Genomic DNA, 57,671 nt, shown 5'->3' with positions numbered 1-57,671 from the left:
GTCGACGTAGAAACGCGCCCCGTTGGCCGTGATGACGTTCGCCGCGCCGAGGGCGTTCGGATCCAGTACCGGTGCGCTCCCCCGGCGATAGCGGCGCAGGTCGAAGCCGCGAATGTCGCGCAGAGGAGACTCGTTCTCATAGTCCCACCGGGTGCGACGGTTCACCCCCTGGCCAGAGTGCTCCGCATAAGCCACGACGGCCTGGGTGGAGGTGAGGATCGGGCTGGCAGCCGGGTCGTTCACCGCGACGATGCCGTATTCCGTCTCCGAGCCAATGATGTGCGGGCCAAACAAGATTCTTCCCTCCTAGACCTTGTGCACGTCGATGTCCACGACGCGCTTCGTGCCATGGCCGTAGATGCGCGCCCACTCCGCGGGATTGGTGGTATCCGGCAGGTCTTCCGAATCCGCCACCTCGGCAAGCACCGCCGCGGAGACGTGATCCGGGCGCAGGCCGTCTGTACCGTTTGCGCCGTTGTGCAGCGCATCCTTGATGGCCAAAGTCTTCGCCCGATCCACGATGTTCGCCAGCATCGCGCCGGAAACGAAGTCCGCCCAGTACAGGTCCTCGTGGCTGCCGTCGGCATAGTGGAGCGTGACGTAACGGTGCGCCTCGTCCCGGGCAAAGAGCTCGTCGACAATGCTCTGCCGCAGGGCCGCCGCTGCTGCGTCGCTGGAACCGGCGGTGGCGGAAAAGTCGGCGTCAATAGGAAGAGAAGCAACGAGGTGCTTCGACAAGATGGCCTCCGCACCGGCCGCGTCGGGCCGGGCAATGCGGATCTTAACGTCGAGGCGACCGGGGCGCAGAATGGCCGGGTCGATGAGCTCCTCGCGGTTCGAAGCACCGATGATAATGACGTTGCCTGCGGCCTCCACACCGTCGAGCTCGGCGAGCAGCTGCGGGACGACCGTCGACTCCATGTCGGAGCTGACGCCCGTGCCGCGGGTGCGGAACAGCGCCTCCATCTCGTCGAAGAAGACGATGACAGGGCGGCCCGAGCTGGCCACGCGGCGGGCCTGCTCGAAGATCGCGCGGATCTGGCGCTCGGTCTCGCCCACGAACTTGTTCAGCAGCTCGGGGCCCTTGATGTTGAGGAAGTACGGGGAATCCGACTGCGCCAGGGAGTTCGCCACAGCCTTCGCGATGAGGGTCTTGCCGTTGCCGGGCGGGCCGTAGAGCAGCACGCCCTTCGGCGGACGTAGGCCATAGCGCGTGTAGATCTCGGGGTGCAGGAAGGGCAGCTCGACCGCGTCGCGGATCTGGGTGATCTGCTGGCCCAGGCCACCGATGTCGTCGTAGGTGACGTCCGGGACTTCCTCCAGGATGAGGTTGTTCGTTTCCGCGCGGGGTACGGCCTCGAAAGCCCATCCGGACTTGCGGTCCACGATGACGGAATCGCCGGTGACCACGTTGCCGACCAGGTCCGCGGCGGCCTTGACTACGTACTCCTCGCCCACCTTGTCGGCGATGATCAATCGATCCCCGGTGACCTCCACGACCTGCGCGATGTCGCCGAAGTCCGGCTGGCCGGTGACCTCCACGACCTGCTGCCCCTCCCCCAGGCGCACCATCGCGCCGGGGACGAGTTCGTGCTGCGGAACATGTGGAGAAACCATCAGGCGCATCCGGCGGCCGGCCGTAAATACCTCCGCGGTGAAATCCCGGTTGGCCTGCAGCAACGTGCCGTAGGTGCTGGGCGGTTCCGCGAGCGCTTCCAGACGACCGTTGATCTCCTCCAGCTTCGCGCGGCTGGCCTGCAACAGCTCCACGAGTTTCGCGTTGCGCGCGCCGAGTTGCCGGTTTGCGATCTGCAACTCGCGTAGGGTCTTCGGTCCTTCCGCTGCTGTGTTCTCGGTCATACTGACCAGTCTACTAACGGCGTGCGCGGCGTTGCGGTCGAGGTGCGGTGACGCCATCAGCCAGCCTGCGCGCCAGGATCAGAAATGCCGTGTGCGCATTCATCCGGTGTTCGGGGCGGGTGGCCAGGCCGTCGACCTTCCATTCGCGAACGAGGGATTCCCACGCCTTGGGTTCGGTGAAGCAACCGGTTTCGCGGATGCCTTCCATGACCTTCATCAGTTGCGGCACGGTGGCGACGTAGGTCATGAACACGCCACCCGGGATCAGCACGTCCTTGACGGTATTCAGCATCTCCCAGGGCTCTAGCATGTCCAGCAGTACGCGGTCGACTTCCCCGACGTCCTCCTTGGTGACGGTCTTCAGGTCGCCGAGGCGCAGGTCCCAGTTGTCGGGGTGACCGCCGAAGTAGTCCTCCACGTTGTCCTTGGCGTAGGCCAGGTGATCTTCGCGGATTTCATAGCTGATGACCTTGCCGGTCGGGCCGACGGCGCGCAGCAGCCAGGTGCTCATTGCGCCGGAGCCGGCGCCGGCTTCCAGCACGGTGGCGCCGGGGAAGATATCGCCTTCCACGAGGATTTGGGCGGCATCCTTCGGGTAGATGACCGCAGCGCCGCGGGGCATGGACAACACGTGGTCGACCAGCAGGTGGCGGAAGCACAGGTATTCGCCCGCGCCGGAGGACTTCACCACGGTGCCTTCGTGCTGGCCGATGATGCCGTCGTGGCGGATCTCGCCCTTGTGGGTAAAGAAGCTCTCGCCCTTGGCCAGGGTGATGGTGAAGTGCCTGCGCTTGGCGTCTGTGAGCTGCACGCGGTCGCCTTCGGTGAAACGGCCGGAATATGCCATGTGGTCTTCCTTCCTGCTTTAAGGGATCTGCACCACTTTACTAGGCTGGGCGGGGTGAGTAAGAAACTAGCCCTGTCCCCTTCCCGCGCCAACGACTACAAGCAGTGCCCGCTCCTGTACCGCTTTCGAGCCATCGACAAATTGGAGGAGCCGAAGACGGTCGCTCAGGTCAAAGGCACGCTGGTGCATGCGGTGCTGGAGAACCTACACAAGCTACCGCGCGGGCAGCGCACCTACCCGGCGGCGGTGAAGATGATCCGCCCGGAGTGGGAAAAGATGCTGGCTACGGACGCGGAGCTGGCTGAGCTGGTGCCGGAGGAATCTACCCTGGCGTTCTGGGAGGAAGCCCGGGAGCTGGTGAAGGGCTACTTCCAGATGGAAAATCCGGAGGGTTTTGACGCCCACGAGTGCGAACAATTCGTGAATCTAACGCTGCCCAATGATGTGCCGGTGCGGGGCTTCATCGACCGAGTGGACATAGCGGAGACCGGGCAGGTGCGCGTGGTGGACTATAAGACGGGAAAGAAACCCGCCCCTCGCTTCGCCGACTCGGCCCGTTTCCAGATGATGTTCTACGCCCTGGTGTGGTGGCGCATGACCGGCGAGCTGCCGACCCAGCTGCGGTTGATGTACTTGAAGGTCAGCGACGATATGGTGCTGAGCCCCACCGCTGCCGACCTAGTCGCGTTTGAGCGGGAGCTCGGCGAGCTATGGGGGCGCATTCAGGCGGATGTGCGCAGCGGAAACTTCCAGCCGCGCACGACGAAGCTATGCGGATGGTGCCACTTCCAGGATCTGTGCCCTGCCTTCGGTGGCACCCCGCCGGTTTATCCCTGGGAGGTTTCCTCTTCGCTGTAGTCGGTGTACAGCTTGCCCTGGAACTTCGGGTTCAGCAGGTTCTCGGGGCTGAGGACCTCGTCGAGGGTCTTCTCGTCCAACAGGCCCCTTTCCAGCACGAGTTCGCGGACGGATCGGCCGGTGCGGGCGGCCTCCTTACCCACCAGGTCACCGTTGTGGTGACCGATCAGCGGGTTGAGGTAGGTGATGATGCCAATGGAATCCTCCACATACTTGCGGCACACATCGGCGTTGGCAGTGATGTCCACGACGCACAGGGTGCGCAGCGTGGTGCAGGCACGAGCCAGGAAGCGGACGGATTCGAACACACACTGGGCGATGACCGGCTCCATGACGTTGAGCTGCAGCTGGCCGGCCTCCGCTGCCATGGAGACCGTCTGGTCGTTGCCGAAGACCTTAAAGCAGATCTGGTTGACGACCTCGGGGATCACGGGGTTGACCTTGGCAGGCATGATCGACGAACCCGCCTGGCGCTCCGGCAGGTTGATCTCGTTCAGACCCGCGCGCGGGCCAGAGGACAGCAGGCGCAGGTCGTTACAGATCTTCGACAGCTTCATTGCCACACGCTTCACCGCCGCGTGAGCGTTGACGTACGCGCCGGTATCGCTGGTGGCCTCGATGAGGTCGCGGGCCGGTTCGATCTTCAATCCACTGACATCGCTGAGGGCGCGGATGACCGCGTTCTGGTAGCCGGGAGGCGTGTTCACTCCCGTACCGATGGCGGTGGCGCCCAGGTTCATTTCGCGCAGCTGTGCCTGGGAACGTTCGAGCTGCAGGCGCTCCTCGGCGATGTTGTAGCCGAAGGCGCGGAACTCCTGGCCCAGGGACATCGGAACCGCGTCCTGTAGTTGGGTGCGGCCCATCTTCAGGATGTTGCGGAACTCCTGGCCCTTGGCCAGGAAGGCGCGCTCTAGCGCGTCGAGGTGCTTGATCAGCTGGTCGATCGCGAAGTGCAGACCCAGGCGGAAGCCCGTGGGGTATGCGTCGTTGGTGGACTGGGACATGTTGACGTCATCGTTGGGGTTGATGATGTCGTAGGAGCCCTTCGGGTGGCCCAGGTACTCCAGTGCGAGGTTGGCGATCACCTCGTTGGTGTTCATGTTCACACTGGTGCCCGCACCACCCTGGAACACGTCGATCGGGAACTGATCCATGCACCGGTGCTCTTCCAGCACCTGGTCGCAGGCCCAGATGATCGCTTCTGCCTTTTCATCCGGCAGCGCGAAGATCTCGTTGTTGGCGATGGCGGTGGCCTTCTTGACCATTACCATTCCGCGGATGAACTCCGGGATCTGGTTGATGGTTGTGCGCGAGACCTGGAAGTTATCCACGGCGCGGAGGGTGTGGACGCCATAGTAGGCATGGTCCGGAACCTCCATCGTGCCCAACAGGTCTTCCTCGGTGCGGAAGCTTTTCGCGGCGCGCGCCAGCTGGGAGTGTGTTTCAGCTGACGTGATGATGTCGGTCGAGTTGACGACCTTATCGCCATAAACTTCTGCCGCTGCTGCTGAGGGAATGGGTTGATCAGTCACAAAACATCCTTGGGTATTTAGGGGTTGCAATGTATACCCCACCCTAACGAATTAGTGACTAGATGCGAGCAATGCGTATATCGGTAGCAAGAATCGCTTCTGCGCCGAGGGCGGACAGCTCGTCCATCAGCGAATTGGCCTGCGTCTTTGGCACCATGGCGCGAACCGCAACCCAGCTGTTATTGGCCAGCGGGGACACGGTGGGCGCGGAGAGCCCCGGCGTGATGGCCGTGACCTTGTCCAGGTTGGCACGCGCGATGTTGTAATCCAGCATCACGTAGTTGTGTGCGTGCAGGATGCCCTGGATGCGGTTAATCAGCACGCGCTGCTCCGCCGTGACCTCCGCGTCCTTGCGGCCGACGATGACGGCCTCGGAGACGCACAAGGGTTCGCCGAAGGGCTTCAGGCCCTGCTGCCGCAGAGTACGGCCGGTGGAGACGACGTCGGCGATGACATCGGCCACGCCCAGGCGGATGGAAATCTCCACCGCGCCGTCTAGACGGATCACCTGGGCCTCCAGGCCACGGGCGGCAAGATCCTTGCGAACCAGATTCGGGTAGCTGGTGGCGATGCGCTTGCCGTCCAGCTGCTCCACCGTCCACTCCTCGTCCTGCGGGGCGGCGTAGCGGAACGTGGAAGCACCAAAGCCCAGCGGCAGCAACTCGTCGACCTCTTCGCGGGTATCCGCCGCCAGGTCGCGCCCGGTGATGCCGATATCCAGGTGGCCGGAGGCAATGTAGATCGCGATGTCCTTGGGGCGCAGGAAGTAGAACTCCACCCCGTTGTCCTCGTCGGCAATCGTCAGGGATTTCGAGTCACCACGGGTGGCGTAGCCGGCCTCCTTGAGGATCGACGTGGCCTTCTCAGACAGGGAGCCCTTGTTGGGCACTGCGACGCGCAGCATGATTTACGATTGCCTTTCTTGCTTAGAGGAACTTGTAAACGTCTTCGGGGGTGAGGCCACGGCCGACCATGACGACCTGCAGCCAGTACAGAAGCTGGGAGATTTCCTCGGCGAGCTCCTCGTCGGATTCGTACTCCGCGGCCAGCCACACCTCGCCGGCCTCTTCGACAATCTTCTTGCCCTGGAAATGCACGCCCGCATCCAAGGCCTTAACCGTGCCGGAACCTTCCGGGCGCTCCTTGGCGCGGGAGGACAGCTCGGCGAAGAGAGATTCGAAGGACTTAAGTTCTTGTTCGTTCACGTCTTCCATTGTGGCAGATCGCACACTGGCCGGTGCTGTGTGCCCCAGGTCTACGTGGATCTGGCGCAGATCCTCCAGTGTGAAGCCACCCAGATCTTGGGCTCCCCCGCGCAGCTCGGCCAGGGTCTGCACCCCGGTGGGGATCGCGGTGTGCGGGTCGGTGGGCGCGCCCAGCACGCGGCAGCCCGCGTCGCGGGCAGCTGTCATACCGGTCGTGGAATCCTCCACCACCAGACAGTCGTCGGGTGCGAAGCCGAAGCGGGCTGCCGCAGTGGCGTAGATATCCGGGGCGGGCTTGCCATTGGGAACCTCATCGCCACACAACGTGAAGTCGAAGAACTCCCGGCCGATGGAATCCAAGGACAGCTCCGTCAGTGCGCGGTTGGTGTTGGTAACCAGCGCCATGGGGAACCCAGCGGCCTTGGCCTCGTGCAGGATCTCCCTGATCCCGGGGCGGAATTCCAACTCCCGTGCAAGGAGCTCCCCTACGCGCGTGTACATGAAGTCGAGCCATGCGGCCTTGGCGGCGTCATCAAGATCCAAACCCGCATGCGCCGCGCAGATCTCGACGGTCGTGGGGGTCGTGGCGCCGACGGTCTTTTCGCGGACCTCTGGGGTCAGCGGGCGCCCCATCTTTTCACCCATTTCGAAGGTTGCGATCCCCCACAGTGGTTCGGTATCGACCAGGGTGCCGTCCATGTCCCAAAGTATTGCTTTCATGATGTCGTTCAGTTTAGGACAAACGCGCGACCAGCCCCCGGGCGTATGTGGTAGTAAGTGATGTAGCCCACATTTTGGAGAGGAAAGCAATGAACGAGCAATCGGCGTACTTTATCCCCGGCAAGGTCACGGAAGAAGGCGGCCACATCTACCGCAACTACCACCCGACCCAGCACACCGAAAGTCCTTGGGGGCCGGGATTCCAGCACGGTTCGCCGCCCGCCGCGCTGATTGCGACGGTGTTGGAGGACGGCGCCCGGGACGCGGGCATGTCGCTGGAAGAGGGTCGTTTCAGCCGCATGACCGTCGAGATTCTGGGGGCGGTGCCTCTCAGCGAGCTGCGCACCCACGCGCGGGTGGTGCGCCCCGGCAAGCGCATCAGCTTCCTGGAGGCCGTCGTCACCGACGAATCCGGCCGCGAGTTCGTCCGCGGTTCCGGCTGGTGGATCCGCCGCGGAGATACTCAGGATATCGAGCGCACCGTCGGCGAGCCCATGCCAGGGCCGGTCGGTGCGGAGGACGGCACGGACTTCTTGGAACGCTGGGCCAGCGGCTATATCGACTCTATTGACGCCCGTAAGGCTCACCTGGAACAGCGCCAATTGGAGGTCGCGGAGAAGCGCAACCCGGCGATCTACTGGTCGCGCACCGACCTCTCCGCAGTAGAGGGGAAGGAAGATTCCAACTGGGTGCGCCTGATGAAGACCGTGGACATCGCCAACGGCCTGAACAACCTGCTGGACACGGACAAGTGGACGTATATGAACGTCGATACGACGGTCTACCTGCACCACGAGATGCGAGGCGAGTGGCTGGGCCTATCCGCCGAGGCGAACTACGGCACCGACGGCATCGGCACGACGGTCACCCGGATTTACGACGAACAGGGCCTCATCGGCACCTGCAACCAGGGAATTATGCTGGCGCCGCGCTAGGCTTCGCAGACGGCCTCGGCCTGGTTCTCCACGAAGATCTCGTCGGCGTCCAGGTCCACGGCCAGCTTTTCTACCAGTGCCAGCAGATCCTTGATTTCCTCGTCTTCCAGCAGTGCGTCCTCGTGACGGGCGGACAGCTCCTTGAGCTTCGTGACGTGCTGGATGACGACCGCGGTGACGGCGAGGGTGGTGGCGTTGGGCTGCTCGTCCGCGCTCTCGTCGCTGTTCTGCAGGTTGAGCGTAGCGGCGATCTTCTTTAGTTCCGCCTCGTCGCCAGCTGCTACGGTCTGGGCGGCCTGCAGCATACCGTCGACGATCTGCTGTGCTTCGTCTACTGCGGACTCCGGGTAGGGGGCTTCCCAGAACTCGCGATCCTCGTCGCGCAGGTAGCTGCCTGTCGCCATCTGGCGTAGGTTGTCGAGGAACTCGTCGCGGGCATCAGCGGTGGCTGTACTTAGCTGTGTGGTGCTCATAGAACACAGTCTGCCCTGTGGAAGCTAGAGGCGCACGCCCAACAGCGCATCGATTGCGGTTTTTATTTCGGACGCCGCAGCCTCCTCCCCCGCAGCCCCAGGTTCGGTGGCTGCGGCCCAGTGGTCGATTGCCTCCAAGGCGCTGGGTGTGTCGAGGTCACAGGCCAGGTGGCCGCGGACCGTGGTGATGAGCTCCCGGGCCTGTTCGACGGTGGTGCCACCGGCAGCCAGGGCGTCCCGCCAGTTAGCCAGGCGCTGCTCGGCCGCGGACAGCACCTCGTCGGCCCAGTCGCGGTCCTGGCGGTAATGGCCTGCGTACACGCCCAATCGGATGGCGGACGGCTCATGGCCGGCGGCCGTGAGTTTGGAGACGAACACCAGGTTGCCCAGGGACTTGCTCATCTTCGTGCCATCCAGGCCAATCATGCCGGTGTGCACATAGTGCTGCGCCATGCGATCCACCCCGTGGGCGGCCTCGGCGTGGGTGGCGGAGAATTCGTGGTGCGGGAAGCGCAGGTCGCTGCCGCCACCCTGGATTGCGAAGGGCGCGCCCAGGCGGTTGACGGCAATGGCCGAGCACTCGATGTGCCAGCCGGGACGGCCGGGCCCGAACGGGGATTCCCACTTCGGCTCGCCGTCGCGGTGGGCCCGCCACAGCAGTGCGTCCAGGGCGTGGCGCTTGCCGGGGCGCTCGGGGTCTCCGCCACGTTCGGCGAAGAACTTGGCCATTTCCTGCTCGTTATAGCGGGACTCGTAGCCGAATTGGGGCAGGAAGGTGTGGTCGGCGTAGATATCCGGGTATTCGTCGCCTTCCAGTTGGTAGGCGGCGCCGACGTCCAACAGCGTGCCCACCATCTCGATGACCTCTTCGATGGACTCCATTGCCCCGACGTACTCGCGCGGCGGGATCACCGCCAGGTCCTCCATGTCGGAGCGGAAAAGGTCGATCTGGCTGCTGCCCAGATCCTGCCAGTCCACCCCGTCGCGCTCTGCGCGCTCAAACAACGGGTCGTCGACGTCCGTGATGTTCTGCACATAGTGCACGCCCACACCTGCCGAACGCAGGTAACGGTGGATCAGGTCGAACGTCAGGTAGGTAGCGGCGTGGCCCAGGTGCGTCGAATCGTAGGGGGTGATGCCGCAGACATACATCCCCACTTCGTCTCCCGCAAGGTCAACGGGCTTCAGCGCGTCATCGGCGGTGTCGTACAGGCGAAGCTGCAGGGCTTCACCCGGCAGCTGAGGGACTTCCGGTTCGGGCCAAGAGTGCATGGGTTCAGATTCTAAGCCTGCAGTACTTCGAATGCGAGTAGACCCATGACCGCCAGGCCCAGCGGGATCCGCCACAGCGCGAACCAGGCGAAGGAGTGGTTGGCCACGAACTTCAGCAACCAGGCAATCGACGCATAGCCCACGGCAAAGGCAATTGCCGTACCCACGAACAACTGAGCGCCCGAGGCGGCCTGACCGGCTTCGGGGCTAAAGGCGTCCGGAAGAGAGAAAAGCCCCGAGGCCAGCACCGCAGGGATGGCGAGCAGGAACGAGTAACGGGTGGCGACCTCGCGATCCAGGTTGAGGAACAGACCGGCCGAGACCGTGCCTCCGGAGCGGGAGACTCCCGGGATCAGCGCCAGGCACTGAGCAAAGCCCATGATCACCGAATCGCGCATGGTCAGCTGGTCGAAGCTGCGCTCGCGGCGGCCCATGCGCTCAGCGAGGATGAAGACGAAGGAGAACAGCACCAGCATGGTGGCGGTGATCCAGAGGTTGCGCAGGTTATCGCGGATTAGATCCTTGCCCAGGTAGCCCAGGACGGCGACGGGCAGCGTGCCGACGATAACCATCCAACCCATGCGGTAATCGAAGCGATCCCGGTGCACGCGGCGGCCGTGCTTACCAGTCAGGTCGGTGAGGCCTTCCCACACGCCACGGCACCAAGCGCTGGCAATGTTCCAGATGTCCTTAGCGAAGAACACCAGCACCGCCAGCTCCGTGCCCAGCTGGATAACGGCCGTGAACGATGCACCGGCATCCTCGCCCCACAACAGGGTGGAGAAGATGCGCAGGTGGCCGGACGACGATACGGGGAGGAACTCCGTCAGGCCCTGGATGAGGGACAGGATAATCGTCTGCGCCCAAGTCATGTCTGTAGTCATGGGCACAAAGCCTAGTCCTTCCGCCCCGCCTTGCGGGTGTGACATGGCCGGGCTGGTAGCGTTAGGGCTTGTGAACGTGCACGTCAATCGCTTTAGTCGTACTCTTTCCTGCATCGTCGCGGCCGGCCTGGCCGTAGGGGCTTTGTCCGCCTGTGGATCCGATGATTCCCCCAACGACGGGCCCGTGGCCGGCGATCCGGCTCAGCCCAAGGATTCCCCCACCTCGTCGCAGGGGCCGGGCGAACAGCTCGACCTGGGCAAGCCCGCGTTGGGAGCCGCGCGCGTGGGGCTGTCCGCCGACGAGAACGCGCCGGGCGCCAATCTGGTTGCGGTGCTTACCCAGGGCAAGGTGCACTTTATTGACGCCACTAATCCCAAAGACAAGCCACGCCAGGTAGACATCGACGATTCCTGCGACAGCATTACCACCACAGCTCAGGGTGTGGCGGTGGCCTGCCAGGACAAGGCTATTGAGCTGGGGACGGACGGCAAGGAAACTCGTCGCCTGGACGTCGAGGGCAAGGTGACCACCGTGACCTTCTTGGATAATGGCAAGGCCGTGCTGGGCAAGGCGGGTGAGGATAAAGCCCGCTTCTACGACAAGGATGGCAAGGAGACTGGCAGCGAGATCGTGAGCCGCAGCCTGGACCAGGCCGTGCTAGTCAAGCCCCGGGATCGCGATCAGCGTGCAGCGTTGATCGACCGGGGACAGACCAGCATCAGCGACGTCAACGTCAACGATGGTTCGCTGAACGCCGCGTTGCGTATTGGCCAGGGTGTGGGGCAGGTTGCCTCTGGCCGTGGGGACGACGGCGTGGTCGTAGCCAGCGACGCCCGCCAGGGGCAGATGTTGATCTACACCATGAACGACGTGGTGCGCCTGCACCAGGCAGCGCCGACCGAGGATTCGCCCTGGGGCGTGACGTGGGATGCGAAGCGGAAGCTGGCGTGGGTGGCCTCGACCGCCGCGAACAGCCTGGAGGCCTACCGCATCGACTCGGGCGCGCCGGTAAAGGCTGCGCACACGGAGGTGCCCGGCAAGCTGCGCTGGGTGTGCGACGCAGCCAATGGTGCCCTAGTACTGGTGACGGAGGATGGAAAGGTCAACGTCTACAGCGCCGACAGCGTGGACAAGGACATCGCATCGATGAAGGACAAGCCCGCGGAAGACTACCCCGTGAAGCGGGACTAACGACTAACACAGCCGACTAACACAGCGGGATCGAAATAAGGGAGCAAGAATGTTGAAAAAGATTCGCCACGGCGCGTACCAGGTAGCGCTAAAGGGAATGTTTACCCTGCGCCCGGAGCGTATCCACGGGCTGATGTCCCAGGGGCTACAGCAGGTGGCGGGCTCGCGCGCGGCGCTGTCTGCACTGGATGGCGCGCTGGTCGTACACGACGAGGTGCTGAGCCAGCAGATCGCAGGGCTAACCTTCCCCCGCCCGCTGGGACTCGCCGCGGGCTTCGACAAGGATGCCAAGGAGGTGGACGCCTGGGGTCCCATCGGCTTCGGTTTCGCCGAGATCGGCACGGTGACTGCACTGGCGCAGCCGGGTAACCCCACACCGCGACTGTTCCGTCTTCCGCAGGACAAGGCGATCCTCAATCGCATGGGATTCAACAACGAGGGCTCGCGCGCGGCGGCCATGCGACTGCGCAAGCGCAATACCGACATCCCGGTGGGCGCGAACCTGGGCAAGTCCAAAATCGTCGCGGCGGATATTGCCGATAGGGATTACCGAGAGTCCGCCAAAGCCATCGGCGACGTTGCCGACTACCTGGTGATCAACGTCTCCTCCCCCAACACGCCCGGGCTACGCGACCTGCAAGCGGTGGAATCGCTGCGGCCGATCATCCGGGCCGTGCAGGAGGAAAGCTCCAAGCCACTGTTCGTGAAGATCGCGCCAGACCTCAGCGACGAAGACATCGACAAGGTCTGCGACCTGGCCATCGACATGGGAGTGACCGGCCTGATCGCGACGAACACCACCATCAGCCGGGAGGGGTTGAAGACCCCAGCACATGAGGTGGCTGTCATGGGCGCCGGTGGAATCTCTGGTGCGCCTGTCGCCGCCCGGGCGTTGGAGGTGCTGCGTCGCCTGGCTGCCCGTGCCGACGGCAAGCTGGTTTTGATCGGAGTGGGCGGAATCGACTCCCCGCGCGCGGCATGGGAGCGGATTTGCGCCGGGGCCAGCCTGATCCAGGGCTACACCCCCTTCATCTACGGCGGCCCGGACTGGATCCGAGAGATCCACCAAGGGCTGGCCGCGCAGGTGAAAGCCCACGGCCTGCAGAATATTTCGCAGGCCGTGGGCAGCGGGTTGCCGTGGATTGAGAGCTAGTTCTCCGCCCAACCCCAGATGATGCCACGGGCGGTGGCCTTGAAATTCAGGTTAAAGCCCAGGACGGTGGGGGTCTGGCGGTCGCCGATCTCCAGCTCCTCGCCCACCGCGTGCACCGCGAACAGGTAGCGGTGTGGGCCGTGGCCGGCCGGCGGGTTCGCGCCGTAGTAGCCCCAGGAGCGGCTATCTCCACGCAGCGCCACCGCACCCTCGGGCAGGCCGCTGAGATCTTCGTTGCCCGCGCCGAGTGGCAGGGAGGTTACATCGGCGGGAATGTTAAAGACTGCCCAGTGCCAGTAGCCGCTGGCCGTAGGGGCGTCCGGATCAAAACAGGTAACCGCGTACGTCTTGGTGCCCTCCGGACCCGGAGACCAGCTCAGCTGGGGCGATACATCGTTGCCGCCCAGCTGATCCTCCGGCAGGCGATCGCCGTCGGCGAAAGTTTCGCTGGTGACCTCTAGCGGAGGCAGATCCGTCAGTGGCGCGTAGGGGTCGGGCCCGGGGAAGCGATCGTCGATGTAAGTGGGCTGGTGTTGTGCATTGTTTTCGGACATAGCACCACGCTAGTCAAAGTGTTTCCCCACCGCACTGAAGTGCTTATGCTGGCACAACTACCTGGGTGTGACCTGGGTATTTGTGTAAATCCCCGCCTTGGCATTAAAGTGGCCTCAGTTGCCACCACACATGTGGTGCGCGCCTTACCTTGTCCGGGTGGCGGAATGGCAGACGCGCTAGCTTGAGGTGCTAGTGTCCTATTAACGGACGTGGGGGTTCAAGTCCCCCTCCGGACACAACATGAAGATCCCACGCTTTGTTGCCCGTGCATTCAGCACGTGGTGGGGGTTGAAGCTGAGGTATCGATTCCTCAGTGTTGCAGTTCCGATCCTGCTGGTCGCTTTCGTTTATTTTGTGCCCAAGCCAGCGGTGAGTGACATCCGATCCTGGGTAGACTCCACCGGCGCATGGGCCCCACTGACTTACCTTGCACTGATGATCGGGTTTACGCAGCTACCCCTGCCCCGAACCATCTGGACCATTGCGGCGGGAGTGATGTTCGGCCCGCTGCTGGGATCAGCCCTTGCGCTGATAGGCGTGGGCGCTTCGGGGGCGCTGTCGCTGGTGCTGGTGCACGCCGTGGGCGGCTCGTGGGTGGAAAAGAAGACACGCAACGATAAGCGCATTCAGCTGCTGCAGGAAAGAATCTCGGAGCGCGGGTGGATCGCCGTGCTGGGGCTGCGTATGGTCCCCGCGATCCCCTTCTCCCTGTTGAATTACGCCTGCGGGCTCAGCCGCATCCCTTTCGTGCCCTATGTCGCGGCTACCGTGCTTGGCTCCGCACCGAACACAATAGCGACCGCCATGGCTTCCGACGCGCTGGCCACGGGAGGTCAGCCGTGGGTCTTGCTCTTCAGCGTTGTGGTGGTGTGCATCGGCTTCGCACTGGCGGCCAATGAGATCCGACTCTGGCGTCAGCTCAGCAAAGTCAATGAAGTAAGTTAATACCTATGTTTGCCGTGTATGCCGCATATAGGGGCCGTTCTCAGCGTCGTGGAGAGTACGTGCGCGACGTTGCCGCGGCACTCGAGCAATCGTCGATGGTCGACTCTGTGGAGATGAAGGGCATCGAGGAATTCGTGTGCATCGCTCCCGGCCCCGACGAGGCCGGCGGACTGGTGTTGTCGCTGCTGCAGGCGGGTGACTTCGCGCTCGGCATTGGCACGGTGGTTGCGGATCTTGAGGGGGACGCCCCGTCTTCCACGGAAGAAGCTATCGGCGCGGCCACGCGCGCGGTTGCCCGGTCGCAGCGTGCGGGGGCGGTGTCGGTGCGAATCGAGAAGCCCGGACCAGGCGGCGTTATTGCGCCGGGGCTGGCGGCGGAGGTAGCTCAAGACATTGCGGCGGCTTTCACACTGCTGGCGCATGTGCTGGCGCGCCGTACGAAGGAAGGGCGGGAGGCCACTGCCCTACTGCGCGCGGGCCACTTGCAGGCCGAGGCCGCGGAGATCGTGGGAATCAGCAAGCAGGCGATGAGCCAGCGCCTGGCAGCAGCTGGCTGGCACGCGGAGCAGGCCGGGTGGACCCTGGCCGTGCATATGTTGGCCAGGGCGGATCAGCTGCGGGATTAACCCTGGTTGTACGGGTTGTTCTCGTTGACCGGCTGTTCCGGCGTTTCGTCCACCGGCTTGTTGGCCACGGCGTTGGCGGCGGCAACAGCCTCGGCAATCTCCGGAGAGGACGCGGTGCTGAACCAGTCGGCGGAACTGGATTCGTTGGCCTGTTCGCGGGTGGCTTCGTCCACCGGCTTCGGCTCGTAGCGGAATACGCCTTCCTCGTCCTTTTTTGCCAGAGCCTTGGCGAACTGCTCTAGCGAATCGCCGAACTGCATCGGGATCATCCAGGTCTTGTTTGCAGAGCCCTTGGCCATCTCCGGCAACTTCTCCAGGTACTGGTAGGCCAGGACCTCCGGGGTGACCTGTGCAGATTTGATGGCTGCGTTGACCTTTTGGATTGCCTTCGCCTCACCCTGTGCCTCGATGTACTTGGCGGCACGGTTACCTTCGGCGCGCAGAATTGCGGCCTGACGCTCGGCCTCTGCGGCCAGAATGTGGGCGTGCTTCTCACCTTCTGCGGAGAGGATGCGGGCCTGCTTTTCACCCTCGGCGGTCTTGATGTCGGACTCGCGGCGGCCTTCTGCAGTGAGAATCATCGCGCGCTTCTCACGGTCGGCCTTCATCTGCATCTCCATCGACTGCTGGATGGATGCCGGCGGATCGATGGCCTTCAGCTCCACGCGGGAAATACGCAGACCCCACTTGGTGGTGGCAGCGTCCAGCTCGCCACGGAGGCGACGATTAATGATTTCACGGGAAGTCAGGGTTTCTTCTAGCGTCATACCACCGACCACGTCGCGCAGCGTGGCGACGGAGATCTGCTCCACACCCACGATGTAGTTGTTCACGCCGTAGATCGCGCGTGCAGGGTCGTTGATCTGGAAGGTCACCACCGTGTCGATGGCGACCGTCAGGTTGTCCTGGGTAATAACGGCCTGAGGTGGGAAGCTCACGACCTGCTCACGGGTATCGACTTTGTCGCGGATACGGTCGACGAAGGGAACTAGCAGCGTCAAACCACCAGAAACAGTGCGGGTATAGGTACCCAAGCGTTCGATGACCGCAGCTTCACCCTGCGGGATCAGGGCAACCATCTTGATGATTATCGTTGCGATGATGACCAGAAGGATCACCAGGAAAATTGTGAAGTTCATTCTCTAAGAGTCCTTACTACTATTTGTTTTTCCACACGACCGCCGTCGTGCCGTCGATGCTTAGCACCTGTACCGACTCCCCCGCGGAGTACGTGTCCCCGGGGTTGGCGGAACGGGCGGACCACAGCTCGCCGGCGACCCGCACCATGCCGCCGCTCTGCGCTTGGTCGGAGACGGGTTCGATAACCTCAGCGCGCTTGCCTGCCAGCTCGGAATCGTCGAACTTATGTTCTTGGCTGTTCTTAAGCAGCCGCCTGCGCAGCATGGGGCGAATGGCCAGGATCAGTGCGACGGAAGCTACGCCGAACACCAGGATCTCGGCCCATACGGGAATATCCACCACCGCTACGCCGGCGGTAATGGCCGCTGCGGTGCCCAGCATCAACAAAGACATGTCGGCTACCAGGAGCTCGCCGAGGAATAATAATCCGGCTGCGATTAACCAAATGATCGGACCCATGTTTAAGACCCTAATGGTTACTTCAGTACTCCGCCGGAACAGTCACGAAATCGATGAGCCGTTCTACTGCGCCGATCAGCGTGGAATCTAGGTCGCGGAAAGTCTTGGCCGCCCGGGCGACGCGGCGCCATCCGTCTTGCGGGCTGCCCCAGCCGAGCTCCTGGCACACGCCTGTCTTCCAATCGATGCCGCGGGGGATCTTCGGCCATTCGCGGATGCCCACGCTGCTGGGCTTTACAGCCTCCCAAATATCGATGTATGGGTGCCCGGTGACCATCACGTGTGGCCCGAGGGATTCGGTTAGGCGCGCTTCCTTCGTCCCCTCCACGAGGTGATCGGCGAGTACGCCGACGCGACGGGTTGCGGAAGGCTGAAACTCGGCCAGGCGCTCCGGCAGATTGTCGAGACCCTCTAGGTACTCGACCACCACACCTTCCACCCGCAAGTCATGCCCCCAGACTTGTTCGACGATCGCAGCGTCGTGGATGCCTTCCACCCAGATGCGCGAGGGGGCGGCAACCTTCGCCTGCACTCCTTCCACGCGACGCGAGCCGGAGTTCGACGTGCGCTGCTTCGGCGGAAGCATCCTGGGATCTACGTAGCGAGTCAAGGTAATAGGCTTGCCTTCGAGTAGGAAGGCGCCTTCGCGGAGCTTGAAAAGCCGGGTCTTTCCGTAGCGGTCCTCCAACCGGATGAAATCGCCGTCGGCCGTCTTCTCCCCACCCACGACCGCGCCGACGAAGTCATCGGCGATGACCTCGACCACCATTCCCAGCTCCGGCGTGACGCGCGGGAAGCTGGGCTTGTGGTTGCGGGAGTGGCCCTTCATGATGTCACCGTAATTGAAGCTCATGGCCAACCAGCTTAGGCTAGGAAAAATGACTGATCCGGTACCGACGTGGCTTGGGGCGCAACTATGGTCGCCCGTGCAGAACACTTCCCTATGGTTGGCCTGGTGGCTGCACGGCCTCATCGGCGCCGACGAAGTGATCGATGCCTTCCACGCCACGCAGGGTAAACACCATCGCCTGGAACCCGACGGTGGTGGCCTGGTGGAACTTCTTGGCCAGGTGCGGGCCGTGACCGATGAGGCAGCAATCGGGGTGAATGAGCGCCCCCTGATCCAACTGATGCTGTCTGGCCCCGGCGACCCGCCACTGCTGCCGGTGGGGACCGAGGGGGCGTCACTCATCGTGGCAGATCGCGATCCCTTGGTGAGTCACGTGCTTAGCCCCAAGGTTATCGACGCCCACCTGGTCAGCTGGTCCTGGGATCAGATAGAAGGAGCGACTCCGCCCCTGCCGGTGTACTCTCCCGGCGAGGCGGATCAGCTGCTGCGGGAGGCGGCCGACCGGGCGACGGCCATGGTGAAATCCGCGGGCCATGTTCCCCGTGGTGCGGCGGCGTTCCAGCGGGCAGAACTGGCCGTGGGGGCGCTCGATGACGCGTTCGGACTGCCCGGGATGCCACCCGGGGTGCCCAGCCGCGCGGCGAAGCTGATGGCCAGGGCGGATCAGGTGGCGGCGATTGTGGAGGTCACCCGGCGATCCGAGGTTGGAGCGAGCCTAGACCCCCATCTCATGCCAATGCTCCGGGCAGTGCGTACTGCCCGGATGGTGGCTGTGGATTATGCGCAGCGGGAGTTGCTGCGCTAGGGGGGATCACTCGATCATTCGGACAGCCATAGGCTGCATGCCGCCCCAGCGAACGTCGGAAATCTTCACGACATCGCCGGACTGCGGGGCCTCGATCATCTTGCCGTCGCCCAGGTACAGGGCAACGTGACCCGGCCAGAACAGCATGTCACCGCGCTTGGCCTCCGAGGACGGAACTTGCTTGCCGGCGGTGTACTGGTAACCGCTGTAGTGATCCAGCTTGAAGCCGACACCGTAGAAGGCGTACATCATCAGACCAGAGCAGTCGAAGCCGACCTTGTTGTAGTCGCCGTGTGCGTCGGCCACGCCGCCGTCGCGGATGCCCTTCGTTGGGCCGTAGAAGTTGCCGCCACCCCAGGCGTAGGGCAGGCCGAGCTGGCTCTCTGCGCGCTTGATCACGCGCTCGATCTTTTCTTCCGCCGTGCCGGAGGTGTCCGGGGCGTTCGGATCGAGGGCCTGAGTGAGGACATCAGCCGGGTTGGCAGGAGTTTCTGCCTCCGGGGTTTCGGGAGCTTCGGCTGCGGGGGTCTCCGGTGCCTCAATTGGGTTATCCACGTTGGTAACCCGCCCCATTGCGCGGTCGTATTCCTTGCCTGCGGTTTCCCGACCTGCGCGAGCGGCAGCATCCAGTGCACCCTCCGGGTTGCCGGACAGCGCGGTGTTGAAGCCAGCCATCGCGGCGGACTGAGCAGCCTTCGCTAGGCCGTCGATCGCAGACTGGCGCTGGTTGTCTCCGCCGACGTTCTGGTCGTAGGAGCTGCGCAGCTCCGCCGGCAGTTCGGGCAGGGCTGCGGGGTTGCCCAGGGAACCCTGCGGTGCTGGAGAATCGTTGGTCGGCTCGGTGGACTCGTTGGTTTCAGTAGCCTTCGGAGCCTCGGTAGTGGTCTCCGACGTGGTCTCCGGAGCCTTGTCCGCCGGGGTCGTTTCTTCGGTCGGCGTGGCGTCAGTGTTGTCTACAGTGGTGTTGTCTACAGAGGCGCCAACCTTCTCAGCTGCCTTTTCGGCGACCTTACGCTTATCCCAGCTGGAAGCCTCCGGGTTCTTCTTGGTGAAGGCCTCGACTGCAGCGCGGGCGTCGCGCAGAGCCTTCTCTGTCTTCTTCTTCTCGTCGAGCAGTCGCTTGTACTCAGCCTGCTTGTCGGAGAGCTTCTGTTGGGAATCCCGCAGAGTATCGCGAGCGGTGTTGTACTTCTTCACCGCATCGCCGACAGCGGAGTTCGCCTTGTCGCGTGAATCGCGCAGCGAGGACTCCTCGTTGGCATTCTGGGTGCGTGCCAAATCCAGGCGGTCTACTTCGCCCTGCTGCTTTTTGGCCGCAGCCTGAATGTAGGAGGAACGATCGAGCGTGTCGCCCACAGCATCCGAGCCGCTGGCCGCAAGGTTGATCGGCGATGCATCCCCGCCCTGTGCGTAAGCGGATCGTGCAATGTCGTTCAGCTTGGCTTGCGCCTTGGATACCGCGGAATCGGAGCTCTTGAGACGGCCACGAGCATCAACGACCTTGTTCTGCGCCTTTTGCGCCTGGTCCTGGCTCTTCGTCAGATCAACGCGAGCCTTGTTCGCATCCTCACGCAGGGATCCCATGAGGGTCTCCATGTTGGAAACCTGGGTCTTTGCACGAGAAACCTGGCCGACAAGATCGGCCAGGAAGCTTTCTACACTGCGCTTGTCGTCGTCGGCGTGAGCCGCGAGGGTCGTGGACTGCAGCGTCACACCGGCGGTTACTGCAACGGCCAACACCGTGCGCTTACGGCTTGTAGGTCGTGGTGTCACGATCGATTCTCCTGAATGTTTACAACTGGCTTTGAAGCGAGTGAAACCCTCGGTCCTGCTGGCCGCACTTCCCCATGCGATCAGTACAGGTCCCGTCGAGTGTTCTCTCAAGATTCACTTCGAGATCAACTCGTTTCAAAAGTTGACATACGGAACCCTAGGCCACTTCAGTCAAGGCCGTAAACTTTTTCACCACGAATCTCACGAATCGCAATAGTCACATAAGTAACGGCAAATGCCTTGACCTGCAAAGAGTAAGAGAAAAGAATTTAATGTGATTTATGTCACATTTGTTAACGCGTCGGCGTGTCTTGTTGCACCTAACGTGAGGTGCACTCAAATCTTTAAACTTGACATAAAGAAAGGTCAAGCACTCAGGCTTGACCTTTTTAAAACGTTATCTAAGCACGCTTGTTTCGCAGGTTAAATAACGAAGTGATTAAGGCCGCAACGAGCAGCGCTAGAAGCACTCCAATGTTGGCCAGCCCCGTGGGTGCCTCGTAGCTCGTTGCTTGCTGAAGGAACTCTTGCGTTGCGCCAGGATTACTGTTTGCGCCGTAAAGAATCTTCGCGTTGGATTCAATCGCAAAACGTGGCAGATTCTCCGACACAGCCGTTGCTTGATTCGGGGACTTCAGGATGACCGTGTCCGCATTTGTCTGATCGAGGATCTTCTGCGCAATGTCGCGCAGGCTGTTGTGCATCGGGCCATCGTTGTTGATGTAGCCGATCTTTAAGTTGCCTATTTTGGACGCCGACTCTCCCCTGGTCGCCGCCTCCACGATTTCTTTCAGTTCTTTGGATAGCCCGGCGGTTCCGGATTCAACCTCGGTGGGGAAACCTTCGGCCACATAGACTGGGGCGTCATTAAAAGAAGCAATGAGCTGCGCGGTGACGTCCGAGGCGTGGGGCGAAGGCGAATCTGTCATGGGGATGTTTTAGCACCGAAAGAGGGGTGGGGGTGCTGGCGACACGCTTAAAAGTCCAGGATTCGCAGCAGAACGAACGTACTGTTAAAATTTGGCGTGACGTCGCGGGAAGAATGCTGCCACAATGGTAAGCAGAGCCTCCGGCGCACATAAACGCTGTGCGTCGCGGCGACCACATCGACGACGAAACAACGACTAAGAGAAGAGATTAAAGGAGCTCACTGTGGCTGAAAGCATCAACTCCTTCAATTCCAAGAGCAAGCTGGAGGTCGGCGAGAAGTCCTACGACTACTTCGCTCTGAACGCTGTGCCGGGAATGGAGAAGCTTCCCTACTCCCTGAAGGTTCTCGGCGAGAACCTGCTGCGCAACGAGGATGGTAAGAACATCACTCGCGAGCACATCGAGGCCATCGCCAACTGGGATCCTTCCGCAGAGCCCAACTTCGAGATCCAGTTCACCCCGGCCCGCGTCATCATGCAGGACTTCACCGGCGTGGCCTGCATTGTTGACCTGGCTACCATCCGCGATGCGGTTGTGGCACTGGGCGGCGACGCAGACGACGTGAACCCGCTGAACCCGGCCGAGATGGTCATCGACCACTCCGTCATCATCGAGGCATTCGGCAACGCCGATGCTCTGGAGAAGAACGTTGAGATCGAGTACCAGCGCAACGACGAGCGCTACAAGTTCCTGCGTTGGGGCACCGGCGCGTTCGAGAACTTCCGCGTTGTTCCTCCGGGAACCGGCATTGTCCACCAGGTGAACATCGAGTACCTGGCACGCTCCGTCTTCGACAACAACGGTCTGGCATACCCGGATACCTGTGTTGGTACCGACTCTCACACCACCATGGAAAACGGCCTGGGCATCCTGGGCTGGGGTGTCGGCGGCATTGAGGCTGAGGCTGCAATGCTCGGCCAGCCGATCTCCATGCTGATCCCGCGCGTTGTCGGCTTCAAGCTGACCGGCGAGATCCAGCCGGGCGTGACCTCCACCGACGTCGTTCTGACCATCACCGACATGCTGCGCCAGCACGGCGTGGTCGGCAAGTTCGTAGAGTTCTACGGCAAGGGTGTTGCAGAGCTGCCTCTGGCTAACCGCGCCACCATCGGCAACATGTCCCCGGAGTTCGGCTCCACCGCGGCTATGTTCCCGATCGACGAAGAGACCGTGAAGTACCTGGAGCTGACCGGCCGCGACCAGGAGACCCTGGACCGCGTCGAGGCTTACGCCAAGGCTCAGGGCATGTGGCTGGATCCGGAGAACGAGGCAGAGTACTCCGAGTACCTGGAGCTGGACCTGTCCACCGTCGTTCCGTCCATCGCTGGCCCGAAGCGCCCGCAGGATCGCATCGAACTGACCGACGCCAAGGCACAGTTCCGCAAGGATCTGCACAACTACATCGACGCCGACGCATCCGCTGCTACCCCGGAATTCGACGCAGAGGGTCCGGCTACCGAGAACACCTCTTCCCAGCCTGCCGACGCACCGGCATCCGCTGCAGACGCTAAGGGCAACGTCCTGTCCGCAGCTGCTGGCGCAGAAGGTCGCCCGTCCAACCCGGTCACCGTCAACTACAACGGCGAGGACATCGAGCTGGACCACGGCATGGTCGCCATCGCGTCCATCACCTCCTGCACCAACACCTCCAACCCGTCCGTCATGGTCGGCGCTGGCCTGCTGGCACGCAACGCTGCTGCCAAGGGCCTGAAGTCCGCTCCGTGGGTTAAGACCTCCATGGCGCCGGGCTCCCAGGTTGTTAACGGCTACTACGAGAAGGCGGGCCTGTGGAAGGACCTGGAGGCCATGGGCTTCTACCTGGTCGGCTACGGCTGCACCACCTGTATCGGTAACTCCGGTCCGCTGCCGGAGGAGATCTCCGCAGGCATCAACGAGGGCGACCTGGCTGCCACCGCTGTGCTGTCCGGTAACCGTAACTTCGAGGGTCGCATCAACCCGGACGTCAAGATGAACTACTTGGCTTCCCCGATCCTGGTTATCGCCTACGCCATCGCCGGCACCATGGACTTCGACTTCGAGACCCAGCCGCTGGGCCAGGACCAGGACGGCAACGACGTCTTCCTGAAGGACATCTGGCCGTCCACCCAGGACATCGAGGACGTTATCGCTTCCTCCATCACCAAGGACCTGTACACCGAGGACTACGCCAATGTCTTCGAGGGTGACGAGCGCTGGCGCTCCCTGGAGGCGCCGTCCGGCAAAACCTTCGCTTGGGACCCGAGCTCTACCTACATCCGCAAGGCTCCGTACTTCGACGGCATGAGCAAGGAGCCGGAGGCTGTCAACGACGTCAAGGGCGCACGCGTCCTGGCTTTGTTGGGCGACTCCGTGACCACCGACCACATCTCCCCCGCATCCACCATTAAGCCGGGCACCCCGGCCGCTCAGTACCTGGATGCCAACGGTGTTGAGCGCAAGGACTACAACTCCCTGGGCGCACGTCGTGGTAACCACGAGGTAATGGTTCGCGGTACCTTCGCGAACATCCGCCTGCAGAACCAGCTGCTGGACGGCGTTTCCGGTGGCTACACCCGCGACTTCACCCAGGAGGGTGGCCCGCAGTCCTTCATCTACGACGCTGCGATGAACTACCAGAAGGAGAACACTCCGCTGGTCGTTCTGGGTGGTAAGGAGTACGGCACCGGTTCCTCCCGCGACTGGGCTGCCAAGGGCACCCTGCTGCTGGGCGTGAAGGCCGTTATCGCCGAGTCCTTCGAGCGCATCCACCGCTCCAACCTGATCGGTATGGGTGTTGTGCCGCTGCAGTTCCCGGAGGGTGAGTCCTGGAAGTCCCTGGGCATCGAGGGCACCGAGACCTTCGACATCGAGGGCATCGAGGAGCTCAACAACGGCTCCACCCCGAAGACCGTTAAGGTGACTGCTACCAAGGAGAACGGTGAGAAGATTGAGTTCGACGCCGTGACCCGCATCGATACCCCCGGTGAGGCAGACTACTACCGCAACGGCGGCATCCTGCAGTTCGTTCTGCGCAACATGATGTCCGGCAAGTAAGGATTAACTCCTTACGCATAGAGCGGTGATCGGCGCACTCTTCGACCAGAAGAGCGCGCGGGTCACCGCTTTTTCGCCCCTACAGCACTAGAGGTTTAGAAAAGAATGCCCAAAGTAAGCGAGACAGACCTGGCAGAACGCAAGGTTGAGATCCTCACCGGAGCCCGCCACTGCTTTGCCACCTTTGGCTACGACGGAGCCACCGTCGCGCGCCTGGAAGAAACGATCGGAAAGTCGCGAGGTGCGATCTTCCACCACTACCGGAACAAGGATCAACTGTTTCTAGCGGTGGCGCACGAAGACATGCGCAAGATGGCGAAACTGGCTGCCGACGAAGGGCTTATCGGCGCAATTCGAACCCTAGTCCAGTCAGATGACTTGACTGATTGGTGGGGAATGCGGGTCGAGATCACCCGTCGAGTGAATATGGACCCCTGCTTTGCCGCCAAGTGGGAGCTAGATCAGTTGGCGCTGCGGGACACGGTGCGCACCCGCCTGCAGGAGCAGCGCGCCAGCGGTCGAATACGGGCGGACGTCGACGTGGAAACGATCGCCCAGACCCTGGAACTGGTTTTGGAAGGCGTGCTCGGTCGGTTGGCGCAACAACAGGGAACGCTGGGGCTGTCCGACGCACTGGATTTCGTAGAGAACTCCTTGCGTTCCCCCGGGCACTAGGGTGTCTGGCCCGGTGAGTAGCATATAGTTCATGATCGCAATCATGACTGTGACCGGGCTGGATCACACCGGAATTATCGCCGCCGTGTCCACTGCCCTGGCTGAATTGGACGTCAATATCCTCAACGTCTCCCAGACCATCATGGACGACTACTTCACCATGATCCTGCACGTGCGCATCGACGATGCGAAGTTCGGCATCGCCGACGTGCAGGATCGCATGGCGGAGGTCGAGAAGCAGGAAAAGCTAGTTATCCGCGTGCAGTCGGAGGCCATCTTCTCCGCCATGCACGATGTATAAGGGGCCGGGGGTATAAGGCATGAATCCACGGCGTGGCGTCACTAATCAGAGCAACGACATCCTCGAGACCATCGAGATGATCGAGAAATACCGCCTCGACATCCGAACGGTGACAATGGGCATCAATCTGATGCCGTGTATACGGGAAACGATGGAAGCCACCGCGGAGGCGGTGTACGAGCGAGTGGTCGACTACTCGCGCAACCTCGTGCCGGTGTGTCAAGGGATCGAAAGGGAGCTGGGGATCCCGATCGTCAACAAGCGTATTTCGGTGACCCCGGTGGGAATCCTCGCCTCCGCAGTGGAGGGCAACCCGGTGCGGATCGCCGAAGCGCTGAACCGCGCGGCGACTGAGGTGGGGGTTAACTTCATCGGTGGTTACTCCGCGCTGGTGGACAAGGGAGCCACCCGCGGCGAGCTGGATCTGATCCGTTCGCTGCCCGAGGCGCTGAACGAGACCGATGTGGTGTGCTCGTCGGTGAATGTCGGCAGCTCGAAGGCGGGCATCAACATGAACGCCGTGCGGGAGATGGGGCAGGTCATCAAGGACTGTTCCACCTATGGCCCGGGCGGCACTCTGGCTTGCGCGAAGCTCGTTGTTTTCGCCAACTCTGTCTCCGACAACCCGTTTATGGCGGGCGCCTACCACGGCGTGGAGGAACAGGACTGCGTGATCAACGTTGGCGTGTCTGGTCCGGGCGTGGTCGACAGGGCGGTCGCCGAGATGGAAGGGGCGACGCTGAACGAGGTCTCCGAGGAGATCAAGCGCGCGGCGTTCAAGATCACCCGCACCGGCCAGCTGGTCGGCGTGATGGCCGCGCAACGACTGGGCGTGCCCTTCGGGATCGTGGACTTGTCGCTGGCGCCGACCGCGGAGCTGGGCGATTCCGTGGCGCACATCCTGGAGCACATGGGTCTGGGGCAGGTGGGCACCCACGGCACCACCGCTGCCCTGGCGCTGCTCAACGACGCGGTAAAGAAGGGCGGGATGATGGCGTGCTCGCGCGTCGGTGGCCTGTCTGGTTCCTTCATCCCAGTCTCGGAGGACAAGGGGATGATTGATGCGGTGCGTTCTGGCGCGATCAGTATCGACAAGTTGGAGGCCATGACGGCTATCTGTTCCGTCGGCCTGGATATGATCGCCATCCCGGGCGACACCCCGGCAGAGTCCATTGCTGGCATGATCGCCGACGAGGCCGCCATTGGTGTGATGAACCATAAGACCACCGCCGTGCGCGTGATCCCGGCCGCCGGTACCAAGGTCGGCGACAATGTAGACTTCGGTGGGCTGCTAGGCTACGCGCCGGTCATCGGCGTGAACTCGGCCAGCAGCGCGGAGTTTATTAACCGCGGTGGCTTCATCCCCGCACCCCTACACGGCTACAGGAATTAGCGTGGCAGATATCTTCAGGTACGGTCGCTCCTCCGTGATCATCGACGACCCGGCCGACGGGTTGGCCTATGGCGAGGAAGTGGGCACGTTCGACGAACGCTGTTCGCTGCCTGCCGGATCCGCTGCCATCAATGCCGCCCTGTCCAGCAATGGGCGCATGCCGGTGGCGGGCAACTCCGCCGGTTTCAGCGCGGTACAGATTGTTGTGCTTGTCGTCGGGTTGGCGCTGGCCGCATTCGGCGGTTTTCTGGCCACCCGTGGCAGCACGCAACCGCTGGTTATTGGTGCGGTGTTGGGAGCGATCGGCCTTTTGATGGTGGGGATCGCATTGTACAGTGCAACGAAGCGCCGCGGGAGGCTGCGCATTTTGGGCAAGGCTTGGGCGAATGGCTGGCTGCGTTTTGCTCCGGTCCGTGTGGGCGGGGTGTGGATCTCGCGTGTGTCGACCCATAACGACAACGGGGATGCTACGAACACTGACCACCGCTACTACTACAAAGCGATGGCACAGGCTCACCCCACAGACGGTAGCGAGCCATTTACCTTCCGCACCGGCGAGTTCAACGCGCCGGCCGATTGGGAGGGCCGCCCCTACGACTTGAAAGTGGCTGACCGACCCATGGATGTCCTGGAACCGGAGTACACCAACGGTTGGACCATCTGCCGCTACATCGCGGGGCAGCCGGAAACCGCGACGATCGCCACCGATCTTTCCGCCAAGCAGGTCAAGGCCGCGCTAGAGGCCGCCCAGGTCCGCTAGGGCATCCAGCAGCTGATCGTGCCGCGGCGGGATGCGGGAACGCAGGATGATTTCCGTCCTGGTCCGCTGCACCCCGTCGACCTCCTGCAGCTGCAGCGTGATCTGTTCCAGGTGTTCGTGGTCGCGCGCCACCACTCGGCACGACAGATCGTAAGGGCCAGCGATCGAGTGTGCCTCGGTGATCCAGGGGATCTTCAAGAATTCCTGCGTCGCGCGGGTGAGCGTTCGCTGATCTAGCGTGACATGCACGAAGGCGCCTAAAGGGAAGCCCAGGGCGGCCGGATCGAAGTGGGGTGCAAAGCTGCCGATCACTCCCCTTTCCACCAGCTTTTCTATGCGGCTACTGACCGTCGCGCGGGCCACCCCGAGTGCGCGCGCGTACTCTCGCATCCCGGCCTTGGGACTTTCGCTGAGGAGCCTGCATAACTCGATGTCTGTTCTGTCGAGGTCCTTCATCGTTCTTCCCTTCTTAGTGACGCCACAGGCCTATTGCTAAAAAGACACATACTTTCGCAGCCAAATCTATTGCCGCATGGGTAAGACATTAAGCCATTGGCCTAATTTCCTGGCTGTAATTCTAAAAAAGCTTTGCTTTGTGAAATATTTTCCCGAGGTTGCTTTCAGTGCCTGTTGTCTCAACCTATTGTGATTCAAACCACACATTGACGGAATAGACGAAAGGATGAGCAGCGATGACCTCCACCTTCATCCCCACTACGACTCCCACCGAACAGGGCCTCCCCGACTACACCCAGTCGCGCTACCGGGAGAAGTCCGGGAACGTTCACCTGACAGGCATCCAAGCGCTGGTTCGCGTGGTACTGGATCGCGCGGAAGCGGATCGGGCGATGGGCCTGAAAACCTCCAGCTTCGTGTCCGGGTACGAGGGCTCTCCCCTGGGTGGATACGACCTAGAACTGGGACGCCGGGGATCGCTGCTGGAGGAATTTGATGTCCAGCACTTCCCTGCCGTCAATGAAGAGTTAGGCGTCACTGCCGTCGCAGGTTCGCAGATGACTGACCGAGCGACGGCAAAAGAAGGAGTCGACGGCGTGGTCGGCTACTGGTACGGCAAGGCACCGGGTCTGGATCGCGCAGCGGATGCGTTTCGCCACGCCAACATGACCGGCACCAGCGGAACGGGAGGCGCGGTGGCCTTCGTGGGCGACGATCCGACTGCGAAGTCCTCCACTATTCCCTCGGCCTCGGGGCGCATTCTGGCTGACCTCGGGCTACCCACGCTGGTTCCGGTGGATGCGGGAGATATCCTGCGCCTTGGCGCGCACGCCGCATGGATGTCGCGTTACAGCGGGCTGTGGACCGCGCTGCGGATCACCACGCCCGTCGCCGACGGCTCGGCCAGCGTCGACCTGGAGGCCATCCGGGAGGCAACGACCCCGCGCGGTGTGGAGCGCGGCGGGAAGCACGTGCCCGAGGCGCGCCTGCTGGGCAAGCGACTGCTGGACTTGGATGACACACGCGTCGGCGAGCGCCTGGAGCGCGCCCTGGAGTACTCCCGCGAACACCAGCTCAACCGCTGGTGGCACGCCCAAGAAGGCGACCGGGTGGGCGTGATCTGCGCCGGCAATACGTCCCTGGAAGTAGCGGAGGTCGTGGGCGACGCGCAGGTGCGAATTTTGCAGCTGGCGATGACTTACCCACTGGATCCGCAGGAGCTCGAGAGCTTCTGCGCTGGCCTGGATGTGCTGGTCGTGGCCGAGGAATTGGGTACCCACCTCGTGGAATCCGTGCGCGCATGCCTGTACGACCTGCCGGTCCGCCCGCGCATCGAGCACGTCAATGATCCCCTCAAGCAGCTGCCGCGGCTGCTGCGCGCCGAGGGAATCGAGGTTGCGGGGCTAGAAACCGGCCCGACGCGCATTGCCCTTCCCCTGGCCGTGCCGAACCGTATTCCCCACTTCTGCTCCGGCTGCCCGCACAACCTATCAACCCGTGCGGACGAGGACACGCTGGTCGGGGCGGGAATCGGCTGCCACGCCATGGTGATGATGATGGACGACAAGCGCGTGGGCAAGGTGATGGGCACCGCGCAAATGGGCGGCGAAGGTGCCCACTGGATCGGCATGCACCGCTTTGTCACTGAAGAGCACTTCGTGCAGAACATGGGCGACGGAACCTTCCTGCATTCGGGATCTTTGGCTCTGCGGGCGATGGTGGCGTCCAAAGTAAATGCGACCCTCAAGCTACTGCACAACGGCACGGTGGCGATGACCGGTGGCCAGGATCCTGTCGGGCAGCCGAGCCTGGCGGGGCTGGTTGACATGGTGCGGGCCGAGAACCCAGCCAGGATCGTCGTGACCAGCGACGATGTGCGCCGTACCCGCAAGGCGCTGGCAAAGTCAGGCGTGCAGGTGCGCCCGCGCGAGGAGCTGGCGCAGGTGCAAAAGGAACTGGAAGGCATGGAGGGAATCTCCGTGCTGATTCACGACCAGGAGTGCGCCGCCGAGAAGCGCCGCGCGCGCAACCGCAAGAAGCGCGCCCGTCCGGCCGAGAAGATCGTCATTAACGAGCGCATCTGCGAGGGGTGCGGCGACTGCGGCGAAAAGTCCGGCTGCCTGTCGCTGCAGCCCGTAGACACCCAGTTCGGCCGCAAAACGCGCGTCGACCAGACGAGCTGCAACGTCGACCGTTCGTGCCTGTCCGGTGACTGCCCGGCGTTCACGACCGTTGTTGCGACCGACGTGGTACGCCGTGTGTCGGATATTGACGCCGACATGCTTGACCCCGCCCCCGCCTGCGACCTCGACGGCGCGCGCCCGTGGAACATACGCATCTCGGGTGTCGGCGGCACGGGCGTGATGACTGCCTCAGCGGTGATCGCCACCGCCGCGCACCTGGACGGACTTGCGGTGCGCGGCACGGACATGACGGGACTGGCGCAGAAGGGCGGGTCTGTGGTCTCCGACCTGCGGATTTCCAAGAAGATCGGCCAGCACACGGGAACCGTTCCACAGGGCGGCGCAGATTTGTTGATCGCGCTGGACGGCGTGACCGGCGCGGAGGACCCCAGCACCTCGGTGCTGAACGCACAGCGCACGACTGCGGTGCTGTCGAACTCCGCGACTCCTACCGGGCAGATGTGCACGGACGTCACCGCGACCCGCCCGGACGGCGTGCAGATCGCAGGTGCGCTGGGGCAGGCTGCGCGCCGCGCGATTATCACGGACGCCATCCGCGTCTCCAGCAAGCTCTTCGGCGAATCGACCTTCCAGATCCTGCTGCTGGTGGGTGCTGCGGTGCAGGCCGGTGCCCTGCCGGTCACCCCGGAATCCATTGAAAAGGCGCTGCGGATCAATGGCAAGAAGGCGGGTGCGAACATCCAGGCCTTCCGTCGTGGCCGTCAGCTGGTCAGCCGACCGGAGGCAATCATCGAGCTGCTGGGTGTGGAGCCCGACTATGCCCAGTACATGGAGGTTGAGCCACAGTCCCACACCCGGGCGCGCATCGAAAAGGTGCTGGAGCCGAGCCTGGTGGACGAGGTTGCGGTGTTCTTTGATGAGATGGAGCGCTGGGGCTCCGACCAGGATGCCGAGAGCTATCTGACCGACGTGCGCGCGGTGTACGCCCACGAGCGCCGGGTGAACCCTGACGGGCCGGCTGAGCTCACCCGGAGCTTCGCCACCGGGCTGCACAAGCTGTCGGCCTACAAGGACGAGTACGAGGTCGCCCGCCTGGCCCTCGACCCCGGCTTCGCCGAGGCACAGGGAGATGCGCAGGTTACCGTGCAGTTCCAGCCGCCGCTGCTGCGGGCTCTGGGGCTGAACCGGAAGATCGGGCTGGGTCCCCGGATGCGCCCGGTGCTGGGCGCGCTGGCGAAGGCCAAGCGCCTGCGCGGTACGCGCCTGGACGTGTTCGGCTACGCGGAGGTGCGCAAGCTGGAGCGCGAGTTGGTGCGCACCTACCGCGCAGAGATTCTGCGCCAAGCCCGGCAACTGCGCACGCCCGAGCAGGTGGCACAGTTGGCTGAGCTGGCGGGCGCCGCGGACGGGGTGCGGGGATTCGAGCAGAAGAAGATCGACAGCGCGAAGGAATTGTTGGGAAAGTTGGCACGCGGGGGCGTCAAAAAATAGGAAATAGACCAAGCGGTCTATTACAGTAACGAATGTGACTTTCGTACTGCTATGCCCCCGCAGCGGAGCCGAGGTGCTCGCCGCGGAATACGCCGACTTCCTCAGCTACAGCGGCCTCACCCCCGCCGAGCTGGAACAGCGCCCCCTGGATAACCCGGGGGCGGATCTCGGCAGTTTCGACGGCGTGGAGGGCGTATTCATCGGCGGCTCGCCGTTTACCATCACCCGGCCGGTCGAAGCGGAGTGGCAGGAGGAAATCTCGCAGAAGCTGGTCGACTTCATCCAGGTCGAGACCGAAAGGCAGCGCTTCGGCATCTTCTCCACCTGCTACGGCACCTCCATGCTGGCGCACTACCTGGACGGCGAGGTCAACAGCACGTACTCGGAATCGGCGGGCACCAGCGAGGTTTCTCTAACTGACGCCGGACGCATCGACCCCATCACAGGTGCGCTCCCCGACCGATTCACCGCACTGACAGGGCACAAGGACTCGGTGGTGCGCGTGCCGGAGGAAGCCACGCTGCTGGCCACCGGCGAGACCTGCCCGGTGCAGATCTACCGCTATCGCGAGAACTTCTGGACCAGCCAATTCCACCCCGAGATGGACGCAGCGGGCATCACTCGGCGCCTGAGCTTCTACGAGGACGAGGGCTACTGCGACCCTGAAGAGATCGCGGAAACCTACGCACGCTTCGAGGGGCAAGATACGGCGGCGGCGAACTCGCTGCTGCGGCGCTTCGTGGAGCACTCCCGCAGCTCGCTGGGGATGGCGGGCTAGGGTCGACGGCAGGGCTAGGACTACCGGTCAGGCCAGCTCGACGATTTCCATGTATTCGTCATTCCACAGGTCCTCTACCCCGTCGGGCAGCACGATTACGCGCTCGGGTTCCAGGGCCTTGACCGCGCCTGGGTCGTGGGTGACCAGCACAACGGCGCCGGTGTAGGTGCGCAGTGCGTCGAGGACCTGTTCGCGGGACTGCGGATCCAGGTTGTTGGTTGGCTCGTCCAGCAGCAGCACATTGGCGCGGGAACTGACGAGGGTTGCCAATGCTAGGCGGGTCTTTTCACCGCCAGATAGCGTGCCGGCGGGCTGCTCCAACTGCTCGCCGGAGAACATGAATGCGCCCAGCAGGCCGCGCAGGTCCTGTTCGCCGGCGTCAGGGCAGGCCTCGATGGCGTTTTCCCAGACGGACTTGTCCGGGTTGATCGTGTCGTGCTCCTGCGCGAAGTAACCGACTTTCAAACCGTGGCCGGTGACGATGCCGCCCTCGCCGTCGGTGCGTTCCACCCCGGCCAGCAGCTTCAGCAGCGTGGTCTTGCCCGCACCGTTAAAGCCGAGCACGACCACGCGCGAGCCCTTGTCGATGGCCAGATCCACCCCGGCGAAGACCTCCAGGGAGCCGTACATCTTCGTCAGTCCCTTGGCGTTCATGGGGGTCTTGCCACACGGTGCGGGCTCCGGGAAGCTGATGTTGGCCACGCGGTCTTCGACCCGCACCTCGTCGAGGTTGCCCAGCATCTTCTCTGCGCGGGCGGCCATCTGCTTGGCGGCCTTCGCCTTGGTGGCCTTTGCTCCCAGCTTCTCGGCCTGCTGCCTCAGGGCGCTGGCCTTCTTCTCGGCATTTGCTTTCTCGCGGCGACGGCGCGCCTCGTCGGTGGCTCGGGCGTCCTTGTACTTGGTCCAGCCCATGTTGTAGACGTCGGCCTCGCCACGTACAGCGTCGAGGAACCAGATCTTGTTGCACACGTCGTCCAGCAGCTCCACGTCGTGGCTGATCATGATCAGCCCGCCCTCGTGCTTGGCCAAAAAGCCACGCAGCCAGGTGATGGAGTCCGCGTCCAGGTGGTTAGTCGGCTCGTCCAGCAGCAAAGTGGTCTGGGAGCGGCCGGATCCGGCGGTGGCGGCGAAGAGGATCTGTGCCAGCTCCACGCGTCGACGCTGACCACCCGAGAGGGTCTTCAGCTGCTGATCTAGCACGCGTTCCGGCAACCCCAGCGAGTCGCAGATCTGCGCGGCCTCGCTGTCGGCCTCGTAGCCGCCCAGGGAGTGGTATTTTTCCTCCAGGCGGCTGTACTTCAGGATTGCGGCGTCCCGCTGGCCGGGGTTGTCGCTGGTCTCCATGATTTCCTGCTGACGCTCCATGGAGCTGCGAATCCGATCCAAGCCACGGGCAGACAACACGCGGTCGCGGGCGGTCTGCTCGATATCGCCTTCCTTGGAATCCTGCGGTAGGTATCCCATCTCGCCGCTGCGGGTGACGGTGCCACCGTAGGGCTCGCCTTCGCCGGCCAGGATGCGCATGGTGGTGGTCTTCCCCGCGCCGTTACGCCCGACCAGGCCGATACGGTCGCCGGGTTGGACTCGCAGGTGTTGCCCGGGGGCGTTCAGCAGGGTCCGGGCCCCCACCCGAACCTCGAGGTCATTAGTAACAATCACAAGCTAGAAGCCTATCAGCATCCCCGTCGACAACCTGCCCCACCCCTTATGCACCGGCGCAGCGGTGCTCGAACCCCCAAGTCGAGTCGCTGGCCTGTCTGGTCGTCGACGGGGTCCCCGCGTTCCCCCCATTCATCATCGCCCCGCCTTGTTGGTATGTTCCTACCAAGCAGGACAATGTTTATGTTAGAAACTAGGATCGCGACCTGCAGCGTTTGCGTTACATATGGCTGTGGCTTTCCCCCGAACCTTCAAGTTGTCCCTAAGCTTGTTCCTGCTCTCCTGTGATTAGGAAAGACTTATACCCTTAGCTTGTCTATTTAGGTAGCTACTCAGTCTTAGAAAGCAATGAGCAAAATACAGTCATGTAAATTCGGGGGTAGCAAGCGTAATCTGCACCACAATCGATGCCTCGAAGGAGTCCCCTGCCGTGCCCCAGACCTTACACCTCAAAGGCCTGGGGCCGGCCGGTGCTTTGCTAGCCATCCGCGCAGCTCAGCGCGGCTACTCCGTCGTTGCCTACGACCCTGCGGTGGATCTTAACCGAGCTACCCCCTTTCCGGGCACCTATGGTGTGTTCTCCACGCAGATCCCCGCGTGGGCTGATGCGTTGTTCACCCCGCCTGCCCCCTTGGAGGTTGTCGCCGGGCTTCCCACAACGCGTCGCACCCTCGGCTTCGAGTACCGCATGCTGGATCAGGCCGCCGTGGTCAAGGCGCTACGCGAGAGCGATGTGCGTGTGGTCGCCGAGTACGTGCCCGACGGTCACCCGGCCGTTGACTGCACCGGCGCCCCGCGCACCGACGCCGCACTGTGGCAGCTGGCCGTCGGGTGGTTCTTTTCTGGTTGTGACGCCCCACGCCCCCAGCCGGTCTTTATGGATTGGACAGGCGCGGAAGCTCAAGATCAACACGCTGCGCCGAGCTTTTGCTATATCCAGCGCACAAGCGAGGGATGGCTCTATGAGGAGACGATCCTTGCCACCCACTGCCCCGCCGATCCGGTCGAGCAGCAGAAGGTGTTGGACGTTCTGCGGAATCGGCTGGCGGAACGGATAGCGCGGATGGGGCTAGATCCGGAGAGTGTGAGCCGCGAAGAACAGGTTTCGATTCCGATGGGAACGAGGCGGCGTCATAAAGAAAGAAAGTTTGGCGCCGCGGCGGGGTTCATCAATCCCGCGACGGGTTACTCGCTGGGGCATGCGCTGGAGGCCGCCGACGATGCCCTGGACGGGCGGCGGCTGGGCGGGAACCTGGCATATGTGCTGCGGCAGGTCGGTGGAGAGCTGATCGCGCGGGCCGACGGAGCCACGCTGCAGGATTTCTTCGGCCATTTCTTTGCCCTGGAAACCGAGCGGCAGTTGGCCTACCTAAGCGGACGGGATGGCCTGGCCGTGGCGCGCACCATGTGGGCACTTCGGGAGGGCACGGGACTGAGCCACGAGTTCCTGCAGCCGCTCTTCCGGCGCCCCTGGCAGGTGATGCGGGCGGTGTGGGCTAGACGGTGAAGCCCAGACGGCGAAGCCTACACAGTGAAGCCTAGGAAGCGCAGCTGCTCGCGACCTTCCTCGTTGATCATGTGCGGGCCCCAGGCCGGGGACCACACCCAGTTGATCTGCAGGTCGGTGACCTCGTCGACGTTGTTGATCACCGCGTCGCGTGCCTGATCCTCCAGCACGTCCTGCAGCGGGCACGCCGGGGAGGTCAGGGTCATGTTCAGCACGGCGGTCTTGTCCTCGATCCAGATGTCGTAAACCAGGCCCAGGTCGATGACGTTGATGCCCAGTTCCGGGTCGATGACGTCCAGCAGGTGCTCTTCGACCTTGCCCGCGATGGCCATGTCTTCGGGGCTGCGCTCGGCGGGCCCCTCCGGGGCCTTGTCCAGTGGCGAGGGATCCATCTCCGGGGTGGTGGGTTCTGCGTTTTCAGTCATGGTGGGCTCCTTGATCTGCCTAGTCTTTGAAGTGGCTAGTCTGTGTCGTTTGTAGTGTCGGTGCCGTTGTCGGCGGGCGTTGCCCCTGCCTCGGTAGCGGCGGCCTCGAACGCCTTCCAGCCCAGCAGAGCGCACTTCACGCGAGCCGGGTACTTGGACACACCCGCGAAGGCAATACCATCGCCGATGATCTCGTCGTCGCCCTCGATCTTGCCGCGGGAGGTCACCATGCGCTCGAACTCAGCGAGTTTGGCGAAGGCCTCCTCGACCGGGCGGCCCACCAGCTCCTCGGCCATCACAGACGTGGAAGCCTGGCTAATGGAGCAGCCCACCGCGTCGTAGGAGATATCCTCCACGGTCTGCTTGTCCTCGCTGAGGTGCAGGCGCAGCGTCAGCTCGTCGCCGCAGGAGGTGTTCACGTGGTGTACCTCGGCCTCGAAAGGCTCGCGCAGCCCCGCGTGCTGGGGATGCTTGTAGTGGTCCAGGATCACTTCCTGGTACATCTGCTCTAGTTTCATATCGCCTTTAACTTAAATCCTCTACGCGGTACCGAAGAATTCCTGCGCTGTGCGGATGGCCGCAACCAGCGCATCAACGTCCGAGAGGTCATTGTAAATATAGAAGCTGGCCCGGGCCGTGGCCTGCACGTTCATGCAGGTGTGCACCGGCCACGCACAGTGGTGGCCGACGCGGATGCACACACCCTGGTCGTCGATGACCTGTCCCAGGTCGTGCGGGTGAATCCCCTCCACGACGAAGCTGACCGCGCTGCCACGACCCTGTGCGTCTGTGGGACCGATGATGCGCAGCCCCTCAATCGTTTGCAGCTGCTGTAGCGCGTAGGCCGTCAGTTCGGCCTCGTGCGCGGCAACTTTATCCATACCGAGGTCGTTCAGGTAGTTCACGGCCGCACCGAGTCCCACTACCTGCGAGGTCATCTGTGTGCCTGCCTCGAAACGCTGCGGGGCTTCGGTGAAGGTGGTGCCTTCCATCGTCACCTTCTCCACCATTGATCCACCTGTCAGGAAAGGCGGTAGCTGGTCCATGTGCTGGGCTTTGCCGTAGAGGACGCCGACGCCATTAGGCCCCAGCATCTTGTGGCCTGAAAATGCCGCGAAGTCTACATCTAGCTGGTGGAAATCCACGGACATGTGCGGCACGGACTGGCACGCATCCAGGACGAACAGTGCGCCGACGGCGCGAGCCCGGCGGACCGCCTCCGGCACGTCCAGAACCGCACCGGTGACATTCGACTGGTGGGTCAGCGCCACGACTTTGGTACGCTCGGAAAGCTCCAGACTGTCCAGGTCGATGCGACCATCCTCGGTGGCGGAGTACCACTTCAGCGTGGCGCCGGTGCGCTGCGCAAGCTCCTGCCAGGGCACCAGGTTCGCGTGGTGTTCCAGTTCGGAGACTACGATCTCGTCGCCTTCAGTGACCTGCAGCTCCCCCGCTCGCTTATCGCCGAGGATGTAGGCAACCTCGTTGAGAGCCTCCGTTGCGTTCTTGGTGAACGCGATTTCCCGGTCATCGGCACCCACGAAGTCGGCGATGGCTTCGCGCGCGGATTCGTAGGCATCCGTGGCTTCCTCCGCAATCTCGTAGGCACCGCGGTGCACGGGTGCGTTGTGGGTAGTGAGGAACTCCCGTTCCGCGTCCAGAACTTGCACCGGGCGCTGAGCGGTGGCACCGGAATCCAGGTACACCAACTTCTTCCCCTCGCGTACTGTGCGCGAAAGGATCGGGAAGTCGCTGCGGACCTTCGCGGTATCCAGGGAATTGCTTGAACTCACAAGTTCACACTTTCTGCCCGGCCGTCACCGGCCGGCGAGGGTTTGGGGATGTTGCGGGCGCTGAGGATGGGTGGCCGGAAGCTCTAGACGAACTTCTCGTAGCCCTCGGACTCCAGCTGTTGTGCCAGCTCTGGGCCGCCGGATTCTACGATGCGGCCCTTGGCGAACACGTGGACGTGTTCGGGCTTGACGTAATTCAGGATGCGCTGGTAGTGCGTGATCATCAGCACGCCGCCGTTCTCGCGCTCCTTGTAGCGGTTAATGCCTTCGGAGACGACGCGCAAAGCGTCGACGTCCAGGCCGGAGTCGGTCTCGTCCAGGATGGCGAACTTGGGCTTAAGCAGACCCAGCTGCAGGATCTCGTGGCGCTTCTTCTCGCCGCCGGAAAAGCCCTCGTTAATGGAGCGCTCGGAGAACGACGGGTCGATGGATAGCTCCTCCATGGCCGCGCGGGCTTCCTTGACCCACTCGCGGATCTTCGGAGCCTCACCGCGGACAGCGGTGGCGGAGGAACGCAGGAAGTTGGCCATGGATACGCCCGGCACCTCGGTCGGGTATTGCATAGCCAGGAACAGCCCTGCGCGGGCGCGCTCGTCGACTTCCATGTCCAGCAGGTTCTCGCCGTCCAGCAGAACCTCGCCCTCGGTGATTTCGTAGCGTGGGTGGCCGGCAATAGCGTAGGACAGGGTGGACTTGCCGGAGCCGTTCGGCCCCATGATGGCGTGGGTCTCGCCGGAGTTGATGGTCAGGTTGACGCCGTGCAGGATCGGCTTCGGATCCTCGTTCTCATCAGCGGGGACGACCTGCGCGTGCAGGTTCTTGATTTCCAGAGTGCTCATGGTGTGTAAAAAGCTTTCTTTGGGTGTTTGACGGGGTAAATGAATTTAAAGAACCGTGTTCTGCAGCTCGGCCTCGACCTTGTCCTCCAGCAGTTCGCGGATCGACTCTTCCGGGATGCGCTTGATCACGTCGGTGAAGAAACCGCGGACGATCAGCATCTTTGCGCTGGCCGGATCGATGCCACGGGACTGTAGGTAGAACATGTGCTCGTCGTCGAAGCGACCCACGGTTGCAGCGTGGCCGGCGCCGACGATCTCGCCGGTCTGGATCTCCAGGTTCGGCACGGCATCCGCGCGGGCACCCGAAGTCAGCAGCAGGTTGTTGTTCTTTTCGTAGGTATCGGTACCCGTAGCCTCCGGGCGGATCAGCACGTCGCCGATCCAGGCGGTGCGAGCCTCACGAGCATCCTTGCCCTTCTCCGGCTCACCCTGCAGGGCACCCTTGTACAAAACGTTAGAGCGGCAGTTGCGGATGGAGTGATCCACTAGCAGTCGCTGCTCGAAATACTGGTTCGCGTCCGCGAAGTACAGTCCCAGCAGTTCCGCGTCTCCGCCGGTATCGGTGTAGCGCACGTGCGGTACGGAGCGTACGACGTGGCCACCGAAGGCTGCGTAGTAGTGACGCACGACTGCGTCGCGACCGACCTGGATGTGAGAATTCGACAGGTGAACTGCGTCCTCGTTCCAGTCCTCGAAGACCACGGTGGTTAGCTTCGCACCGTCACCGACAACGAACTCCACGTTATCGGAGTGCGCGCCCGAACCCTCGTAGCGGACGAACACCACGGCCTCGGCGTGTGCCTCCAGTTCGATGACCAGGGTGCCGTAGGACACTTCGTTCTCGCCGGGGCCGTCGATGGTGACCGTGACCGGGGACTTCAACGCCGCGTCCTTGGAGATGCGCACATAGTCGGCCTGCTCCGTGTTCTCCCAGGCCTGCGCCGCCGCACGATCCACGGGAGCGCCCGCGCGCCCCAGGCGCTCATCGCCAGATTGGAGCTTTTCGATGGTCACGCTGGGGGCGTCATCCTCCGCAACACCAACCGCGATAGCGGCGGGCTTGCCAGCAACGGCCGAGCCATCATGCAGGCCGCGCAGCTCGCGCAGCGGAGTGAAGCGCCAGTCCTCGTCCTTACCGTGCGGAATAGAGAAATCCGCAGCCGAGAAAGAGGTGAAGCGGTCGCCCTTCGTCTGGTGTTCCGTACCAGCCTTCACCGGGGTGATCGTCGCTTCGGTTTCGTTGAGTGGGGTCGTCATTTGGTTTAACCCACCGATCCTTCCATCTGCAGTTCGATAAGACGGTTGAGCTCCAGGGCGTACTCCATGGGCAGCTCCTTGGCGATTGGCTCCACGAAACCGCGGACGATCATCGCCATGGCCTCGTCCTCCTCGATGCCACGGGACATCAGGTAGAACAGCTGATCCTCGGAGACCTGGGAAACGGTTGCCTCATGGCCCAACGTCACGTGGTCGTTACGAATATCGTTGTACGGGTAGGTATCCGAACGCGAAATCGAGTCGACCAGCAGCGCATCACATTCGACGTTGGAAGCCGAGTGGTGAGCGTCCTTGTTGATCTGCACCAGGCCACGGTAGGCAGCGCGACCACCGCCGCGGGCGACGGACTTAGAGACAATGTTGGAGCTCGTGTACGGCGCCATGTGCACCATCTTCGCGCCCGTGTCCTGGAACTGACCCTCGCCCGCGAAAGCCACGGAGAGAACCTCGCCCTTGGCGTGCGGGCCGGTCATCCACACGGCCGGGTACTTCATGGTCACCTTCGAGCCGATGTTGCCGTCGACCCACTCCATGGTGCCGCCCTCTTCGCACTTTGTGCGCTTGGTGACCAGGTTGTACACGTTGTTCGACCAGTTCTGGATCGTGGTGTAGCGGCAGCGGCCGCCCTTCTTCACGATGATCTCCACCACGGCGGAGTGCAGAGAGTCAGTCTTGTAAATCGGGGCGGTACAACCCTCGACGTAGTGAACGTAGGCGTCTTCGTCGACGATGATCAGGGTGCGCTCGAATTGGCCCATGTTCTCGGTGTTAATGCGGAAATAAGCCTGCAGTGGAATATCCACGTGCACGCCCTTCGGCACGTAAATGAAGGAACCGCCGGACCATACTGCCGTATTCAGCGCGGAGAACTTGTTGTCGCCAGCCGGGATGACGCTGCCGAAGTACTCCTCGAAGAGCTCGGGGTATTCGCGCAGGCCAGTATCGGTATCGACGAAGATAACGCCCTGCTTCTCCAGATCCTCGCGGATCTGGTGGTAGACCACCTCGGACTCGTACTGCGCGGCCACACCGGCGACCAGACGCTGCTTCTCGGCCTCCGGGATACCCAGCTTGTCGTAAGTGTTCTTAATGTCCTCCGGCAGGTCATCCCACGTCTGGGCCTGCTTCTCGGTGGAACGGACGAAGTACTTAATGTTGTCGAAATCGATATCGCTCAAGTCCGCGCCCCAGGTAGGCAGCGGCTTCTTGTCGAAGATTTCTAGAGCCTTCAGGCGGCGCTTAAGCATCCATTCCGGCTCGTTCTTCTTCGCCGAAATGTCGCGCACTACATCCTCGTTAAGTCCGCGGCGGGCGGAAGCACCGGCGGCATCGGAATCGTGCCAGCCATATCCGTAGGCGCCGATGGAATCGATGATCTCTTCGTCAGTCTGTGGTTTAGTTTCAGGTGTTTGTGCAGCTTGAGTCATGGTTTAACTTTCCTTCTTGGGGGAAGGGTCAATGGTCTGAAGCGGAATGAAGGTGGTGCAGACACCGTTGCCATCGGCAATGGTTGCCAGCGGTTGAGTGTGTTGCCCCAGCAGTTCTGCAACCACCCGGTGCTCCGCCGCGCACAGTTCAGGGAACTCGTGAGCGACATCTTGGATTGGGCAGTGATGACGGCAAATCTGAACGCCACCGCCAGCTGGATCGACAGTGGCAGCATAACCCCTGTCAGACAGTGCGTCGGCAATGGCCTTGGCCTTGGCAGCCACGTCGGAATCGGATTCGGGAACGTCCTCCAATAGATCCTGCACGCGCTGGGCGGCGAAATCTTCCACCGCTGATTCCCCACCCGCAGAGCGGAGGGCGCGCAGAGCTAGCAAGGCTAGGTTGTCGTAATCATGTCCAAACTTTGCCCGCCCCGCGTCAGTGAGGCGGAAAAGTTTGGCGGGCCGTCCACGCTGCCCGGAGCGAGGGGCCTCCTCGACCTCGGCGAGGCCATCGGAGACGATGTTGTCCAGGTGCCGCCGAACTCCCGCGGCACTCAGACCAAACTCCTCGCTGATGTCCGATGCGCTCACCGGACCGTGGCGCAGCACGTGCAAAAGAATGCGGTGCCGCGTGTCGGGCTCTGGGGTTGGGGCGGTTTCCTGCCCCGCAGTTGTCCGAGCCACGCTTACCTCCTTCTCTTGGACTTCGTGTGTGCCAGCGCTACTTAGGAATGTGCCTACATGATTAGACAACAAAAGTGTGTCGTAATTGTTCCCGCTTGTCCACTAAGGTAAGCCTGACTAGTTCCTTAACCTGCTGTGTGGCGCCGGTCACGGCCTGGTTAAAGAAGAACACGGCAACATCTTCGGTATCATCTGCTTCTATGAATCTCCCCATTTCGGACGCCCCGCGGGGCCACCCACTGTCGCGGCCGTGGCGGAGGTTTCAGGAACAACTACCCCAATTGGGGTTGGCTGGGTCCCGGTCGGCGCAGTTGCACTCCGATTCCGACGGCGACAGCACGCCCGAAAGCGCGTTGGAGCTGAAACCCCTGAACCGCGCGCTGGCCATGCGCCTCTATGTCGCAGTGTTCCTGGGGGCGCTGGGCAGCATCCTCATCACGGTCGGTGGCCTGGGCGCCGGAGCTTTCCCCGTCATCCACAATCCCTACTGGGGTTTCCCGGGCGTAAGCACTTTGGCGCGGATGCTGCACTCCACCACCGTGCTTGTGTTTGTCGGCATCGGCTTTCTGGTGTACGGCTGGTTGCTGCTGTTCCGCTTTGCGGTAGCTGCGCCCGCTCGGCCTAACCACCCCATCCCCGTGCGCACTTATTGGCGTACCTTCCTGGTGTGGGTCACTCCGCTGATGGTCACCCCGCCTTTGTTCACTCAAGACATCTACTCTTATTTGGCTCAGGGGGCGATCGCCGCTCGTGGCTGGGATCCTTACAGTGGCGGTCCGGTAGACCTCTTGGGGATTGACGATCCCCTGGCGCGTTCCGTGCCGCTGATGTGGGCGCACTCCCCTTCTCCCTACGGTCCGGTCGCGCTCGGGTACGGAGAGGTTATCTCGATTCTGACGGGCAACTCCATCATCCTGGGGATCGTCATGCACCGGCTGGTCTCTATCGTAGGTTTGGCTCTGTGTGGCTGGGCTCTGGTGCGCTTGGCCCGCCGCTGTGGCGTTTCCAGTGGAGCGGCACTGTGGCTGGGGATTCTCAACCCGCTGGCGATCCTGCACCTGGTGGGCGGTATCCACAACGAGGCCGCTCTTATTGGTCTGCTCCTCGCTGGCATGGAGCTAGTTCTGCGCGGCGTGGACAAGGAGGATCGCCCGCTGACTAGTCGGTGGATACTCATCATCGCCGGGCTCGGATTGATCACTATGGCTGGGCTGGTGAAGGTCACGGCATTGGTCGGCCTGGGTTTCGCAGGTGCGGCTCTAGCGCGCTGGTTCGGCGCCCGCATCGTCGACCTGTGCAGCGCGGCCGCCGTCTGTATCGCCGTTGCTAGCGTTACCGCGGTGGCGATGTCCCTGTTGACAGGCGTGGGGTTCGGCTGGATCACCTCCCAAGGCGGGGCAGCGGAGATCGTCTCCTGGATGTCCATCACCACCTCCCTAGGATTGGCCTCCGGAGCGCTGGGCGCCGTCTTGGGCCTGGGCGATCACACCGATTCAGCACTGGTTGTTTTCCGCGCCATCGGGCTTGTTGTCGGCGCGCTGTGGGTAGTGCGCATGCTGTGGGCATCTTTCCGCGGGCGCATCCACCCCGTGGGCGGGCTCGGAGTGTCGACCCTGATCCTGGTGTTCTTCTTCCCCGTCGTGCACCCCTGGTACTTGCTGTGGGCGATCATCCCCCTCGCCGCCTGGGCGAACCGGCGAACCTTCCACCTGATCGCCGTGGGCTACTCGGTCGTATTCAGCTTCTTCATCCTGCCCCGCGGATTGTCCCTGCCGACCTCGACCGTGATCTACATCTACGCCATGAGCGTAGTTTTCTTCCTACTGGCAGTAGTGACATTGAAATGGATCGCCAACCTGAACGCTGACCTGGCCGAAGGTCTGACACTCCGTGCCACCGACGCGGATGAACAGTGGCGGCGCTACGTAAAGAACTCCGACAGGACTAGACTGACCAATCATGACCAAAAAGCCTGAATCTCCGCTGGCCAGTACCTCGCCGGTCCTCGAGCTCCGGGACGTAGTTAAGACCTTCGGTGACCGTCGCGCAGTGGACGGCTTGAGTTTCGACCTGGCAGCGGGGCAGGTCCTTGCGCTCATTGGGCCCAACGGTGCAGGTAAGACCACCACGGTGGAAATGTGCGAAGGCTTCCTCCGCCCCACCGAAGGAACCATTCGAGTCTTCGGCAAGGATCCGGCGGTCGCATCGGACGAGGTCCGCAGCCGCATCGGCGTGATGCTGCAAGGTGGCGGCGCGTATCCCGGAATCCGCGTGGGCGAGATGATGCGGCTGGTGGCGTCGTACTCAAAAAATCCTCTGGACCCGGACTGGTTGCTGAAGACCGTCGGCTTGGATGGGCACGAGAAAACGCCGTATCGCCGCTTGTCGGGCGGGCAGCAGCAGCGCCTGAGTCTGGCCTGCGCGCTGGTCGGCCGCCCCGAGCTGGTGTTCCTGGACGAACCGACCGCGGGCCTCGACGCGCAATCGCGCCTGGCTGTATGGGACCTTGTGGCGTCGCTGAAACGCGATGGCGTGGCGGTGGTGCTGACCACGCACCTGATGGATGAGGCCGAAGCGCTGGCCGACCAGGTGGTCATCATCGATTCGGGGCGCATCGTCGCATCCGGTACGACGGAGGAGATGACGTCTCGCCGAAGCCCGCACTCGCGCGCCGCGTGGCTGTCGGTGCAGGTAGATATGGACGCCCCACTCCCCGACGTCGCCACCGCGATCGCCCAGCGCACGGCGGCGCAGGTGAACGTGGAAGAGTTGCGCCCCCGCCACTTCAAGGTGGAAGCCGACGAGCTGAATCCTGCGCTGATCGCAGCGGTGACCGCGGCTTTCGCCGACCTCAACGTCATGATTCGCCAGCTGGAAGCCAACCGACAGTCCCTGGAGGACGTCTTCCTCTCTATCACCGGAAAGGACATCCGCTCATGAGCACCACGAGTCGCTTCGAGCCGGGCTTCTTTGCCCCCGCACCCGCCCAGGCGAAGTCCGCGGATATCGTCAAGGCGCAAGCCAAGATCGAATCGCTGCTTTTTCTGCGCCACGGCGAGCAGCAGTTGCTCTCTATGGTCATTCCGCTGGGACTGTTGATTGGTTTGACGCTGATTCCAGGCGATGACGCATCCCACTCTGTGACCAGGGTGTTTCCCATGGCTTTGGCGATTGCTCTGATGGGTGCCGGATTCACGGGCCAGGCCATCGCGGTGGCCTTCGACCGCCGCTACGGGGCTCTAAAACGTATTGGCGCTGCTGGCGTGCCGACGTGGGCGTTGATCGGCGGCAAGGTGGTCGCCGTCTGCATCGTGGTGTTGCTGCAGGTACTGGTGCTTTCCATAGCCTCTGTGCTGCTGGGGTGGCAGCCGGAGTTGGCGGGTTTGCCAGCCGCTGTGTTGACGGCTGTACTCGGGGTGGCGGCGTTCACTAGCTTGGGGCTGCTGCTGGGCGGAACCCTCAGTTCAGAGATGGTACTGGCCTTGGGCAACACCATCTGGTTCGTCCTATTGGGCGCCGCGGTTTACGCCACGATGACCACTCCTGCGGGCGAGGACGTGCACTCCTGGCTACTGGCAGTTCCCTCCGTGGCACTGACCGAGGCGTTCCACACGGCAGTGACTGCTGGGGGCGTGAGCTGGGTTGCGTGGTTGAGCCTGCTGGCGTGGGCGATCGTGGGAGCCGCGGCCGCGTTGCAGCTCTTCCGCTTCACCATGGACAGTGACTAGCGGCAATTAGTTCCGCGACATGCGCTTCCATTAGTCTGGAAGACGTGGTTGAGACTATGAAACAACGCGCCGCGGAGGAATCGAATCCCTTCGCGAAGGCGCTGCTGAGACTGTACGCATTCGTGTATGCGGCCGACCGCAAGTACGGTTTTCCCCGCCCCGTGACCGCGCCGACGATTCATCGCCAAAGGCTCTTTGCCATCATCCTTTTGGCCTGCCAGACCGGCATCACTTTCACGGGCGCGCTCGTGCGCGTGACGGGATCTGGTTTGGGGTGCTCTACCTGGCCGCAATGCCAGCCGGGTTCGCTGTTCCCCGTCGCCGGATCGGCCCCGTGGGTGCACCAGATCATCGAGTTCGGCAACCGAACGCTGACCTTTGTGCTGTCCATTGCAGCTCTCGTGTGCTTTATTTCCGTGGTGCGCGCCGCTCGCCGCACCCCTATTCTGCACCTGGCTTTCATCCAGGGCATCGGCATTATCGTGCAGGCAGTACTAGGTGGCATCACCGTGCACATGGACCTGATGTGGTGGACCGTTGCACTGCACTTCCTGCCCAGTATGCTGCTGGTATTCCTGGCGGCGAAACTTGTCGTGCGCATCGGTGAGCCCGACGACGGGGAAATGCAGCCACTGATGCCCCGCGCGTTACGCCTGCTGACCGACGGCTCCTCCGTCAGCCTGGCTATCGTCCTGATCACGGGCACGATGGTGACTGGCGCAGGCCCCCACGCCGGCGACGAGGCCATCCTGCCGGAACACCGCCTGCAGGTTCCGCTGATCGACATGGCACACGTCCACGCAGGCTTCATGTACCTGTACCTGGGCCTTACCATTGGCCTCCTGGCGGGCGTGTTTGCCCTGAACCTGGAGCATCGCATAAAGACTGCCGCCTACTGGGTGATCGGCGCGATCATTCTGCAGGCCGCCATCGGCATCATGCAGTTCTGGCTCGGCGTGCCCCGCTGGTCCGTTCCGTTGCACGTCATCGGCTCCGGCCTCACTACAGCCGCCACCGGATTCCTGTGGGCACTGAAGTCCCGCTACAGCGGTGGCAACGCCAGTCACACGGGCACCACCACCGGCGATAGTCAGCGCCACGAGGCTGTGAACGCCAAAGACGGCTAATATACAGAGTCCAGGGTTATTGTCTAGCTGACAGCGACGAGGGGTCGAACCATGACTCAGCCGACGCGCATGCCGCGCACCACACTGAAGTTCAACTCGGGGGTCGATACTCCACTGGTGCCTGAACGGGGCGAACGCTACTTTTCCACCCCCAACCCGATGCGGGATAGCAGTGGGGCCTTTGAAGCAATAAAGGCAGCGGGTCCGCGGCCTTACGCTCGGGACCTGCCGGGTAGCCTGATTATCTTCCTGGTCGTTGGACTCTTCGGTGCCGTCTTCGCTGCTATTGGCCTCATGCTGATTCTCAGCAAACTTCGCCGTGGGGATGCAATGGCCGACAGTCTCCGTCTTACGGATACGGTCTTTTTCATCGTTGGAATGGTCTTCGTCGTTGTCGCGGTCTACTCGATCTCCAGAGCCCTAGCACGACGCAGGCGAATCGTCACCGCCTGGAAGAATGGCTGGATCGACTACTACCCGGCGCTGGTTGGACAGGTCTATCATTGCCGCACCGCAAGGCGAGAAAGCGAATCTTCAGGCTCAACGTTCTATTACTACTATCGGGCGCCTCTCCACGTGCTTTACCCTGATGGCTCGTTCCGGCAGATGCACTCCTTTGAGTTTGAGATGAAGCGCAAGCCCGACTGGTATCGCACCCGTTTTAATATGGCCTCATCGGCGGAAACTGCTGTCGCGGATGGTCTGAACAATAACGGTTGGGCGATTGTCGGTATCAGTCGTCGACCCGGGCAAACCCATGCGGAGCTCGATTCCGGGCTCACGAAGAAACAGTGCGAAGCCGTATTCAACCTCGCCGAGCGCAATTGGCTCAGGGCGGCTTGGTGATCTTAGCCGTGATCCTAGGTCGCGATGCTAGGTCGCTATGCTAGCCGAGCACAGCCTCGGCGAGCGTCTGCCAGCCCAGCACGGCATCAACGGACAGAGCCACGAACAGTAGCGACAGATAGTTGTTCGACAGGAAGAACAGCTGCATCGGCTTGACCGGGGTGCCGTTTTTCACGCCACGGTGCAGCAGATGCGCCTTGATAATGAACCAGGCGCCGGACAGCACAGCCGCTGCCAGGTAGATCCAGCTAGCGGCGGGAACCAGCAGCAGCGAAGTGATCACGGTCGCCCAGGTGTAGGCCAGGATCTGGCGCGTGACCTCCAGAGGCGGCTTGACGACGGGCATCATGGGCACGCCCGCGGCCTCATAGTCCTCGCGGTAACGCATTCCCAAAGCCCAGGTATGCGGCGGCGTCCAAAAGAAAATAACCATGAACAGAATCAGCGCCTGAGCCCACGAAGACCACCCCGCGCCAAAGGCACCGCCGTTGTTATCCGTGATGACGGCCCAGCCGACAACCACCGGCATGCAGCCCGCAGCGCCACCCCAAATGACGTTCTGCCAGGTACGGCGCTTCAGCCACTTCGTGTACACGTACACGTAGAACCAGTTCGTCAGAACGATAAACCCAGCGGCCAGCCACGAGTGGCACAAAAAGCCCAGCCACAGCACCGAGGCGATCAGCAACACCCAGGCGAAAACGCGGGCCTCGTTGACCGACACGGTTTGGCGAGCGGTCGGACGGCGGCGAGTACGGCGCATCAGCTGGTCGATGTCGTGGTCGACCACGTTATTGAACGTGTTGGCCGCGCCAGCACCCATCCAGCCGCCGATGAGGGTCAACAGGATCAGACCGAAGTTCACTTCGCCGCGCGCTGCCTGCAACATCGCAGGGATCGTGGCCACCAGCAACAGCTCGATGACCCGGGGTTTGGTCAATGCTATGTATGCCTTGACCGTCTCAGCGAACGTCTTCACCGGCTGCCTCGCCTCCAACTTCTCGGAAAATGCAGTGCACACTGCAGTCTATCTGTATCGCGTCTTACGCTACCCGAGCGTGCAGCGCAGGCCGAAACCCGACCGGCACACGCCCATCTACATGTAGTCGGCTGAGGTTCCTCTTAAGTTCCCAGCAGGGAGAAAAAACTTTCTTACAGAATTAGAAACGATTCTCTGCGCCCACTGGCCACGGCAAGCTGTCGCGACCACTAGTATGTATGAGGAATTGAGCTTGATGAAGAAAGGGCAACTGACAGTGACTCTCTCCCCAGAACAGCAGGCACTTACCGTGCGCAACTACCCGGCGGACTGGACGGAGACCGACACGCGCGCGGTCGACCTGGCTCGCGTGCTGGCCGCGGATGCCGTGGAAAAGTGCGGCTCCGGCCACCCGGGCACGGCGATGAGCCTCGCTCCCCTGGCTTACACCCTCTACCAGCGCGTCCTGCGCCACGACCCGAAGGATGTGCACTGGGTAGGTAGGGATCGCTTTGTTCTCTCGGCCGGTCACTCTTCCCTGACCCAGTACATCCAGCTTTACCTGGGTGGCTTCGGGCTGGAGCTCGAAGATCTGCAGGCCCTGCGCACCTGGGGCTCCAAGACCCCGGGCCACCCGGAGGTGCACCACACCGACGGTGTGGAGATTACGACCGGTCCGCTTGGCCAGGGTCTGGCTTCCGCGGTGGGTATGGCTATGGCTTCCCGCCGTGAGCGCGCGCTGTTCGACCCTGAGACCCCCGCCGGCGAGTCCCCGTTTGACCACTTCATCTACGTCATTGCTTCCGACGGCGACGTGCAGGAGGGCGTAACCTCTGAGGCTTCGTCGCTGGCCGGTACCCAGCAGCTGGGTAACCTCATTGTCTTCTGGGACGATAACGGCATTTCCATCGAAGACAAGACCCAGATCGCCTTCACCGAGGACGTCGTGGCCCGCTACGCCTCGTACGGCTGGCAGACCCTGGAGGTCACCGGTGAGGACGTCGAGGGCATTCTGGACGCCGTCGAGCGCGCCAAGGCCGAGACCTCCCGTCCGACTTTCATCCGCCTCAGCAGCGTGATCGCCTACCCCGCACCGACGAAGATGGACACCGGCGCATCCCACGGCGCTGCCCTGGGCGCAGAGGAAATCACCGGCATCAAACAGGCGCTGGACTTCCCCGACGAGCCGTTCCCGGTAGAGGACAACGTGATCGCCCACACCCGCGGTCTGGTCGAGCGCGGCGCGGAGGCGCACAAGCAGTGGCAGGTTCTTTTTGACGCCTGGGCGGAGAACAACCCGGAGAACAAAGCCCTGTTTGACCGCCTGTACTCCCGCGAGCTCCCGGAGGACTTCGCCGCGGAGGTTCCCAGCTGGGACGCTGGCGAGTCCCTGGCCACCCGCAAGGCCTCCGAGGCTACCCTGCAGGCCCTGGGCAAGACTCTGCCGGAACTGTGGGGTGGCTCCGCCGACCTGGCCGGCTCTACCAACACGATCATCAAGGGCGAGGCGAGCTTCGGCCCGGAGGCGATTACCACCCGTAGCTTCACGACCGAGCCGGGCGGCCGCAACCTGCACTTCGGTATCCGCGAGCACGGCATGGTCGCCATCCTGAACGGCATTGCCCTGCACGGTCCCACCCGCCCGTACGGCGCGACCTTCCTACAGTTCTCCGACTACGCCCGCGGTGCGGTGCGCCTGGGCGCGTTGATGAAGACCGACGTCTACCACGTCTGGACCCACGACTCGATTGGCCTGGGCGAGGACGGCCCGACCCACCAGCCGGTCGAGCACCTGGCATCCCTTCGCGCAATCCCCCACCTGGCTGTCATCCGCCCGGCGGATGCCAACGAGACCGCTGCCGGCTGGGTTGCTGCGATCAAGGCTGAAGAGTCGCCCAAGGCACTGATCCTGACCCGCCAGAACGTCCCGGTTTTGGAAGGCACGAAGGACAAGGCTGCCGAAGGCGTGGCTCGCGGTGCCTACGTGCTGGTCGAGGAATCCACCGAAACCCCGGATGTCATCCTGCTAGCCACCGGTTCCGAGGTTCAGCTGGCTGTCGAGGCCGCCAAGGAGCTGGAGAACCAGGGCGTGGGCACCCGCGTGGTTTCCATGCCGGTCATGGAGTGGTTCCTCGAGCAGGATGCCGAGTACCAGGAGCAGGTGCTGCCTAGCTCCGTGACCGCCCGAGTCTCCGTCGAAGCCGGAATCTCGATGCCGTGGCACCGCTTCGTCGGCCTGAACGGTCGCACCGTTTCCCTGGAGCACTACGGTGCGTCCGCCGATTACCAGACCCTCTACCGCGAGTTCGGCATCACCGCCGAGGCCGTCGTCGCCGCAGCTCACGACTCCATTGCCGCCAACCAGTAACCCAGTAACTAGGACTGATTCTTTTACCATGAGCACCCCCGCCAACATCGACGCGCTCGCCAACGCCGGCACCTCCGTGTGGCTGGACGATCTCTCCCGGGATCGCCTACGCTCCGGCAACCTCGCCGAGGTCATTGAGAATAAGGGTGTGGTCGGCGTGACCACCAACCCCGCAATCTTCGCCAATGCTATGTCCCAGGGCACGGCCTACGATGAGCAGCTTCAGCAGCTCGCCGCCGCAGACACCCATGCCGATACCGCCGTGTTTGAGATGGCGGCCGACGACGTCGCGGAAGCGTGCGATGTGTTCCTCCCCATCTACGAGCGCACCAACGGCGTGGACGGCCGGGTGTCCCTGGAAGTCGATCCGCGCCTGGCCAAAGAGCGCGAGGCGACCGTCATTCAGGCTCGCGAACTGGCCGCCAAGGTCGGACGCGAGAACCTGATGATTAAGATCCCCGCGACCGAGGAGTGCCTGCCTGCCATTACCGATGTGCTGGCCGAAGGCATCAGCGTCAACGTCACCCTCATCTTCTCCGTCTCCCGGTACATTCAGGTGATGGAGGCCTTCATCGAGGGCATGTCCCGGGCGGCAGACGCGGGGAAGAACCTGACGAAGATCCACTCCGTGGCCAGCTTCTTTGTCTCCCGCGTAGACACCGAAATCGACAAGCGCCTCGATGAGATCGGCACCGACGCAGCCCTGGCACTCAAGGGCAAGGCGGGCGTGGCCAACGCGCAGCTGGCCTACGCTGCTTTCGAGGACACCCTGCTTAATAACCCCGCCTGGAATGCGCTGGCTGAGAAGGGAGCGCCGGTGCAGCGTCCGCTGTGGGCGTCCACCTCAGTAAAGAACCCCGAGTACCCAGACACCCTGTACGTCACCGAACTGGCCGGGCCGCACACGGTCAACACGATGCCAGAGAACACGCTGGACGCCACGATCGATCACGGCGAGGTCCGCGGCGATACCCTATCCGGCACGACCGATTCCGCCCGCGCAGTGTTCGCCGCGCTGGACGAGGCTGGGGTGAACCTGGCCGAGGTGTGGACTGTGCTGGAAAACGAGGGAGTGGAGAAGTTCGTGGACTCTTGGAACGAACTGCTGGGTACCCTCGCCGCGCAGCTAGACGCGAAATAATCCCCTAACGACAAACCGAACCCCACAGAGGACTCTAGACAAGTGCAACTCCCCTTTTCCGCCGAGGAATGGCGCAACCCGCTGCGCGACGAATTGGATAAGCGCCTGCCGCGCATCGCCGGACCGTGCGGGCTGGTCATCTTCGGCGTGACCGGTGACCTGGCGCGCAAGAAGCTGCTTCCCGCCGTGTATGACCTGGCCAACCGCGGGCTGCTTCCCCCGGGCTTTAGCCTGATCGGCTACGGCCGTCGCGACTGGTCCAAGGAAGAATTCGAGGAGCAGGTCCTGCAGTGCGTCAAGGATCGGGCACGCACCCCGTGGCGCCAAAATGTGTGGGATCGCCTCGCCGAGGGCATTTTCTTCGTCAAGGGTGACTTCACTACCGATGCTGCTTTCGACGCCCTCGCGGAGAAAACCCGCGAGATCGACAACGAGCGCGGCACCGCCGGCAACTGGGCATACTATCTTTCCGTTCCGCCGGATCACTTCCCCAGCGTGTGCCACCAGCTGGAGCGATCTGGCCTGGCGACTCCGGATCCGGAGCTTGGCGAACTGCACAACGGCTGGCGCCGCGTGGTCATTGAGAAGCCCTTCGGACACGACGAGCAGTCCGCCCACGAACTTAACGAGATCGTGAACAGCGTCTTCCCCGAGTCCAGTGTGTTCCGCATCGACCACTACCTCGGCAAGGAGACGGTGCAGAACATCCTGGCACTGCGCTTTGCCAACCAGCTGTTCGACCCGATGTTTAACGCGCACTACGTGGATCACGTGCAGATCACCATGGCCGAGGACATTGGGCTGGGTGGCCGCGCGGGCTATTACGACGGCATCGGCGCCGCCCGCGACGTGATCCAGAACCACCTGCTGCAGCTGCTGGCTCTCATCGCCATGGAAGAGCCCGTAACGTTCAACCCCGAGGAGCTGCAGGCGGAGAAGGTCAAGGTGTTGCGCGCGACCTCTCCGGTGGGCCCTTTCGCCCAGACCACGGCGCGCGGGCAGTACACCTCCGGCTGGCAGGGCTCCGTCCCGGTCAAGGGGCTGCGGCAGGAAGACGGCTTCGACCCGGAATCCACCACAGAGACTTACGCTGCCGCCACCTTCGAGATTTCCTCCCGACGCTGGGCGGGCGTGCCCTTCTACCTGCGCACCGGCAAGCGCCTGGGCCGCCGCGTGACGGAGATCGCCATCGTGTTCAAGGAGGCGCCGCACCTGCCCTTCGGTCCCGGCCAGACCACCGCCCAGGGCAACAACATGCTGGTCATCCGCGTCCAGCCGGACGAGGGCGTGCTGGTGCGCTTCGGTTCGAAGGTTCCGGGCTCCGCGATGGAGGTTCGCGATGTGAACATGGACTTCAGCTACTCTGAGGCCTTCACCGAGGAATCCCCCGAGGCTTACGAGCGTCTGATCCTGGACGCGCTGTTGGACGAGGCCAGCCTGTTCCCCACCAACGAGGAAGTCGAGCTGTCCTGGAAGATCCTGGATCCGATCCTGGAACACTGGGCTCTGCACGGACGCCCCGAGGACTACCCCGCCGGCACGTGGGGGCCGAAGGGCGCCGAAGAGATTCTGTCCCGGTCGGGGCGGCAGTGGCGGCGTCCATAAGAGTCCATAAGAGAACGACCCCCGACCGCGTGAGGAGCGCGCACTTAACGGCCATGATCATCGACCTACCGAACACCCAGACCAAAGAAATTGAACACCGCATCCGCGCATTGCGGGAGGAACGCGGTGACGTCACGAGCGGTCGCGTTCTGACCCTTATCGTGGTGGCCAGCGAGGACGACGACCTCGACAGGATCGTCAGCTCTACCCATGATGCTTCACGCGAGCACCCTGCCCGCGTGATCGTACTGGTGATGCACCGCAGCGAAGAGGCACTGCTGGACGCACAATTGCGCATCGGCGGCGACGCAGGTGCCTCCGAGATCATCATCATGCACCTGCACGGCGAACTGTCGGCGAACCGCGCTTCCGTGGTCACCCCGCTGTTGCTGCCCGATACCCCGATCGTCGCCTGGTGGCCCGCCACCGGACCGCGGAACCCGGCCTCCGACCCCATCGGCGCTCTGGCGACCCGCCGCATTACTGACTCTCTGACGGACGAGGACGAGGACGCACTGTATCGCCGTCGCATGACCTACACCCGTGGCGATTCGGACATGGTGTGGAGCCGCATCACCCTGTGGCGCGGGCTTCTGGCCTCGGCGCTGGATCAACCACCGCACCACCCGATCGTGTCCGCAGAGGTCTGGGGGCCAAAGCACGATCCGTCGGTCGACATCGCGGCAGGGTGGCTCGCCGAGCGCCTGGATGTGCCGGTGACGAGGCACGTTACGGTCGACGGTCGCCACCGCGAGGACGCGGACGGCAACCGACTGATCTCTATCGAAAAGGCGGTGCTGCACCGCCAGGTAGGTGCGGTTGAGGTTGAGGTTATCGACGCCAACACGGTCTCGCTGACCGTCGGCGACCAGAACTCGCTGGTCACCCTCGGCAGGCGTGCCTTGGCCGACTGCTTGGCTGAGGAACTGCGCCATCTGGACCCGGATTATGCCTTCGGACATGCGCTGCGTGGACTGGTGCGGGTGAACCGCCCAGACCGCGGGCCGCGCACCTCCCAGTTCCGCGGCGTGAATAGTTTGGGTCAGCAGGAGGACAAACTGGACCGCTGGACCTTCCGCGATGCCCAGGATCCCAACAACAACTTCGACGGTCAGGAGTCTCTACGATGAAGCCCACCCACGATCACCGCCACGACGCGGTCGTCAGCGACAAGACCGGCGTGGAACTGCGCCCCCGCGACAACAAGCAGGATCTCGCCACAGCTGCCGCGCGGGAGTTCATCAACACCGTGGCCGAACTGCAGCGCACCGGCGATACCGTAACCGGCGACGGCATTGTGCGCGTGGTTCTGACCGGCGGTGGCGCTGGCATTGCCACGCTGGCGGAAATTGCCGCCCTGGACCACGCTGCGAAGCAGTCCGCGGAGGACTTCCCCGTCACCACGATCGACTGGTCGCAGGTGTACGTGTTTTTCGGCGACGATCGCTTCCTGCCGGCCGGCGATCCAGAGCGCAACGACAAGCAGGCCTTCGACGCGCTACTGCGCCACGTGGACATTCCTTCGCTGAACGTGTTCCGTATCCCTGCCCTGGCGGCGGGCGAGCAGCCGGACGGGCCGGCGTTGGATGCGGCGGCGGAGTTCTACGCCAAGACGGTCGACCAGGTTGCCCCAGATGGTTTCGATATCCACCTTCTGGGCATGGGCCCGGAGGGGCACATCAACTCGCTGTTCCCCCACACGGAAGAGTTGCTGCACGCCGAGGGATCCGTCGTGGCCGTGCGCGAATGCCCGAAGCCCCCGGCAGAGCGCATCAGCCTGACCATGCAGGCCGTCAACCGCTCCCGTGCGGTCTGGCTCCTGGTCAGCGGCGCGGAAAAGAAGGAAGCCGCAGGCCAAGTATTCGACGGCGGTAATGGCGCCGAATGGCCTGCGGCTCTGGCCTCCGGTTCGGAGGCAACGCTACTGTGGGTTGACGCTGCCGCCAACCCGCTGGCTTAAGCCAGACCGTAGTGCAGAACCAGGTTCAGTCCGACCAGCGCAATCAGCCAAATAACGGCGGTGCCCACGGTCAGGCGATCCAGGTTCTTCTCCGCCACGGTGGAACCGGACAGGTTGGACTGCATGCCGCCACCGAACAGGCTGGACAGGCCGCCGCCCTTGCCCTTGTGCAGCAACACAGACAGACCCATCAGCAAGCTGGTGACTACAAGGATGATCTGCAGCGTCAGGATCAATGTCCTACCCTCTACTTTTCTTTAAAATCGACAACTTAAGTTTTTCGGTTAACATCACGAATCTACCCGCTGGCAGGCGTGCGTGACAACCCGCCACGCGCAGCTACCCCGAGTTACGCAGTGCAGTCGCCAAGCCGTTCATCGTCAGCTGGATTCCCGAACGGACGCTGTCGGAATCATCGCCAGCGCGGTAGCGACGCAACAACTCCACCTGCAGCAGGTTCAGCGGCACCAGGTACGGGAAGCGGTTGCGCACAGAGCTAACCAGCTCCGGGTTATCCGCCAGCAGAGTTTCCCGCTCCGTGATCTGCAGGAACATCTCTACCGTCAGCTTGTACTCCTCCACGATCACGCCGAAGATGCGCTCCGCCGCCTCAGTGTCGCCCACCAGCTCGGAGTACAGCTGCGCGATGGACAGGTCGGCCTTTGACATCACCTGAGCCATATTAGAAAGCACCGAGGCGAAGAACGGCCAGCGCCCGTGCAGTTCCCGTAGGTAGTTGAGGCGCGAGGTGGCGTCACCAGACACAGAGGTACCGTTGTCGATCCAGCGCTTCAGGGCGCTGCCCACGCCGAACCAACCGGGCAGCATCACGCGCGACTGCGACCAGCTCAGCACCCACGGGATGGCGCGCAGATCCGACACGGCGGTGGTCTGCTTGCGCGAGGAGGGGCGGGAGCCGATGTTGAGGCTGCCAATCTCGGCCAGCGGCGTGGAGGTGGTGAAGTATTCGATGAAACCCGGATCCTCGTGCATCAGCGCGGAGTAGGCCGTGCGCGATTCCTCTGCGATCTGGCGCATGGTCGCGAAGGCTTCCTCCGGGTTGTCGAGGTCGTCGACGGGCAGCAGGCTGGCCTCCAACGTGGCGGCCACGAGTGCTTCCAAGTTGCGGGCGGCGTTCGCGGGATCTCCGTACTTGGCGGAGATGATCTCGCCCTGCTCGGTGACGCGCACCGCACCCTGTACTGCGCCCTCGGGCTGCGCCAGGATCGCGTCATAAGAAGGACCGCCACCGCGACCAACAGTGCCACCGCGACCATGGAAGAGGCGCAGGAACAGTCCGGCTTCGCGCGAGGCCTGCACCAACGCCAACTCCGCGTCGTAGAGCGCCCAGTTAGCAGCGAAGTAGCCGCCGTCCTTGTTGGAGTCGGAATACCCCAACATAATCTCCTGGATATCGCCCCGACCGGCGACGTAGTTGCGGTACAACGGCAGCTGCCAGAGCTGGCGCATGATGTCCGCTCCCCCGGCGAGGTCGTCGATCGTCTCGAACAGCGGAATGATGTCTACCGTGCCAGTTGGGTGCTCGCCGTTGGCGCGGATCAGCCCGACCTCCTTGAGCAGAATCATCGGCTCGATGACATCGGACACGGAGGAAGCCATGGAGATGATGCAGTGCGGAACCACGCTGGCTCCGAACTTCTTTGCGGCCTGCGCAGCGGCGCGGAAAATGCCGAGCTCCCGGGTGGTCTCCTCGGACCACTCGGCCTCCGGATCGGACAGCGGCCGGGGGCTGGCTAGTTCCTGCAGCAGCACCGCGACCTTGGCCTCCTCGTCCAGCTCCGCGTAGTTGGTGGTTACACCGGCGCGGGCAAAAACCTCCGTCAGCACATTCTCGTAGCTCTCGGAGTTCTGGCGCAGGTCCAGGGAGTACAAGTGGAAGCCAAAGGTTTCTACGGCCTCCCGCAGGTCCGCCAGTGTGTGGTCGGCCAGCAGGTCGTCCATGGAGTGGCGTAGCGCTTGATCGACCGTATCAATGTCCGCCAGCAGTTCCTCCGGGCCGGAGTACGGTTCGTGGCCCTTGTGCACGCCACCGGAGACCACTGGCTCGCCCAGGGTGTGTTTGGCCGTTGCCGCCACACGACCGCGCATACCGTGCAGGGCGCGGCGGAAAGGCTCGTCCACGCGGGAGGGCACGTCGTTGCGGCCCCGGTCAGCCAGTTGTTCTAGCGCATCGGTGGTGTCGATGAACCGCGAGGACAGGCTGAGCTCGTGTTCCAGGGCGTAGATGGTCTTCTGA

At 62.9% G+C, this 57,671-nt stretch carries 52 protein-coding genes and 1 tRNA gene (2 of these 53 running past the window's edge); 26 read left to right on the top strand and 27 right to left on the bottom strand.

All coding sequences use genetic code 11. From position 1 onward, the window contains the following. The 3 genes in view from dop to CRD15_RS09185 are tightly spaced (at most 13 nt apart) and all read right to left on the bottom strand, a layout consistent with a single transcriptional unit that may run on beyond the window. Window positions 1-294, bottom strand: the 5' portion of a protein-coding gene (gene dop / locus CRD15_RS09195; RefSeq protein ID WP_187402377.1) for a depupylase/deamidase Dop. The gene continues 1,230 nt to the left of window position 1, outside the view; 294 of the gene's 1,524 nt are visible here — the first part of the coding sequence; its start codon is at window positions 292-294; its stop codon lies off the left edge, out of view. A gap of 12 nt (window positions 295-306) precedes the next feature. Then, the gene (gene arc, locus CRD15_RS09190; RefSeq protein WP_034981929.1) at window positions 307-1,860 is read right to left on the bottom strand and encodes a proteasome ATPase; all 1,554 of its coding nucleotides are present in this window, start codon (window positions 1,858-1,860) and stop codon (window positions 307-309) included. Between the two features lie 13 nt (window positions 1,861-1,873). Continuing rightward, entirely contained in the window at window positions 1,874-2,707 is an 834-nt protein-coding gene (locus CRD15_RS09185) for a tRNA (adenine-N1)-methyltransferase (RefSeq protein WP_034981931.1), read from the bottom strand. Between the two features lie 54 nt (window positions 2,708-2,761). Between CRD15_RS09185 and CRD15_RS09180 the strand changes: the two genes are divergently transcribed. Beyond that, window positions 2,762-3,565 carry a RecB family exonuclease gene (locus CRD15_RS09180; RefSeq protein ID WP_034967826.1) on the top strand — a complete coding sequence of 268 codons (804 nt, stop codon included), beginning with the start codon at window positions 2,762-2,764 and terminating at the stop codon, window positions 3,563-3,565. On the opposite strand, the gene aspA is transcribed toward CRD15_RS09180, so the two are convergent. Genes aspA through CRD15_RS09165 form a run of 3 tightly spaced genes read right to left on the bottom strand, consistent with a single transcriptional unit; the run spans window position 3,535 to window position 7,022 of the window. Then, window positions 3,535-5,097, bottom strand: a complete 1,563-nt coding sequence (gene aspA, locus CRD15_RS09175) for an aspartate ammonia-lyase (protein ID WP_080716688.1) — start codon at window positions 5,095-5,097, stop codon at window positions 3,535-3,537. The genes CRD15_RS09180 and aspA overlap by 31 nt on opposite strands. A 58-nt stretch (window positions 5,098-5,155) precedes the next feature. Then, a complete protein-coding gene (gene hisG, locus CRD15_RS09170; RefSeq protein WP_034967828.1) occupies window positions 5,156-6,001 on the bottom strand; it encodes an ATP phosphoribosyltransferase in 846 nt (281 codons plus the stop codon). A 22-nt stretch (window positions 6,002-6,023) separates the two neighbouring features. Further along, window positions 6,024-7,022 (bottom strand): phosphoribosyl-ATP diphosphatase, encoded by a 999-nt coding sequence (locus tag CRD15_RS09165; RefSeq protein ID WP_187402376.1) that lies wholly within the window; start codon window positions 7,020-7,022, stop codon window positions 6,024-6,026. An 89-nt stretch (window positions 7,023-7,111) separates the two neighbouring features. Here CRD15_RS09165 and CRD15_RS09160 point away from each other — a divergent pair, with 89 nt between their 5' ends. Beyond that, on the top strand, window positions 7,112-7,957 hold the full coding sequence (locus CRD15_RS09160) for a thioesterase family protein (RefSeq protein ID WP_034993947.1): 846 nt from the start codon (window positions 7,112-7,114) through the stop codon (window positions 7,955-7,957). On the opposite strand, the gene CRD15_RS09155 is transcribed toward CRD15_RS09160, so the two are convergent. The 3 genes from CRD15_RS09155 to CRD15_RS09145 are packed head-to-tail and all read right to left on the bottom strand — an operon-like array spanning window position 7,954 to window position 10,586. Continuing rightward, on the bottom strand, window positions 7,954-8,430 hold the full coding sequence (locus tag CRD15_RS09155; protein WP_034981934.1) for a hypothetical protein: 477 nt from the start codon (window positions 8,428-8,430) through the stop codon (window positions 7,954-7,956). The two genes, CRD15_RS09160 and CRD15_RS09155, sit on opposite strands and share 4 nt — an antisense overlap. Before the next feature lie 24 nt (window positions 8,431-8,454). After that, entirely contained in the window at window positions 8,455-9,702 is a 1,248-nt protein-coding gene (gene mshC, locus CRD15_RS09150) for a cysteine--1-D-myo-inosityl 2-amino-2-deoxy-alpha-D-glucopyranoside ligase (RefSeq protein ID WP_187402375.1), read from the bottom strand. A gap of 11 nt (window positions 9,703-9,713) precedes the next feature. Beyond that, window positions 9,714-10,586 carry an undecaprenyl-diphosphate phosphatase gene (locus CRD15_RS09145; RefSeq protein WP_034967846.1) on the bottom strand — a complete coding sequence of 291 codons (873 nt, stop codon included), beginning with the start codon at window positions 10,584-10,586 and terminating at the stop codon, window positions 9,714-9,716. Between the two features lie 70 nt (window positions 10,587-10,656). Between CRD15_RS09145 and CRD15_RS09140 the strand changes: the two genes are divergently transcribed. After that, on the top strand, window positions 10,657-11,778 hold the full coding sequence (locus CRD15_RS09140; RefSeq protein WP_237744629.1) for a hypothetical protein: 1,122 nt from the start codon (window positions 10,657-10,659) through the stop codon (window positions 11,776-11,778). A gap of 49 nt (window positions 11,779-11,827) precedes the next feature. After that, window positions 11,828-12,931 (top strand): quinone-dependent dihydroorotate dehydrogenase, encoded by a 1,104-nt coding sequence (locus CRD15_RS09135; protein WP_034981938.1) that lies wholly within the window; start codon window positions 11,828-11,830, stop codon window positions 12,929-12,931. Here CRD15_RS09135 and CRD15_RS09130 read toward each other — a convergent pair. After that, a complete protein-coding gene (locus CRD15_RS09130) occupies window positions 12,928-13,485 on the bottom strand; it encodes a YbhB/YbcL family Raf kinase inhibitor-like protein (RefSeq protein ID WP_034974368.1) in 558 nt (185 codons plus the stop codon). The genes CRD15_RS09135 and CRD15_RS09130 overlap by 4 nt on opposite strands. Before the next feature lie 151 nt (window positions 13,486-13,636). Here CRD15_RS09130 and CRD15_RS09125 point away from each other — a divergent pair. The 3 genes from CRD15_RS09125 (at window position 13,637) to CRD15_RS09115 (ending at window position 15,057) form a co-directional block, all read left to right on the top strand. After that, window positions 13,637-13,722, top strand: a tRNA-Leu gene (locus tag CRD15_RS09125). Window positions 13,723-13,855: 133 nt separating this feature from the next. Further along, complete coding sequence (locus CRD15_RS09120) at window positions 13,856-14,431, top strand: TVP38/TMEM64 family protein (RefSeq protein ID WP_237744443.1); 576 nt, start codon at window positions 13,856-13,858, stop codon at window positions 14,429-14,431. A gap of 5 nt (window positions 14,432-14,436) precedes the next feature. Continuing rightward, window positions 14,437-15,057: a hypothetical protein gene (locus CRD15_RS09115; RefSeq protein ID WP_034967864.1), complete on the top strand. Its 621-nt coding sequence runs from the start codon at window positions 14,437-14,439 to the stop codon at window positions 15,055-15,057. Here the strand turns inward: CRD15_RS09115 and CRD15_RS09110 are convergent. The 3 genes from CRD15_RS09110 to CRD15_RS09100 are packed head-to-tail and all read right to left on the bottom strand — an operon-like array spanning window position 15,054 to window position 17,509. Further along, on the bottom strand, window positions 15,054-16,196 hold the full coding sequence (locus tag CRD15_RS09110; RefSeq protein ID WP_034974369.1) for an SPFH domain-containing protein: 1,143 nt from the start codon (window positions 16,194-16,196) through the stop codon (window positions 15,054-15,056). The genes CRD15_RS09115 and CRD15_RS09110 overlap by 4 nt on opposite strands. A 19-nt stretch (window positions 16,197-16,215) precedes the next feature. Further along, window positions 16,216-16,656 (bottom strand): NfeD family protein, encoded by a 441-nt coding sequence (locus CRD15_RS09105; protein ID WP_034967871.1) that lies wholly within the window; start codon window positions 16,654-16,656, stop codon window positions 16,216-16,218. A gap of 22 nt (window positions 16,657-16,678) precedes the next feature. Next, complete coding sequence (locus CRD15_RS09100) at window positions 16,679-17,509, bottom strand: DUF3097 domain-containing protein (protein WP_034967876.1); 831 nt, start codon at window positions 17,507-17,509, stop codon at window positions 16,679-16,681. 25 nt (window positions 17,510-17,534) lie between these two features. Between CRD15_RS09100 and CRD15_RS09095 the strand changes: the two genes are divergently transcribed. Beyond that, window positions 17,535-18,311 carry a hypothetical protein gene (locus CRD15_RS09095; RefSeq protein ID WP_187402374.1) on the top strand — a complete coding sequence of 259 codons (777 nt, stop codon included), beginning with the start codon at window positions 17,535-17,537 and terminating at the stop codon, window positions 18,309-18,311. A gap of 6 nt (window positions 18,312-18,317) precedes the next feature. Here the strand turns inward: CRD15_RS09095 and CRD15_RS10160 are convergent, their stop codons facing one another. Then, window positions 18,318-20,084: a DIP1281 family NlpC/P60 protein gene (locus CRD15_RS10160; RefSeq protein WP_287861813.1), complete on the bottom strand. Its 1,767-nt coding sequence runs from the start codon at window positions 20,082-20,084 to the stop codon at window positions 18,318-18,320. A 401-nt stretch (window positions 20,085-20,485) separates the two neighbouring features. Beyond that, window positions 20,486-21,013 carry a DUF6676 family protein gene (locus CRD15_RS09085; RefSeq protein ID WP_034981940.1) on the bottom strand — a complete coding sequence of 176 codons (528 nt, stop codon included), beginning with the start codon at window positions 21,011-21,013 and terminating at the stop codon, window positions 20,486-20,488. Between the two features lie 223 nt (window positions 21,014-21,236). On the opposite strand from CRD15_RS09085, the gene CRD15_RS09080 reads away from it, so the two are divergent. The 5 genes from CRD15_RS09080 to CRD15_RS09060 all read left to right on the top strand — a co-directional run bounded on the left by CRD15_RS09080 (window position 21,237) and on the right by CRD15_RS09060 (window position 27,176). After that, a complete protein-coding gene (locus CRD15_RS09080; RefSeq protein WP_034967892.1) occupies window positions 21,237-24,047 on the top strand; it encodes an aconitate hydratase in 2,811 nt (936 codons plus the stop codon). 105 nt (window positions 24,048-24,152) lie between these two features. Further along, window positions 24,153-24,722 carry a TetR/AcrR family transcriptional regulator gene (locus CRD15_RS09075; protein WP_034967895.1) on the top strand — a complete coding sequence of 190 codons (570 nt, stop codon included), beginning with the start codon at window positions 24,153-24,155 and terminating at the stop codon, window positions 24,720-24,722. Window positions 24,723-24,753: 31 nt separating this feature from the next. Further along, on the top strand, window positions 24,754-25,023 hold the full coding sequence (locus CRD15_RS09070; protein ID WP_034967899.1) for an ACT domain-containing protein: 270 nt from the start codon (window positions 24,754-24,756) through the stop codon (window positions 25,021-25,023). Window positions 25,024-25,042: 19 nt separating this feature from the next. Continuing rightward, window positions 25,043-26,416 (top strand): PFL family protein, encoded by a 1,374-nt coding sequence (locus tag CRD15_RS09065; RefSeq protein ID WP_034967902.1) that lies wholly within the window; start codon window positions 25,043-25,045, stop codon window positions 26,414-26,416. 1 nt (window position 26,417) lies between these two features. After that, window positions 26,418-27,176, top strand: coding sequence for a hypothetical protein (locus CRD15_RS09060; RefSeq protein ID WP_043015170.1), 759 nt, complete (start codon window positions 26,418-26,420; stop codon window positions 27,174-27,176). Here the strand turns inward: CRD15_RS09060 and CRD15_RS09055 are convergent. Further along, the gene (locus CRD15_RS09055) at window positions 27,153-27,632 is read right to left on the bottom strand and encodes an Lrp/AsnC family transcriptional regulator (RefSeq protein ID WP_034967912.1); all 480 of its coding nucleotides are present in this window, start codon (window positions 27,630-27,632) and stop codon (window positions 27,153-27,155) included. The genes CRD15_RS09060 and CRD15_RS09055 overlap by 24 nt on opposite strands. A 236-nt stretch (window positions 27,633-27,868) precedes the next feature. On the opposite strand from CRD15_RS09055, the gene CRD15_RS09050 reads away from it, so the two are divergent. Then, on the top strand, window positions 27,869-31,267 hold the full coding sequence (locus tag CRD15_RS09050; RefSeq protein WP_043015171.1) for an indolepyruvate ferredoxin oxidoreductase family protein: 3,399 nt from the start codon (window positions 27,869-27,871) through the stop codon (window positions 31,265-31,267). A 34-nt stretch (window positions 31,268-31,301) separates the two neighbouring features. Continuing rightward, window positions 31,302-32,045, top strand: coding sequence for a glutamine amidotransferase (locus CRD15_RS09045; RefSeq protein ID WP_034967919.1), 744 nt, complete (start codon window positions 31,302-31,304; stop codon window positions 32,043-32,045). A gap of 27 nt (window positions 32,046-32,072) precedes the next feature. On the opposite strand, the gene CRD15_RS09040 is transcribed toward CRD15_RS09045, so the two are convergent. Then, complete coding sequence (locus tag CRD15_RS09040; RefSeq protein ID WP_034967924.1) at window positions 32,073-33,704, bottom strand: ABC-F family ATP-binding cassette domain-containing protein; 1,632 nt, start codon at window positions 33,702-33,704, stop codon at window positions 32,073-32,075. 430 nt (window positions 33,705-34,134) lie between these two features. Here CRD15_RS09040 and CRD15_RS09035 point away from each other — a divergent pair, with 430 nt between their 5' ends. Further along, window positions 34,135-35,211, top strand: coding sequence for a lycopene cyclase family protein (locus CRD15_RS09035; protein WP_187402373.1), 1,077 nt, complete (start codon window positions 34,135-34,137; stop codon window positions 35,209-35,211). Between the two features lie 17 nt (window positions 35,212-35,228). Here the strand turns inward: CRD15_RS09035 and CRD15_RS09030 are convergent, their stop codons facing one another. From CRD15_RS09030 to CRD15_RS09000, 7 genes are all read right to left on the bottom strand, one after another. Next, window positions 35,229-35,636: a metal-sulfur cluster assembly factor gene (locus CRD15_RS09030; protein WP_034974395.1), complete on the bottom strand. Its 408-nt coding sequence runs from the start codon at window positions 35,634-35,636 to the stop codon at window positions 35,229-35,231. 35 nt (window positions 35,637-35,671) lie between these two features. Then, a complete protein-coding gene (gene sufU, locus CRD15_RS09025) occupies window positions 35,672-36,154 on the bottom strand; it encodes a Fe-S cluster assembly sulfur transfer protein SufU (protein ID WP_034976518.1) in 483 nt (160 codons plus the stop codon). A gap of 21 nt (window positions 36,155-36,175) precedes the next feature. Then, the gene (locus tag CRD15_RS09020) at window positions 36,176-37,429 is read right to left on the bottom strand and encodes a cysteine desulfurase (RefSeq protein ID WP_034967933.1); all 1,254 of its coding nucleotides are present in this window, start codon (window positions 37,427-37,429) and stop codon (window positions 36,176-36,178) included. 83 nt (window positions 37,430-37,512) lie between these two features. Next, on the bottom strand, window positions 37,513-38,268 hold the full coding sequence (sufC, locus tag CRD15_RS09015) for a Fe-S cluster assembly ATPase SufC (protein WP_034967936.1): 756 nt from the start codon (window positions 38,266-38,268) through the stop codon (window positions 37,513-37,515). 45 nt (window positions 38,269-38,313) lie between these two features. After that, a complete protein-coding gene (gene sufD / locus CRD15_RS09010; RefSeq protein ID WP_034967939.1) occupies window positions 38,314-39,525 on the bottom strand; it encodes a Fe-S cluster assembly protein SufD in 1,212 nt (403 codons plus the stop codon). A 5-nt stretch (window positions 39,526-39,530) separates the two neighbouring features. Then, window positions 39,531-40,973, bottom strand: coding sequence for a Fe-S cluster assembly protein SufB (gene sufB, locus CRD15_RS09005; protein WP_034967943.1), 1,443 nt, complete (start codon window positions 40,971-40,973; stop codon window positions 39,531-39,533). 3 nt (window positions 40,974-40,976) lie between these two features. After that, on the bottom strand, window positions 40,977-41,660 hold the full coding sequence (locus CRD15_RS09000) for a metalloregulator ArsR/SmtB family transcription factor (protein WP_034967946.1): 684 nt from the start codon (window positions 41,658-41,660) through the stop codon (window positions 40,977-40,979). A gap of 200 nt (window positions 41,661-41,860) precedes the next feature. Between CRD15_RS09000 and mptB the strand changes: the two genes are divergently transcribed. Genes mptB through CRD15_RS08975 form a run of 5 tightly spaced genes read left to right on the top strand, consistent with a single transcriptional unit; the run spans window position 41,861 to window position 47,361 of the window. After that, a complete protein-coding gene (gene mptB / locus CRD15_RS08995; RefSeq protein WP_187402372.1) occupies window positions 41,861-43,636 on the top strand; it encodes a polyprenol phosphomannose-dependent alpha 1,6 mannosyltransferase MptB in 1,776 nt (591 codons plus the stop codon). Beyond that, window positions 43,620-44,600, top strand: coding sequence for an ABC transporter ATP-binding protein (locus CRD15_RS08990; protein WP_034976514.1), 981 nt, complete (start codon window positions 43,620-43,622; stop codon window positions 44,598-44,600). The genes mptB and CRD15_RS08990 overlap by 17 nt, the downstream gene beginning before the upstream one ends. Continuing rightward, window positions 44,597-45,388: an ABC transporter permease gene (locus CRD15_RS08985; protein ID WP_034967954.1), complete on the top strand. Its 792-nt coding sequence runs from the start codon at window positions 44,597-44,599 to the stop codon at window positions 45,386-45,388. Before CRD15_RS08990 ends, CRD15_RS08985 begins: the two co-directional genes overlap by 4 nt. Before the next feature lie 56 nt (window positions 45,389-45,444). Next, window positions 45,445-46,515 carry a heme A synthase gene (locus CRD15_RS08980; protein ID WP_034976512.1) on the top strand — a complete coding sequence of 357 codons (1,071 nt, stop codon included), beginning with the start codon at window positions 45,445-45,447 and terminating at the stop codon, window positions 46,513-46,515. 51 nt (window positions 46,516-46,566) lie between these two features. After that, on the top strand, window positions 46,567-47,361 hold the full coding sequence (locus CRD15_RS08975; protein WP_034967961.1) for a hypothetical protein: 795 nt from the start codon (window positions 46,567-46,569) through the stop codon (window positions 47,359-47,361). A 40-nt stretch (window positions 47,362-47,401) separates the two neighbouring features. On the opposite strand, the gene CRD15_RS08970 is transcribed toward CRD15_RS08975, so the two are convergent. Next, entirely contained in the window at window positions 47,402-48,340 is a 939-nt protein-coding gene (locus CRD15_RS08970; protein WP_187402420.1) for a heme o synthase, read from the bottom strand. A gap of 277 nt (window positions 48,341-48,617) precedes the next feature. On the opposite strand from CRD15_RS08970, the gene tkt reads away from it, so the two are divergent. The 5 genes from tkt to pgl are packed head-to-tail and all read left to right on the top strand — an operon-like array spanning window position 48,618 to window position 55,414. Further along, window positions 48,618-50,708: a transketolase gene (gene tkt, locus CRD15_RS08965; protein WP_034993987.1), complete on the top strand. Its 2,091-nt coding sequence runs from the start codon at window positions 48,618-48,620 to the stop codon at window positions 50,706-50,708. A gap of 28 nt (window positions 50,709-50,736) precedes the next feature. Then, complete coding sequence (tal, locus tag CRD15_RS08960; RefSeq protein WP_034993990.1) at window positions 50,737-51,849, top strand: transaldolase; 1,113 nt, start codon at window positions 50,737-50,739, stop codon at window positions 51,847-51,849. A gap of 42 nt (window positions 51,850-51,891) precedes the next feature. Next, on the top strand, window positions 51,892-53,454 hold the full coding sequence (zwf, locus tag CRD15_RS08955) for a glucose-6-phosphate dehydrogenase (RefSeq protein ID WP_034974409.1): 1,563 nt from the start codon (window positions 51,892-51,894) through the stop codon (window positions 53,452-53,454). A gap of 53 nt (window positions 53,455-53,507) precedes the next feature. Beyond that, on the top strand, window positions 53,508-54,584 hold the full coding sequence (locus tag CRD15_RS08950) for a glucose-6-phosphate dehydrogenase assembly protein OpcA (protein WP_034981960.1): 1,077 nt from the start codon (window positions 53,508-53,510) through the stop codon (window positions 54,582-54,584). Then, window positions 54,581-55,414: a 6-phosphogluconolactonase gene (gene pgl / locus CRD15_RS08945; RefSeq protein ID WP_034981961.1), complete on the top strand. Its 834-nt coding sequence runs from the start codon at window positions 54,581-54,583 to the stop codon at window positions 55,412-55,414. The genes CRD15_RS08950 and pgl overlap by 4 nt, the downstream gene beginning before the upstream one ends. Here pgl and secG read toward each other — a convergent pair. Together secG and ppc are read right to left on the bottom strand one after the other, a co-directional pair. Continuing rightward, the gene (gene secG / locus CRD15_RS08940) at window positions 55,411-55,650 is read right to left on the bottom strand and encodes a preprotein translocase subunit SecG (protein ID WP_034967980.1); all 240 of its coding nucleotides are present in this window, start codon (window positions 55,648-55,650) and stop codon (window positions 55,411-55,413) included. The genes pgl and secG overlap by 4 nt on opposite strands. Before the next feature lie 103 nt (window positions 55,651-55,753). After that, a protein-coding gene (gene ppc, locus CRD15_RS08935) for a phosphoenolpyruvate carboxylase (protein ID WP_187402419.1) crosses the window boundary here: on the bottom strand, window positions 55,754-57,671 show its 3' portion. It continues 863 nt past the right edge of the window; only the last 1,918 of its 2,781 coding nucleotides appear in the window; its start codon lies beyond the right edge, outside the window; its stop codon occupies window positions 55,754-55,756.

Source organism: Corynebacterium sp. LK28, assembly GCF_014335105.1.
GTDB classification, from domain to species: domain Bacteria; phylum Actinomycetota; class Actinomycetes; order Mycobacteriales; family Mycobacteriaceae; genus Corynebacterium; species Corynebacterium macclintockiae.
The sequence above is the reverse complement of the archived record's forward strand: the minus strand, read 5'-3'. Positions and strand labels throughout refer to the sequence as shown.

Coding starts and splice junctions, on each gene's coding strand:
- arc (WP_034981929.1), bottom strand. CDS start 1,860: ATGACCGAGAACACAGCAGCGGAAGGACCGAAGACCCTACGCGAGTTG.
- CRD15_RS09185 (WP_034981931.1), bottom strand. CDS start 2,707: ATGGCATATTCCGGCCGTTTCACCGAAGGCGACCGCGTGCAGCTCACA.
- hisG (WP_034967828.1), bottom strand. CDS start 6,001: ATGCTGCGCGTCGCAGTGCCCAACAAGGGCTCCCTGTCTGAGAAGGCC.
- CRD15_RS09165 (WP_187402376.1), bottom strand. CDS start 7,022: ATGAAAGCAATACTTTGGGACATGGACGGCACCCTGGTCGATACCGAA.
- CRD15_RS09160 (WP_034993947.1), top strand. CDS start 7,112: ATGAACGAGCAATCGGCGTACTTTATCCCCGGCAAGGTCACGGAAGAA.
- CRD15_RS09155 (WP_034981934.1), bottom strand. CDS start 8,430: ATGAGCACCACACAGCTAAGTACAGCCACCGCTGATGCCCGCGACGAG.
- mshC (WP_187402375.1), bottom strand. CDS start 9,702: ATGCACTCTTGGCCCGAACCGGAAGTCCCTCAGCTGCCGGGTGAAGCC.
- CRD15_RS09145 (WP_034967846.1), bottom strand. CDS start 10,586: ATGACTACAGACATGACTTGGGCGCAGACGATTATCCTGTCCCTCATC.
- CRD15_RS09135 (WP_034981938.1), top strand. CDS start 11,828: ATGTTGAAAAAGATTCGCCACGGCGCGTACCAGGTAGCGCTAAAGGGA.
- CRD15_RS09130 (WP_034974368.1), bottom strand. CDS start 13,485: ATGTCCGAAAACAATGCACAACACCAGCCCACTTACATCGACGATCGC.
- CRD15_RS09115 (WP_034967864.1), top strand. CDS start 14,437: ATGTTTGCCGTGTATGCCGCATATAGGGGCCGTTCTCAGCGTCGTGGA.
- CRD15_RS09110 (WP_034974369.1), bottom strand. CDS start 16,196: ATGAACTTCACAATTTTCCTGGTGATCCTTCTGGTCATCATCGCAACG.
- CRD15_RS09105 (WP_034967871.1), bottom strand. CDS start 16,656: ATGGGTCCGATCATTTGGTTAATCGCAGCCGGATTATTATTCCTCGGC.
- CRD15_RS09100 (WP_034967876.1), bottom strand. CDS start 17,509: ATGAGCTTCAATTACGGTGACATCATGAAGGGCCACTCCCGCAACCAC.
- CRD15_RS09095 (WP_187402374.1), top strand. CDS start 17,535: ATGACTGATCCGGTACCGACGTGGCTTGGGGCGCAACTATGGTCGCCC.
- CRD15_RS09085 (WP_034981940.1), bottom strand. CDS start 21,013: ATGACAGATTCGCCTTCGCCCCACGCCTCGGACGTCACCGCGCAGCTC.
- CRD15_RS09075 (WP_034967895.1), top strand. CDS start 24,153: ATGCCCAAAGTAAGCGAGACAGACCTGGCAGAACGCAAGGTTGAGATC.
- CRD15_RS09070 (WP_034967899.1), top strand. CDS start 24,754: ATGATCGCAATCATGACTGTGACCGGGCTGGATCACACCGGAATTATC.
- CRD15_RS09065 (WP_034967902.1), top strand. CDS start 25,043: ATGAATCCACGGCGTGGCGTCACTAATCAGAGCAACGACATCCTCGAG.
- CRD15_RS09055 (WP_034967912.1), bottom strand. CDS start 27,632: ATGAAGGACCTCGACAGAACAGACATCGAGTTATGCAGGCTCCTCAGC.
- CRD15_RS09050 (WP_043015171.1), top strand. CDS start 27,869: ATGACCTCCACCTTCATCCCCACTACGACTCCCACCGAACAGGGCCTC.
- CRD15_RS09030 (WP_034974395.1), bottom strand. CDS start 35,636: ATGACTGAAAACGCAGAACCCACCACCCCGGAGATGGATCCCTCGCCA.
- sufU (WP_034976518.1), bottom strand. CDS start 36,154: ATGAAACTAGAGCAGATGTACCAGGAAGTGATCCTGGACCACTACAAG.
- sufC (WP_034967936.1), bottom strand. CDS start 38,268: ATGAGCACTCTGGAAATCAAGAACCTGCACGCGCAGGTCGTCCCCGCT.
- sufD (WP_034967939.1), bottom strand. CDS start 39,525: ATGACGACCCCACTCAACGAAACCGAAGCGACGATCACCCCGGTGAAG.
- sufB (WP_034967943.1), bottom strand. CDS start 40,973: ATGACTCAAGCTGCACAAACACCTGAAACTAAACCACAGACTGACGAA.
- mptB (WP_187402372.1), top strand. CDS start 41,861: ATGAATCTCCCCATTTCGGACGCCCCGCGGGGCCACCCACTGTCGCGG.
- CRD15_RS08990 (WP_034976514.1), top strand. CDS start 43,620: ATGACCAAAAAGCCTGAATCTCCGCTGGCCAGTACCTCGCCGGTCCTC.
- CRD15_RS08985 (WP_034967954.1), top strand. CDS start 44,597: ATGAGCACCACGAGTCGCTTCGAGCCGGGCTTCTTTGCCCCCGCACCC.
- CRD15_RS08980 (WP_034976512.1), top strand. CDS start 45,445: ATGAAACAACGCGCCGCGGAGGAATCGAATCCCTTCGCGAAGGCGCTG.
- CRD15_RS08975 (WP_034967961.1), top strand. CDS start 46,567: ATGACTCAGCCGACGCGCATGCCGCGCACCACACTGAAGTTCAACTCG.
- tal (WP_034993990.1), top strand. CDS start 50,737: ATGAGCACCCCCGCCAACATCGACGCGCTCGCCAACGCCGGCACCTCC.
- CRD15_RS08950 (WP_034981960.1), top strand. CDS start 53,508: ATGATCATCGACCTACCGAACACCCAGACCAAAGAAATTGAACACCGC.
- pgl (WP_034981961.1), top strand. CDS start 54,581: ATGAAGCCCACCCACGATCACCGCCACGACGCGGTCGTCAGCGACAAG.